The sequence below is a fragment of the Cupriavidus basilensis genome, from assembly GCF_029335485.1.
GTDB lineage: Bacteria > Pseudomonadota > Gammaproteobacteria > Burkholderiales > Burkholderiaceae > Cupriavidus > Cupriavidus basilensis_E.
Map to the genome: position 1 here is coordinate 57,339 of NZ_JARJLM010000559.1, position 46,548 is coordinate 103,886.

Consider the following 46,548-nt stretch of genomic DNA (forward strand, 5'->3'; position numbering starts at 1 on the left):
TCCTGCGGAAGTTTGATGACAGTTTTGAGGCGTTGTGGAAATACTATATTAAGCATGTAGTAACGGTGGAGTACGATTCCACCTCGTCCATCACTACGCTGCAAGTGCGTTCGTTCACCTCCCAGGACGCGACCAAAATTAACGAATCGCTGCTGGAATTGAGCGAGCGGTTGATTAATCGCATGAACGAGCGTGCTGCCAAGGATATGGTCCAGTTTGCGCGCAGTGAAGTGGATGCCGCAGCAGCAAAGGCAAAAGATGCGGCTACCGCGCTGGCGGCGTACCGTAAGTCGAACACAGTGTTTGATCCGGATAGGCAATCCGCCCTGCAACTGCAACAAGTCACGGCTTTGCAAACGCAGCTCTTCAATGCGCAGACGCAGTTGATGCAGTTGCAGGCCATCGCGCCGCAAAATCCCCAGGTTTCAACGCTCAAGACAAATATCGCTGCGCTGGAAGGCCAGATTAAAGAGGCGTCGGGCGGCGTGACCGGCGGCAAGGGTTCGCTGTCGGAAAAGGCGGCTGCCTATACACGCCTGCAGCTTGACTCGCAGTTTGCGGACAGGCAACTGGCATCGACGATGACCGCGCTGGAGAACGCGCGAGCCGAAGCGCAGCGCAAGCAGCTATATCTGGAGCGGCTGGTACAGCCGAACGCGCCGGATGTGGCGATTGAGCCGAGACGCTTGAAGAGGATTCTCGAAGTCTTCGCGCTTGGAATGATCGTTTGGGGGGTGTTGAGCCTGCTGGTCGCTGGTGTTCGCGAGCATCACGACTAAGATGCGCGCAGTACATCACGAAACGCCGTTCCTTCGGTCGCTGCGGATTCAACTGCGCGTGGTTGGGGCGCTCTTGATGCGCGAAATAATCACTCGCTATGGACGCCACAACGTCGGCTTTCTGTGGATCTTCTTTGAGCCGATGATGTTCACGCTGGGCGTCACAGCCTTGTGGACGTTAACAAAGGCGACGCATGGCTCCAACCTTCCGATTACGGCATTCGCTGTGACCGGGTATTCGTCGGTCTTGCTTTGGCGTAATTGCGCTAATCGGTGTGCGTTAGCAATTCAGCCAAATCTCAGCCTCTTATATCATCGGAATGTGAGGGTCATTGACCTTTTCTTTGCGCGACTTTTGCTGGAGATTTCCGGCGCTACGATTTCCGCAGTCTTCCTTACGACACTCTTCGTGGTTTTGGGATTGATGGAGATACCACAGAATTTGTCGTTGGTTATAGGCGGTTGGATCTTTCTCGCGTTATTTGGCTGCGGGTTGGGTCTTATAATAGGGGCGCTCAGTGAGCGCAGTGAGACAGCGGACAGAATCTGGCACACCATCGCTTACTTGCTGTTTCCTTTATCCGGAGCAGTGTTCATGGTCGATTGGCTACCGACTAGCGCTCAGAAGCTGATCTTGCTGCTGCCTATGGTTCACGGTGTGGAAATGCTCCGGGCTGGCTATTTCGGGGCGCTAGTGAAACCTCACTATGATGTCGAGTATATGGTAGTGGCAGATCTTGTTTTCTTGTTTGTTGGTCTATTCCTCGTTCGTGAGGCCGGCAAGCGGGTTGAGCCAGAATGATTCGACTACAGAACGTCTGCAAGGACTATCACACCCGCCAGGGCCGCCGCCGCGTGCTGGATGGCATCAATCTCCAGGTCGGTGCCGGTGAAAAAATCGGCATCCTCGGGCGCAATGGCGCGGGCAAGTCCACCATGATCCGGATGATCAGTGGGGCTGAGTTGCCGACTTCGGGCAAGATTGTCCGAGCGATGAGCGTGTCGTGGCCGCTCGCTTTTGGCGGGGCGTTCCAGGGTAGCCTGACAGGCATGGACAATCTACGCTTCATCTGCCGTGTGTATGGGGCGGACGCGAAAGCTGCAGAACCCTTCGTCCAGGAATTCTCCGAACTCGGCTATTACTTGCGCGAACCGGTCAAGAGCTATTCCGCAGGCATGCGCGCGCGCCTGGCTTTCGCTATCTCGATGGCAATCGAGTTCGATTGCTTCCTGATTGATGAGATTGTGGCCGTAGGCGACAGCCGCTTCCACGCCAAATGTCACCAGGAACTGTTCGAGCATCGCCGCGACCGGTCACTGATTATTGTCAGCCACGACGCCGGATATATTCGCGAGCACTGCGACCGCGCAGCGGTCCTGGTTGAGGGCAAGCTGCACACGTTCGAGCAGATCGACGATGCCTACACGTTCTACCAGGAAAGCGTTAGCTAATGGAGCGACGACAGCGCTGGTGCTGATCGCCGCAACCGCATATGTATAGGAAGCTTAGAGCCGCGACGCTACAGTTTGCTGCGATCTGGGGGGCTGCGTGTTGGGCTGGGCTGGCGCGACGCGCAGTCGCGTCCATTCGGCCCGCGCGCGTCAGGCCAGGGGGGGCGCCTCGACAGTTGCTGGTCGACGTATCGATTATTGCCGCCCACGATGCAGGTACAGGCATACAGCGCGTGGTCCGATCCCTGCTGTTGGAACTGTTACGGGCACCACCGGAAGGCTTTGTGGTTCGCCCCGTGCGGGCCACCCGAAAGACGTCCTATCGTTATGCCAACGCTTACCTGTCCTCCCTTGACGCTAGCGTATCTGTTGGGGACGATACGCCTGTACGAGTCGGGCCGCATGACATCTTCCTCGGCTTGGACCTCAGTAGCCGCATTGCACCCAGCCGCCAGCGCGAGTTTCTCCAGTGGCGCGCCCAAGGCGTACGCTTTGCATTCGTGATCTATGATTTGCTGCCGGCGCTTCACCCAGAGTGGTTTACGCCCCGAGCGCGCAGGTCATTCCGTTACTGGCTGGGGACGGTGGCAACGTATGCCGATGCCCTGTGCTGCATATCCCGCTCGGTGGCGGACGAGGTCAGCACCTGGCTGTGGCAGCGCTGCGGAATTGCCGGCAGCGAGCTTGCTCCAGGCTGGTTTCACCTCGGCGCGGAGCTGCCCGTTATGCCGAACCCTACCGCAGACCTTGTGCCGCAGATCCGCGGGAGATCTTCACACTTCCTGCGTCAAAGCGTGCTGATGGTCGGCACGGTAGAACCCCGCAAAGGGCACGCACAAGTACTCGACGCGTTTGAGCATTTGTGGGCACAAGGTCGTGATGTCACACTGGTCATCGCGGGGCGGGAAGGATGGAATGTCGCATCTCTTGCGGAACGTCTGCATGGCCATCCCGAGGCCGGTGGGCGCATGATCTGGCTCACGGCCGTCAGCGATGCGGAGCTGGCAGGGCTCTACGGCAATCTAGGCGGGTTGGTCATGGCTTCCGAAGCAGAAGGCTTTGGATTGCCGCTGGTGGAGGCCGCTCACTACGGCATGCCTATACTGGCGCGCGATCTGCCGGTGTTCCGGGAAGTGGCCGGACAGGACGCCACGTATTTTAGCGGTCGCACCAGCGTTGAGCTTGCCACGGAATTTGCTGCGTGGCTGGATCTGCTGAAGGCGGGGAGTGCTCCAGGCAGTGGCGCCTTGCGGCGATTGAGCTGGGCAGCAAGCGCTGACCAGCTCAAGATACTACTGGCCGCCATATCGTAATGCCAGGCGGAAAGTCAGGTGAAGCGCTTGCATAGCGCCAGTGTCTTGGCGGCACATTGCTGCCAGCTATGTGCCGCAGCAACTTGCAGTCCTCGCCTAATCGCATTGGCGCGCCAACTCTCGTCAGTGAGGACTAACTCGATGCCGTCGCGCAACGCTTCGTGATGATCCGGTTCCACCAACCATGCCGCACCGCCCGCCACTTCCGGTAGTGATGAGCAATCCGACGTCAGTGTAGGTACGCCACTGGTGAGAGCCTCAAGCACCGGCAGGCCGAAGCCCTCGTACACCGAAGGGTAGAGGAAGGCGCGCGCACCAGCGTAGAGCAGTGGGAGAAGGGACTCCGGCACGAAGCCCAGGTAGTGGAGCCATCCCTCGCTTTGGCCAAGTGCAATCTGCGCCTGCAGGTTGTCGCTCAGCCAGCCCTTGCTGCCCGCCAGTACAAGTGGGTAACGACTACGCAATGCAGAGGGCAAGGCCATGTAGGCTTCGAGCAGGCGATCCACGCGCTTGCGTGGTTCCAACGTGGAGACGCACAGCGCGTACCCTCCTGGCGTGAGGCCGTGCTGGGCCAGTGCTGCCACAATCTCTCCAGGTGCGCGCGGTCCGAACTCGGCTGGCGCCCCGAGACCGATCGAGGTAACTTTTTCACGCGGCCAGCCGAAGTATTCCACCACTTCCGCACGAATTGCTTCGGAATCAGTGATCAAATGAGCGGCCCGCCTCAGTGTGGAAGCAAAGCCTTGTTCAAAATGCCGCAAGCGTTCGGCCGGATGGGTCTCAGGGTATTTGAAGACTGACAGGTCATGCACCGTGACAATGCCGCCGTCCACCGCTTCCGGGAGGAAATAGTTCGGCGAATGAAATACATGACCTTCCATTTGGCGCCGCATATTCCAGCGGCGCCAAATGGCCGGCATGCGCGGAAGCTGGCCGATACGCCGGCGCGGCTTTGCCGCGGAAATGGCGGGATGCAGCAGCGAGGCGGGGTTTTCCACCCAATGGCCAGCAAAGAAGAAACGCGGCCTGTCCAGGCCACTTTCCGGCATGGTGTAGTACCTTGCCAATTCCCATGTATAGCGACCGATGCCGGTCAATGGCGGCACAATCGCATCCACCGCAAGAATCAACTTCATCGGATGGCTTCCATGTAGCTCAGTTCTCTTTCGTGCAGCGCATTGTTGAGAGAAATGTCAATCCTGGCCTCTAAATGATTCAGCATAGCTGCGATGTAGTATTCGATAGATTTATGCGATGTATCGAGCTTCAAATCAGGTTTCAGCGGCACTTTATAGGGACTGTCCAATCCCGTGAATTTTTGAATCAGACCTTGTCGTGCCTTGGCATACAATCCTTTCGGATAGCGCAGCTCGAATTCGGCTAGAGACGTGTCTACATGCGCCTCAATAGCTTATTCATGACTTAATCTAGCTGCGCCCAGAACTCTTCCACATTGCACACCTGCAATTTTTCATCGGAGGCGCATGTGTAACCTGGCTTCTCAAATGAGCCCTGGTTCACCTGGTAAATTTCCTCAGCAAAGTCCGGCAAGATCAAGTTGCGCCATAGGCCCGGCTGCCCTTTCCAGAAGTGCTGATTTGACGACGTGAGCCTCAGGTTCTCAATGCTCAGGGAGTCAACAATTTCCGCGAGCCCGCTAGCGGGTTCCCCAATAACCTCGGCAATCGTGCAGAGTACTCCCGTTGTATCAGAGACCAGATCCTCATAACGAACCTTCACTACTCCATCGACATCCCACCATTGCGGAGTAACGGATAGCAATGCCTGAGCCCTTGGGCTAATGCAGTAATCCTGGAATTCCGAGCTGGCTGGCGATTTGTGATGTATGGATTGTTCGGAACCACCTTGCCCAAGCAGCCACTGGGCCGTCTCTGGCTCATTTGGCGAGAAGTGAAGAATCGACAGCAGGGTATCAAGTGGGTGACGGGAAATTGTAATCACCCGGAAATCCGCGGCGTTCAGCAGTGAGCGGAACTCGGGCGTGTTGTTCCAGTGGAGTTGAACAATGCATCTCTGCGGCAAACTGGACCAGTCCAGTGCGGAAGGGCTATGAACGGCATACTGCTCGAGATCGAAGGTGCGAGCAAGCAGATACCTCAGCCAAGTGTTACCTGATCTCGGGGTGCTTACAAGTGCCAGTCTTAACATGATTGATTTGATCGTCTTCTGATAGTAGTGCCGCCAATGAGGGATCTTGCTCTGGCACTATGACTATATAGCGCCAGAGCCACCCATCTATCGGCCAGTCTCCAGCATCCACTGCAGCGTGTCGCGCAGTGCAATATCCGGCATTGCGCCAATTGCCTGCCTGAGCTTTGTATTGCTGCCAATCAGCTTGTGCACTTCGTTGGCACGTACAAATGCCATATTCACTTTAATCTCGGGCCGATGTCCGGTCAGATCGTGCAAGATCGTCAGCACATCCCCGAGCGAGTAGCCAACGCCTGAACAGGTGTTGAACGTCTGACCGGCAAATTTGCCGTTGAGCAGCTGCGCATAAGCGGCGACGACGCTGCGTACGTCGGAGAAATCCCGAATAACGTTTAGATTCCCCAACTCCAATACGGGCCTGCGCTCGCGGAAATGCGCAACTATCTTCGGCAGCACGAAGTTGGGCGTCTGCCCGACACCCGTATAGTTGAAGGGCCGCACGATGGTAATCGGCAGCTTGTCCTCCCACAGCTTGGCCATATACTCCATGGCCAGCTTGCTGACAGCGTAGTCGTTCGCCGGTGCCGCCGGGGCGGCTTCGTCAAGTACCTCGCGGTCGCTATTGCCGTAGATGTTTGCGCTGCTGGCAAGCAGTACTGACCGTGGTTGGCAGCCGGAGGAATGAATAGCCTCCAGCAGGTTGCGGGTGCCAACCACGTTGGTGTCGTAGATGGCCCTGACGTCACCATGTGCGACGAATGCAATAGCGGCAAGGTGCACCACTGCATCGGGCCGTTCATGCGCGAGCACTTCGGTAAGCGCGGACCGATCGAGCAGGTCGCACACGTGCACTGGCACCGACGTCGGCGCATCTGTCGCCGTTGTGTGTGCCAGGCCGCAAACTTCATGACCTGCGCCAATCAGCTCCTGGAGCAGATGTTGACCGGTGAAGCCGTGAATACCCGTAATCAGGACCTTTGCCATGGCTTAGAACGAGAAGCCTGCTTTGTTGCGACGGATATCGGCTTCCACCATCATCTGGCAGAGTTCCTCGAGGGTGGTCTTGGGTTCCCATCCCAGCTCCTTGCGGGCCTTGGCAGGATCGCCGATCAACAATTCCACTTCCGCGGGACGGTAGAACTTCGGATTGATTTTTACGATCGCCTTGCCGCTATTGCGTTCGTAGCCGACTTCATCTTCGTTGCGGCCTTCCCACGCAATGTCGGTGCCAACGGCCTTGGCCGCCATCGTGACGAAGTCACGAACCGTTTCCGTGCGATTCGTGGCAAGCACGTAAGTGTCCGGCTTGTCGGCCTGCAGCATGCGCCACATGCCTTCCACGTATTCCTTGGCAAAACCCCAATCGCGCTTCGCATCGAGATTGCCGAGCTCCAGCACATCCAGTTGGCCGAGATGGATCTTGGCCATGCTGTCGGTAATCTTGCGGGTAACGAACTCGCGGCCCCGCAGCGGCGACTCGTGATTGAACAGAATGCCGCTGCTGCCAAAGATGTTGTAGCTCTCACGGTAGTTCACCGTCATCCAGTGCGCATAGAGCTTTGCGACGCCGTAGGGGCTGCGCGGGTAGAACGGCGTGCTTTCCACTTGGGGAATAGCCTGGACCTTGCCGAACATCTCCGAGGTGCTAGCCTGATAGAAGCGAATTTCCGGATTGACGATGCGGATGGCCTCAAGCAGGTTGAGCGGGCCGATCCCGGTGATTTCCGCGGTCGTCACCGGCTGATCGAACGAAACGCCGACAAAGCTCTGCGCGGCCAGGTTGTAGACCTCGGTAGCCTTGGTGTTCTGCAGCAGGCGGATGCTGGAGCTCAGATCGGTCAGATCGTATTCCACCAAGTGCAGGTTCGGGTGGCTTGCAACACCGAGTTCCTCCAGGCGCCAGAAGTTGACCGAGCTGGTGCGGCGATAGGTGCCGTACACCGTGTAGCCTTTTTCCAGCAGCAGTTGGGTCAGGTATGCGCCGTCTTGGCCGGTGATGCCGGTGATGATTGCTGTGTTCATCTTGTCCTTTCTGAATAATTGCCTTCCGGGCACTGGGTTAATGCAGTACAGGCGTTTCGCTACGGGAAACCTTGGCCCGCTTGTTTCTAAGAGAGACATACAGTGTCACTGCCCGTATTGCCGAATTCCTTGAGCTGAATACACGGATCTGCTCGTGTGCACCTCTCGACAACGAAGCGTGAAGTGTGGGATCTTTCAACAAGCGAGACACGCATTCCGCGAGCATTGCTGAATTGCCCATCTCAAACAGCAGGCCACATTTGTTTTCGGTTACCACCTCGGGAATAGCACCCACGCGAGAGGCTATGACGGGAGTGCCATGCACGAACGCCTCAAGCGGGACAAGTCCAAAAGACTCGTACCGCGATGGGAAGACGACACAATGTGCTGCATTTAGGAGCTTTTCACGTGTCTGATCGTCAACTGATCCAAGCAAATGTACTCGCGCCTGAATCTCATTCGTGAGGATGGATTTTGCCCGCTCCGTCCAATTCTCAATGTCCTTTCCTGCAAGTACCAGATGGCAGCTTGGCTCCGTCGCCAGGAATTCGTTTGCAGCGGCGAGCAGCGTGTCGACACCCTTGCGGCCTTCAAGTCGGCCGACAAAAAGCACGATCTTTGCGGTTTTCGGTATGTCAAACGCTTTTCCGTTGACTTCCTTGAGCTCGGTGTAGCCCTGGCTTGAATCAAAAAAAGGCCAGTAGGCAATGCCGCAGTGTGAACGATGCCAGCGGTGGTCTCGTTGAATGTGATACTCGCTCTCGATTGTTGAGGCAATTGATTCGCTAATCGGGATCACGGCATCGGCATGCTTGATCAGTGTGGCTTCGGCAGCGAGGAAAAGCTCCGCTTCACGCTGAGGAACTTGCCATCCGTTGAGACGAGCTGCAACAGGGAACGGAGTGACTAAGCGAACTACCACTGGAGGGCGCTCCCCAGTGGGAAGAAGGGCAATTGGCAACGCTTCGCTGTCCCAAAGGGCTGACTCAATTACATCGATAGATCGCTCTTTGTGGACCTCTGCCACGGCGCTGAGAGCGCTGACACCCCAACTCACATTATTCACGAATCCGGTTGAGCCGAGAGCGTCGGAGCATTTCGCTCGTGGTACTGTGTATCTCACTGCAAAGCGGCCTCGACGATAGACGTTGTCTTCTGCGCCCGGTGTTATCACGGTCACATAGTGGCCCATGAGGAGCAGCTCGCTCGCCAAGTGATAATAGAGAGTACCAATACCTCCACTTCCGGAAAAGGGGGGGAATTCCTTGCTTACGATGCAAATGTGGAGGCGCGGGACGTCCTCATTCGCAAGGGGATAAGGGGCTGCAAACGTGAACGGTTTGAACGCCTGGGGCGCGGCTTTCAGCATCCTAGTCCGGGGGTAGCCGGCAACGTCTTTCAGGCCTTGTTCGACGCCGGAGCGGATTGCAACTAGGTATTTCTCATAGTCGGCGTCAGTAATCTCTCCAGCCTTGTGCCCTGCTGTGAGCGGCGCTATGCGCTCGATCTGCATTCGCTGATTGACGTACTCAACGAGTGCCTTGCCAGTGAGTCCAGAATAGGCGGCAATGAAATAGGCCATATTCTTGCAAATCGTGAACCAATTGAAATTGTATTTCCCGCCTCGATTATGGCTCTGTGCAAACTCGTGCCGCAGGTAAAGATCGGGGCAATAGCCGACGATGTAATTGCCGTGCTGCATGCGATAGCAGAGTTCAGATTCATCAAGAAAATAGTCGAATTGCTCATCGAAGCCGAGAACGTCACGTACAGCGCTTGCACTAAAACAGGTATTTGTCCCCAGCAATGACCGTTCCCAGCCATCCTTGCCGATCTGGTTCGAATCAATATTTACTTTTGCTTCCGCGAACTTATTGATGCCGATGTCCTGAGCTTGATAGTCCAAGGTGCCGGCATAGTAAACCGGGCCGCCGATAGCTCCGAGCGTTAGCGGCCGGCGATTGAACTCGCGAAGCAGCGTATCAACCCAGTCATCAAAAGGCAGTGCATCATCATCGATAAATGCGACAATGTCGCCATCTGCCAATTCGATGCCAATATTGCGTGAGACCGACAGATTCCGAGTAGGGTTTGATCCGACTTTGATCCGGTCGCCGTATTTTCTCATCACTTCCGCAGTGTTGTCATCAGATGGCCCATTGACAACCACTACCTCAAAGTTCTGATTCGTTTGATATCTCAAGTAGTCCAGGCAACGATCAAGAAGATCGGCTCGATTGTAGGTACAGATTACGATCGAAACTGTGCCGTAACGCGAGGACTCGGGCAGGACGTTTCGAAGCGCGTTAATTACATTGAGAGCAACGGCGTCAGCAGTGTAGCGGCTGGCGTTGTGACGTTGCTGCTTTAGCAAGGACTCGCGTGCCGCTGGATCGCCGGAAACGAGCTCTATTGCTTCTCCAAGCTGGGAGGCCGAAGTTACCAGATGATCTTTCACACCAAGTGTTTCACCGATGGCAGTGTTGTGCAGGGCTAACACCGGCAAGCCCTGAAGGCTTGCCTCAATCAGTGGGACTCCGAATCCTTCATGCTGGCTCATGGAGACGTAGATCGAAGCCCGCCGAAAATAGTCGTTGACTTCCGCGTCGGGCACTTTCCCCGTGATCACCACGTCCTCGCTAATTCCAAGCTTGGAAATCTGGTTCAGGAGTTTTTGATAGTACGGATCATTCGGATTGAAACCTCCCACGAGATACAGTTTTTTTGCGGCAGGAGATCCCGCGGCCTTCATTTGAGCAAACAGTGTTGCCAGTTCAATATGGCCCTTGTTTGCGGCTACTCTTCCCAGAAAAAGCCATGCACCCGGCTCGATTGAATGGTTTGAGCTTGCAGTGACAGGCTGTCGATCGATGATAATGGGAACCAGACTGCATTTGGCTGGGTCCACGCCGAGATCGATGATCTCCTGAAGGTTATAATTGCTATCGCCCCAAAAAAAATCAAAGGATGACACCACGTCCCGTAGTTGTTCTCTGCCTTTTAGGCAGAACGAGTAGAGATCTGTGCCGTGTTCAAAAAAAGTATGTGGTGTGATATTGTGATAGGCGCAAATTTTCGTGCACCGGACCTCATGGTACTGAGCCATTACGTATTCCGAATATCCTGCAAAATGGATAATCAGTACGTCATCGTCACGAACCTCAAGTTGGTCCAAGTTCTTACGCAGGTGGCCGACATTGGAATGGTGCCATTGGCTGTAAATTTCCGAGCGTAACCCCATGCCCTTGAACATTGTGTCAAGCGCGACGATCTGGTTTGATACAGCATCGCCGAAATCAAGAGCCTCGGTAATCTGGATGATTCTGCCAGTAAATCCTGTATCAAACATCATGTGCGTTCTATGCATATTCAAGATCTTAGTTTTATTCGTAAGAGGGGTTATCGATGCGAACGCATTGATAATTCTCCTTTGCTATAGGGCGAGCGCGTGTGCTTCAGTGGAGTTCTTTACGATACTCGCAAGTTCCTCAACAACGCTGGCGCTGTCAGAGCCGGAAAAGACGATTGGCGCATCTAACACGGATTCGGTCACTGGGAGTGCTACCACTTCCACAGAAGATTCAGTGGATTCAGTAGGTTCCGAGGTTCTCTCGCCTTTCGCAATGCGCAGTGTGGTGTTCGCTATCTGCTTACCGAGTGACTGGAGGGACATCTCGAGGGCGTCCAGCTTTCTATTAACTTCTGCTGAAGTCTGAGCGTGACTATCGAACAACCGTGCCAGGCGATTCTCCATCCTTCGGAGGCGGCGGGAGGATGGGCGATTGTCATCGACGCTCGGCAAAAATGAAGCTAACAGGCCTATGAGCGGGAGCGACGACAAGCGCTGTTGCCAGAGCACCGCAGAGAGTTTCTGTACTCGAACGGCATTGATGCGTCCTTCCTCGGAGAACCTGATGTCGCGTATGACATGAGTTTTCGGATCACCGCGTCTGACGCGCTCCAAAAAGTGTGCGAAACCGCTCGGGTCTGGGTCGCGGCGGAGGAGAACTCGATATGCATTAATCACGAATGCGCTGTCATCCGGACCAAGTAGTTCATGAAGACGGTAGACGTTACCTGGAGTTCTGGTTTGGTTTGAAGCGGGAGAGGGGTTTACATTTTCAAGCATGGTCTTCTGATTCAAATCTGACAGGTCGGACACATCGGATACCGTGAAAGCGCTATCGGAATTGTCGGGCGTCGCGTGCAGCGTTGAGGCTGGCGCAGGTGTTGCAATGGGCGTGGCCACCTGCGTGTGGGATTCAAATGAAAGAGCTGATTTTAGAAACGACGTGAGACGCCAAACGCGCGACGCATGGATGCTCCGAATCTCGTCATTCATTCTCGCAACAGCTGCGGCGAGATCTTGAGCGCGCACCTTTTCGTCGAGCAGTTGTGACCGCAACTCCGCCTCACACGCCGCATACGACTCCACTAGCTGATTCTGTGTAGCAACTTTTGCTGATAGCTCAGTTGAATGGGTTGTACTCTTTTCGTAATCCTCACGAAGCTGGTCAAGCTCGCGCTCAAGAGTGCTCGCCTTTTCGCGTGCCTCTTGCTCGAGTTGTCGGCACTCCAGTTGAATTGTATGCAATTGCCGCGTCAGCAACAGTTCGCGCTGTGCATGCTCTTGACGTAGCGCATCAGCCTGTTCGCTATGCAGACGCGCATTGTCGGCAGTTTCCTTGTTGGCACGCTGCTGGAAGGTCAATAACTGAGCGCCGATTTCCTGCTCGCGCCGTGTCCGTTCTTGCTCTGATTTGAGAAGATCTTGCCGGACAGATTGCAATTGCTCTACGAAATACTGCTCACGCTCGATATGCTCTTGCCGCAGGGTGTGCATTCGTTGACTATAGATTTGCGCTTGGTCGACGCTCTCTTGGTTGGCGCGCTGTTGGATGGATAATAGCTGGGTGCTGACTTCCTGTTCGCGCCGTGTCCGTTCCTGCTCCACTCTGAGCAGGTCTTGCTGGACGGATTGCAACTGCTCTACTAAGAGTCGCTCGCGCTCGGCGCCATTCTGGTCGGCACGTTGTTGTGTGGACAACAATTGGGCGCCGACTTCTTGTTCGCGACGTACCATGGCACGGAGAAGGTCTTCCAGCTCACGAGTCGTCTTAGCTGCTTGGTCTACTAGCATCCGTTCCCTCAATGCCCAGTCTCGCTCTAGTCGGTGGAGTCTTTGTTGAGCAGTGGACCATTGCTGGGAGACGGCTTGTTCGCGTTCGCCTATTTCCTTGTCTTGCGAAGCCAACTTAAGGGTGAGGCGCTCAATCTCAAGATTTATTGCGCTCTCACGCTGCGCGAATTGGGCCTGTGCCTCCCTTGTTCGGGAGTCAAAGCGCTCCTCAATCAGTTTGTGAAATGTGGCGCTGGCGGTGCCGTTGAGGCGAAAACTATCAAAAACGTTCGGGGGTGCAGCAAAGGCATTTTTAAGCTCAGGATATGCGTCGGAGACATAGTAGCGGTTCAGGCCGTCGAAATAGACCGGCGTATATCCATAGCCTAGAATCAGCGCCTCCCAGTTCCCGTGCGTCTCGATTTGCGTCAACGGTAATGTGCTTTCCACCACAACAATCCACGGCCGGACAGGGCAAGTGCCCCAACTGCTTAGAACCTGCCGCTCTAGTCCCTCCACGTCGATCTTTAGCCAATGTACGTCTTGGTCCGCACGCGTGTTCAAGATCGCGCTTAGCGGAATGCACGATACGGCAATCTCCCTGATGTCAAATCCGCGCTGGCGATGTTGTTCGGCAATGGCCGGATCGGCGGTGGAGATCCCGGTTCCGGGAATTTCGAAGAACGGGAGAACCGCAGGCCCCGCACCTACCGCCGCCTGAATCACGATGTCCTCGGGCCGGGCTTGGCGGAGCGCTTCCGCGTAAAACGGTGTTGGCTCGACGTGGATGCCACGCCAGCCGTGCTCGTAGAAGGCCAGACTGACCGAGTCCACCAGTGGGTCTTGGGCTCCGACGTCGATATAAAAGCCTTTTCCGACGTGAGATAGTGCACGCCAGAGCATGACGTCTTCGAAATTTTGGGCGTAGGATGTGATCATGCCGTATTTTAAGAGCTACATCGTCGGCTTAATTGTTGGATTAGTACCCATTATTTTGGTGATTTCATGTGTTGAGGTATGGTGCGTCAAGTGCGCTGCACTATGGGTGACGTGTTCGCTTGTGCCCGTAGTCGTCAGCGCCCTTACCATGCTTCCAGAAGACGATCCGGTCTATCGTCTCGCTTAATGGGCTGGTGGATCGGTGCCTGCCTCGGTCACCGCGCTGTTGGCACACTGGATCGTCAATCGTGGAGTCGAGGCAGCAGTCTGCCGGAGTTGCCCCTGAATTTCTCCTCAATCACGCACTGCACCTCGTTGACTCCCGAACGAAGGTGCTGCCTCAGGCAATCAGCTTAGATTCTCACTTAAACGTATTCACAGTAGTGACCACCGGATATGCAACCGAGAACACTACATTCAAGAACTTCTGCAATTCCGCGATCGGCGCGTTCGACACATACAACAGATCCTTGTTGTCCATCGGGAACGTCTGCGCCACAAAGAAGCTGCCGGGGTCTTTCAGGTTGATGCGGTAGACCACCGGCACCTTGCCGTTCTGCGTCGTCCGCACCGGCTGATTGGGCCAGGGCAGGGCGGAGGCATCCTCAAAGCGGAAGATGAACACCCCTTGTGCATCGGAGCGAGCGTCTTCCAAGCCGCCGGCGCGGGCGATGGCCTGGGCCAGCGTGATGCCTTGCGCTTCGAAATTGACTTCCTGGTTCTTGCCGGTCGCGCCCAGCGCAGTAAAGCTGAGCGGCTGATATAGAGCGGTCACCACATCGCCGGCGCGCAGGGGCACGTTCTGGCGGGGATCGCGGATGATGGTTTGCAGTGGCAGGGCCTGGACCTCGCTGCCGCGGGTGACCTGAATGGTCATTTTGTCCACGGGCTGGCGGACGCCTCCCGCGCTTGCAACGGCGTCCAGCAGGCGTTCGCCACGCGGGGTGAGTTGCATGCGGGTGCTTGCACCGACGTCGCCGACCACTGTCACATAGGACGTTACATTTTTTGACAATCGTACCAGCACCTGCGGCTGGTTCGCCTTGCCCTTCAGGGCGGCGGTAATGGCGCGCTCCACCTCCGTGGTGGTGCGGCCAACTGCCTTGATCTGGCCGGCAAACGGGATATTGATATAGCCGTCGCCGCTGACCATTTGCTCCGGCAGGACCGTGACGCGCGCATTGGTGGGCGCGACCCGGGGGTCCATTCCCGAGGCGCCGAACAACGTGGCCGGCGGCGCTTCCCAGACGGAAACCTCAAGCGTGTCGCCCACGCCAAGCTGCTGCTGGAATTGTGCCTTGTTGCCCAGGGTGCGGGCAAAATCGCCGGGCTGGCGCTCTTTCAGCAGGCGCTGCGCGACATCTTCCGTGACGTCGACAATCTGAATGCCCGCCGTGACCGAGGCCTTGACAGAGTCCTGCACCTGGGACTTGGTCGGGCCGGAGGATGGGACGAAGGAACAAGCGGTAAGGCTAGCCGTGCTGATGGTCGACACGGCCACCAACAAGGCGGATAGGCTGCGCATTCTGAGGTGTTTCTTCTTAAGGCTGGGCGAATTTTTGCAATTATGGCATGTTCGTAGCTAAAATACGCGAACTTGCCGGCAATCTCGTTTGTGGACTTGTTGGAATATCCTCACACTCCCGTTCGCGGGCTTCCTCGTGCAGTGACAAGACAGTGATTCCCATCTACCTGGACGTTACGCGGCTCTTGGATCGGCTGGCCAAGCGGACGCTGCCGACCGGCGTGGATCGCGTTGGTCTTGCCTACATCAGGCACTATGCGTACCGGGCGCGGGCCGTGCTGAGCGAACGCGGCTTCCATGTCGTGATGTCTGAGCGCGAGTCGGCGCAGGCTTTCGATATGCTGTTGAGCCAGGATTTCACCCGTGCAAGGGGGGCGCAGGTCCTGATGGCGCGCGCCGTCCTCGGCGCCCTTAGGCGCGACCGGGTTGGCCTCGGCATACTGCTGCATACCAGTCATTCCGGAATGGAGTTCGACCGATATTTTAAGGCGATGACAAAGAGGGGAATTCGTGCCGTATTTATGGTGCACGATTTGATCCCGCTCACGCATGCTGAGTATTGCCGTCCCGGAGTGCTTGAAACGCACTACAAAAGAATGAGTGTGGCACTCGGTCATGCCGCAGGCATTATTGCCAATTCCCAATCCACCCTGGATTCTCTTGCCGAGGAGTCCCTCCGCGCCGGTTGGGTAGTGCCCAGAACCGTGGTCGCCCGCCTTGCTTCGGGTGTGCCGGCGGGGGCAGTCGGTGCACGCCCTCTTCCGCAGCCTTATTTCGTCATGCTCGGCACCATTGAGCCTCGCAAGAATCATTGGTTTGCCCTGCATGTCTGGCGTCGCCTGGTTGAAATCCATGGCGAGAGCGCGCCGACGCTTGTTGTCATAGGGCGGCGCGGCTGGGAGTGCGAGAATGTCGTCGATATGCTCGAACGCTGCGCGCCCTTGCGTGGCAAGGTGATCGAGGAAGGCGACTGTTCCGACGAGCGTTTATTCAACTATCTACACCATGCGCAGGCCTTGCTCTTCCCATCCTTTGTCGAGGGATACGGCATGCCGCTGGCCGAGGCGCTGGCGCTTCGGGTGCCGGTGATTGCCAGCAATCTGCCGGTATTCCGTGAGATTGCAGGGGACATTCCCGATTATCTCGATCCGCTCGACGGTCCGGGCTGGATGGCACGCATCATGGAATACAGCACGGCGGCAAGTTCGGCGCGGGCCTCTCAGCTGGTGCGGATCGAAGATTTTCGCGAGCCGACCTGGCGGGAGCATTTCGAGGTGGTTGACCAGTTCATCGAGGAGCTGGCGTAGATGAGTGGTGCGGGCGCCGCGAATGGCGTGGGGGCGGAGCGCCCGGCGGGATCAGCGCTGTTCCGTCTGATGCGGCTCGCCAACCCCGCCGCGCCGGCTTTGCTGGCCGGCCCTGTCTGGTCTTCATGCGGGGGCGGGGTGCCGATGCTTTCGTGGTTTGAACTGCCGGGCCCGGGCAGGGCGGATACCCGGCTGGAGCGGGCCGTGGCGAATGCGCTGGCCGGCCCAAGCGCGCGGAGTCTTGGGACTTCGCCAGACTTGCCCGGTTTGATGGCTCGTGTGGCTGCCGCTTGTGCAGAGCCCGTTGGCGATACCGTACCCTCCTGCCCGCCAGAGCTGGCCGAACCGCGCAGCAAACCGCGGGTGTTGCTTGTTGACCAACCTTGCAGCCTGAGAGCCGGCCAGGCTGCCTTCGATCGGATGGTGTCGGCAGCGATCGCCGAACATCCCGCGGCGGAATTCTGGATCTGGCCGCCTCCCGGCGGCAAGCGGGGCGGCATGTCGCTCCTGCGCGGGTTGCCGTCTGATGTTCGCACTATTGACAGCGGATTCAGTCTTTTTGCGGCGCTGGCACATGTCGATCACTTCTATACCGTCAGCGCGCCGGAGGGCATGCAGGCTTTGTTGGCCGGTGTGCCCGTGCATGTATTCGGCAGGCCGTACTACGCTGGCTGGGGCCTGACGCAGGATGCGCTGCCGATGCCCGAGCGCCGCGCCAGGCCAACGCTTGCCGCGCTGTTCGACGTGGTGTATCTACGCCTTGCGTCCTACTTTGACCCGGAAGCGCACCGCGCCGGCACGTTGACGCAAGTGCTTGAGAGCATCGAACTGCAACGCGCGGTGCGGGCCCGCTATGCGGATTGCGAGCGGGTGACCGGCTTGCGCTTTCAGATCTGGAAGCGGCATTTCGCCACGCCTTTCCTCACGGCGGGCGGCGGTGAGCTGCGCTGGTCCGACTTGCCGGCCGAGCTCAAGCCGGGCGAACGTGTGGCGCTATGGGGCGGTAAAAGCAGCGATGGCATACCTGCGGGTACGCCCATGCTGCGCATGGAAGATGGATTTTTCCATTCGGACGGCCTGGGATCCGATATGAACGCGCCGTGCAGCCAGGTAATGGATCGCCAGGGCCTGTACTTCGATGCGCGCAGCCCGAATGAGTTGACACAGATCTTGAATGGCGTCCATTTCGATGCCGCCGAACTCGCGCGTGCGTCAGCGTTGCGTGAACTGGTGGCCCGGCTGGGCGTGACCAAGTACAACCTGGGCCGGCGCACGCCAGCGTGGCGGGCGCCGGTCGGAAAGACGGTGATTCTGGTGCCGGGCCAGGTGGCGGACGATGCTTCGATCCGCTTTGGCACCGGGGCGCTGGGCACGGCTGAAGCGCTGCTCGAGGAGGTGCGTCGGCGCAATCCGGACGGTTTCATTGTCTACAAGCCGCACCCCGATGTGCTTTCAGGCAACCGGGTGGGGCTGGTGCAGGCCAGAGAGCTGGCCGACATCGTGGATGCCGAGGCCGACTTGCTGTCGCTGGTCGATTGCGCGGACGAAGTACATGTGTTGTCTTCGCTCGCGGGCTTCGATGCACTGCTGCGCGGTAAGAGCGTGTTCACCTACGGCTTGCCGTTCTATGCCGGATGGGGCCTGACCGAGGACGCGCTGCCGCAGCCCTGGCGCCAGCGGACGTTGACGCTGGACATGCTGGTTGCCGGCGTGCTGCTGCGCTACCCGGTCTACTGGGATTGGCGCACCCGGCTATTCACCACGCCCGAGGCCGTGGTGCACAAGCTGGGGCGTACGGCGGGACGCCCGCTGGTGCCGATCGCGCGCGATCGTGGTCGATTGTTGCGTAAGGTGTGGCGCTGGAGTCGCAATGCGGTACGGTATGGATGTTGGGCATGGCAGCGGCGAAGGCCGGAACGTGTCCATTGATTTTCTGGTGGTATTGGGGAACCGGCCTTGCATCTGCACAAGGTGGTCCTCGTTGATCGAGTCTTAGTCCTTGTGGGAGTTGGCATGAATATTCATCCCGTCATTCTTTGTGGCGGCAGTGGGACCCGTCTGTGGCCCATGTCTCGCGGTGGTTATCCGAAGCAGTATCTGAAACTCACCGGCGAACACACGCTGGTGCAGCAGACCGCACTGCGTCTGCGGGGCGTGGCCGATGTGGCAGCGCCCATCGTCATCACCAACGCAGAGCAACGCTTCCTCGTCGCCGAGCAACTGCGCAGCATCGATGTGAAACCCTCGTCGATCGTGCTGGAGCCGGTCGGCCGCAATACCGCTCCCGCTGTGGCTGTGGCCGCATTGCTTGCGCTACAGGCAACGCCGGATGCACTCCTGCTCGTGTTGCCCTCCGACCATGTGATCCTGGACGACGCGGTGTTCGGCAAGCTGGCCACGATTGCGGCGAATATCGCCAAGGACAGCTATCTGGTGACTTTCGGCATCGAGCCGACCGAGCCGCACACGGGCTATGGCTATATCCGCAGTGGCGAAGCCCTGGCTGCCGACGACGGCGCCTATCTGGTCGAGCGCTTTGTGGAGAAGCCGGACTCCGCCACCGCCGGCCGTTTTCTCGAGGAGGGCGGCTACTACTGGAACAGCGGCATGTTCATGCTGAAGGCGTCAGCCTATCTGGAGGAGTTGCGCCGCCATGAGCCGGAAATCCTGCGCCAGGCCGAGCTGGCCGTCGAAGCTGGCAAACGCGATGCCGACTTCCTGCGTCTGGACGCGGAGGCATTCAGTGCCAGCCCGAACGTGTCGATCGACTACGCCGTGATGGAAAAGACCGAGCGCGCTGCAGTAGTGACCGCAGCCGGCTTGGGCTGGAACGACATCGGCTCGTGGACGGCGTTGGCCGATATTGCAGCCGCCGACGACAACGGAAACGCGCTCTTCGGCGACGTGTTGGTCGAAGACGCAAGCAATACGTATGTACGCGCCGAGCACCGTATGGTCGCGGTAGTTGGCGTGCAGGACCTGGTTATCGTGGAAACCGCCGATGCCATCCTGGTCTCTCGCCGCGACAGGGCGCAGGACGTGAAGAAGATCGTCGAGCAATTGAACCGCTCGGGCCGGCATGAGTCGGTTACCCACCGCAGGGTGTTCCGGCCTTGGGGTTCGTATGAGGGGATCGATCAGGGCGATCGCTTCCAGGTCAAGCGTATCGTGGTCAAACCGGGCTCGTCCCTGAGCTTGCAGATGCACCATCATCGGGCCGAGCACTGGATCGTGGTACGCGGTACCGCCAAGGTCTTCAACGGAGATCAGGTGTTGTTGCTGTCGGAAAACCAGTCGACCTATATTCCGCTCGGCGTGACGCACCGGCTGGAAAATCCTGGCAAGATCCCGCTCGAACTGATCGAAGTGCAATCCGGCTCTTATCTCGGCGAAGACGACATCGTGCGATTCGAAGATCACTACGGTCGCGTTCAGTGAGTGTTTGAGGGAGGGGCTGGCCGCCACGCCATTGTCATTCCGACATGCCACCCGGGGCCAGTCATAACGACCTTACGGAAGCTGCAATGACGACTTCATGGTTCCAACGTCTGCTAGTTGACGACGTGACTGAATCGCTCAGGACGGGCCTTACCGACGAAGCGAAGCGTGAAGTCGCAGCTTTCATGGAAGCATGCAGAGCGGTTCCTGATGTAGCCGAGAAGGCTACGCTCGACGCCTGGTACGAGAGTGGGGAAGGGCAGGCTGTCCTTCTTCATTTGTTTCAGCGGCTCTGGGCGCAGATGGCGGACATTGCTCGCTGGGCCATGCCGGCGCACGATAGCCGCCATGCCATGTACAAGGTGCCGGCCACCTCGATCGAGTATATCCAGGCGGAGCGGGTCCGCGGGTATGAGAGGGTTGGCGTCTTCGGCGCGCTGCTTCACGACCATGGCCGATGGGCCGAGGAACGCATTTTCGGAGGTCCTTGGTGTGGGGGACTACACGCCCGCCTGAGCTTTCTGCTGGCTCGGGAAGTAATGGAGGACCTGCCGATTCCTCCTCTGCTGCGGGATCAAGTGCTGCGCGCCGTCGCGCAGCACACCAAGGGGGCAACCTCGGCCGATCCGATGGTGACCAAGCTGACAGTGTCTCCGGACCGGGAACAGCTCTATGGCCCGGAGATCATCCTCCGGCTGATGCACCAGGTACCCAAGGAAACAGGAGAGCTGGCAGCCATTCTTCGCTCGGCTCACTCAAGATCGTCCGTTCTGGATCGACTCATGCATTTCTGGGCAAACGTTTTGCCTGGACCGCTCTTTTCCCGCCAGGGTCATGTTGACGAGCTACGGCATATCCTCGGCACGTTCATCTTGATGTCGCAGGATAGGGAAGCCAGCCGTGCGCAGTTCGCGAGTGTAGCCCGCGCTAAACTGCCGCCGGGCTTCCGGTTCGATAGGGCTTGGGCCTGCGCGGATGCGCTTAGACCGCATACCGAGATTTCGGTCCAGGAAGCGTTGCGGACGTTTCTGGCGGCGCCAAATCGTGCAGCCGGCGCGGGCTACATGGCCGCGGCGCTTGCCAAGGCGAAAACCGTCGAACCGCACCAGACGACTCGGGTGGCCGGGGCTCTGGAATGGGCGCGAGCCCAACGTGTCAGGCAAGATCTCCGGCAGGAACAGGCTTTGCGCGATGCCAGGGATTGGTTTCGCGAAGATGCTTTGCTCTTGACAATCACGGACAGACTGCTGGAGGGTTGGTGGAGGCCTGAGATGGCCACGGCCTGAGGACGGAAGCCCGGTGCTGGGGCCTGTTGTCGATCTTCACCCCCAACCTAAAACCCATAAACCCGCACCCCCACCGAAGCCAACCCATAAAACTTATCCAGCGACTGGTCGTAGCCGCGTTATACAAAATCTGCACACACCCCACAAAGCTGTTCTGACACTCTTCCGCGCCGGAAGATTTCAAAATACTTCATCGGCGCATACGAGAATTCCAACCCGACCGTCTGGTTGAACCGCACCTGCGGCACGCCGAATCTGTTGAGCCGGTCGTCGATGCCGTTGCGGAACAGCTATGGAAAATAGTAGCCGGCCATCGCGCCGAACCGCGCATATTGCCAGTGCGATGATCCTAGTCGCGGTCGACATCCAGGCCGTACCGGCTGGCGTTGACACTAAGCTGGAGGTTGCGCGCGGTGGCGCGGCCGACCCGGCATGGGTTGGCAAGGGCCGCGGTTGCCTTGTTGTTCGATCCCACCTGCACGTTGAAGCGGCAGTTGCCCTGCTGGTAAGCGCCCTGGAACTCGCCGGCCGTGACCCGGCTGAAGCCGCCGGTGATCAAGCCGCTCAGCAGGTTGTACTCCCACAGCCGGCTTGAGTGGATCAGGTCTGCCTGCGCTTGGACGTCGTTGGCGTGCGCGATGCTGAGATTGCCGAAGCTGGTGCCATTGCTGCGCGTGGTCGTGCTGCTCGCCAGGCTGCTGGCATAGTCGCCCCAGGCGGAGGGTTTCAGCGTCAGTTTGCGTTCGCCATCGGGGGCGGCAAGAATGCCGTAGTGCGCGGCCTGTTGCCAGCTGTTGATGTTGTCGGTATCCCGCTGAAACGTGATGTTGCGGCGCCAGTAGGTTGCCTCTACAGACCACGCCGGCGAGAACTTGTAGCCGATCGCGATGCGGCCGCCGCTATAGTCGCCGGTACGCTCGGCGGTGTCCCGGTGATCGCGCAGTTTAAAGACATCGAGCGTCTTGTTGAATGCGTCGTAGCTGGCTTCTACCCGCAGCCCGCTCGGATCGGCGGTGATGGGTTCCGCTTGCAGGAATTCGTCTTCCATGGCGGCCCATGCCTGGCCGGACAGTAGTGCGGCGCCGATGGCAACGGCCAGGCAATCCGCCCGCGTGCGGCTTATCTTGCTGTTCGAAGCCATACTACCCCCCGGTGTCGGCTTTGACGCTCTGTGCGGATGGCCTGGCAATGCCAGGACTCGCGCTGTGTGTTTCCACTGTAGTGGGTGGGGGCGTGGCGGAGTGTTTGCCACCGCACGCAGATCGTCGTGGATCGTATGCTGGCGCGCCTCGCGCGCCTCGCGCGCCTTGTAGGCCACTGCCCGATGGGCCGCCGCCGCGCAGTCCGTTAAACTGATTGCCTTGCGGGCCAGGCTCGCTGCCCCTACCAGGAGCTTCCAGATGCAGAAAAAGATGCAGAAAATTTCCCGTTCGTCGCCCGGCGTGCTGATCGCACGTGCCACCTGTGCCGTACTGCTTGCCACTGCACTGGGCGCCTGCACCACCGCGCCAGCCCCGGATTCTCCCGGCGCCGGCGCCAGCCTCAACGAGGCGCAGGCCGGCGGCCCCAGCCGCTGGGAACTGGTGCGCTGGCAGCAGGCCGACGGCTCGCTTAGATCCATCCCGCATGGCGATAACGGCCAGCCGATCATCTTCGAGTTCAATAGCGGCATCGACTCCGCGCAAGGCACGGTCAGCGGATACAGCGGCTGCAACCGCTTTACCGGCGGCTATGGCAAGACGTCGACAGGCATGCGCTTCGACCCGCTGGCGGCAACGCGCATGGCTTGTATTCCGCCGCGGGCCGAACTGGAGAACGCGTTGCTGACGGCAATGCAGTCGCCGTTCACTACGGTGGGCACGCAGCCGTCGGCGGGGTCGATGGGGCGCCAGATCATCTGGAAGACCGCGAACGGCGATCTGCTGCAGTTCATCGAGCGCGAAGGCGTGGGCCAGCGCGGCGACAAGATGGAGGCGCAGGCGGCCGGTGGCGTGGAGAAAACCGTCTACGTGGATTCGCAGCGCGTGGAGTGCACGGGCGTAGTCCGGCAATCCTGCTATCGCGTCCGCGAAAATCCGAATGCATCGTGGACGCTGTGGTATGGCCCGATCGAGGGTCTGGATTTCGAGCCCGGCACGGCTTACACCCTGCGCGTGCGCGAGACCCGGGTGGACAACCCGCCCGCGGATGCGTCGGCGATCCGCTGGCAGTTGCTGAAGGTGGAGTCCCGCACGCGGGCAAACTGAGCCAGTTTTCGCGAGCCTGGGGCAGTACGCAAAACGCCGCGGTTCAAAGCCGCGGCGTTTTGTTTTTCAGTCGATACCGATGGCCGATAGCTGTCCGGTATTCCGCCTTCAGCTGCGCGGCGCGGGTGCTCCGGCAATGGCCTCGCGGCGTGTGGCGGGGCGCTTCGCGGCCGGACTGGCCGTCGGCGATGCCGTGCCCAGCTTGACCTTCCCGGGCAGCTTGTACATCGAGCCGGGCATCGAGGTCAGCAGGGTGTTGATCTGTACCACATCGTCCTCGCCCAGCGCGCCGGTGGCGGCCTTCAGGCGCAGTCCGTTCATGATGGTGTCGTAGCGCGCCTTGGCGAGGTCGCGGCGGGTGGAGAACAGCTGCGCTTCGGCGTTCAGTACGTCGATGTTGATGCGCACGCCCACTTCATAGCCGAGCTGGTTGGATTCCACCGCGCTCTGCGCCGAATGCTCGGCGGCTTCGAGCGCCTTGACCTGGGCCAGGCCGTTGAATACGCCGGAGTAATTCTGCCGCGCGCTCTGCGCGGCGGTGCGGCGGGCGAATTCGAGGTCGCTGGCGGCCTTGTCCGCCAGTGCCTGGGTCTCGCGCACCCGGGACTGGATCTGGCCGCCGCTGTAGATCGGCACGTTGAGCTGCACGCCGATCTGAGCGCTGTTGTAGCGGCTGCTGACGTTGACGGTCTGGACCGCGCTGCCGGTGGAGTTGTTGAAACCGTACGAGGCCACCAGATCGACGGAGGGCAGGTGGCCGGCGCGCGCCTTGTTGTATTCGCGCTGGGCGGTGTCGAGGTTGTAGCGGGCCAGGCCGACTTGCGGATTGGTGTTCTCGGCCTGGCTGGCCCAGGTGTTCACATCGGCCGGCTGCGGGCCGGGCAGGGTGGCTGCCGCGCGCAGGCCGAGCAGTTCGTCGACCGGTTTGCCGGTGATCTGCTGCAGGTTGGCGCGCTTGATTTCGAGGTCGCTCTGCGCCGCGATCTCGGTCGAGATGGCGAGGTCGTAGCGGGCCTGCGCATCGTTGGCATCGGTGATGGTGGCGGTGCCGACCTCGAAGTTGCGCTTGGCCTGCGCCAGTTGCTCGCCGATCGCCTTCTTTTGCGCGCCGGCCAGGTAGAGATTGTCCTGCGATGCCAGCACGTCGAAATAAGCCTGCGAAGTGCGGGTGATCAGGTCGAGCTGCGCCTGGCTGAAGCTGACCTCGCCGGCAAGCGCGGCCAGTTCGCCTTGCTTGTAGGTTTCCCAGCGGTCCCAGCGGAACAGCGGCTGGACCAGTTGCAGCGCCCAGTTATTGCCGTTGATGAAGCGGTCGCCGACGATGGGCGCGGACTGGTCGATCTTGGTACGCGTGGCGCCAGCCGTGCCGTTGACCTGCGGCAGCAGGCCGGAGCGTCCCTGCGGCAGCTTTTCCAGGCTCGCCGCCAGTTGCGCGCGCGCGCTGGCGAACTGCGCGTCGTTGGCCTGGGCGTCGCGATAGACCTGGAGCAGGTCGGCACCGTGCGCGGCCGGCAGGTGCAGCAGCGCAAGCAGGGAACCTGTCAGTGCCAGGCGCGTCTTGGGCACGCCCCGCGCAGGGAAAAGCGCAAACCTCATGACATCTCCAGTGTGCCGGGCACCGGGCGCGCGGCTAACGTTTCTATCGATCAGCGTTCAAGGGGAATGGCGCCGGAGCAAACCGGCGCCGTGGGATTGATGCTTTTGATACGTTTGATGCTTGCGCCTGCGGTGCGTGAATTGCGTATCGCGTATCGCGTATTGCTTGTTGCTTCTATCGCTTGCACCGCTTTGCTTTGTACTGCGTGTATTGCCCGTGGCACCACCGGTGCCGCTTCAGTATTTCGGCATGGCCGGGTCGACCTGGTGGGCCCAGGCGTCGATGCCGCCGGTCAGGTTGTAGACCTTGGCAAAGCCCTGGCGCTCGAGGAAGCCTGCTACCTGCATGCTGCGCATGCCGTGATGGCAGATGCAGACGATGTCGGCTTCCTCGTCGAGTTCGGCGGCGCGCGCCGGGATCTGGCCCATCGGGATATGGGTGATGCCGGGCATGGCGCAGGTCTGCACCTCCCAGCCTTCACGCACGTCGAGCAGCACCGGTCGCGGGCGGCTGGCGTCGGCCAGCCACTGCGCAAGTTCGGGAGCGTTGATTACCTGCATATCGGGAGTACCGCTCAGAAGTGGAAGCGCGAAGGCTGCTCGGCGCCCAGCAGCGGCGTGACGGCAGTCTCGAACAGGTTGACGGTCTTGTACTCGGTCTCGCTGACGCGCGTGATGATCTGCGCTTCCATCGCCGGCAGGCTGCCGACGAAGGCGGCGATGCGTCCGCCTACCTTGACTTGCGACAGGATGGCCGCGGGTACCGAGGGCAGTGCGCCCGAGATGCAGATCACGTCATAGGGCGCGCTGGCGGCCCAGCCGGCGGCGGCATTGCCTTCGGCCACGTCGACATTGGTCACGCCGGCGTCGGCCAGGTTCTTGCGGGCCAGCGCGGCCAGCTCGGGCAGGATGTCCACGGTGAGTACGTGGCGGGCGCGGTGGGCCAGCAGGGCGGCCATATAGCCGGAGCCGGCGCCGACTTCCAGCACCTGCTCGTGCTTGCGCACGGCCAGGTCCTGCAGGATACGGGCTTCGACGCGCGGGGCCAGCATGTTCTGGCCGCCCGGCAGCGGGATTTCCATATCGACAAAGGCCAGCGCGGCGTATGCCTGCGGCACGAACTGCTCCCGCTTGACCACGGCCAGCAGGTCCAGGATTTCCTGATCCAGCACATCCCATGGGCGGATTTGCTGTTCGATCATATTGAATCGGGCTTTTTCGAGATCCATCTTGCCATTCCTTCCAGTGCCAACCGCTAATCAGTTCTGAATTCCGGCCGCGCGGTGCCAGGGGCCGGTGAAATCCGTCAAACCTGCTATTTTAACCCCTCGACAAGGCAGTTGCCGAAGCACGTTGGCCAGGCTGTCGCCTCCATGCCGCAGTCCGGCCATGGCCGCGGCATTGCGGGGCAGGGCGCGGGGACGCTTCATTCCGCGCTCGCCGGCCCGCGTGCTGGCGTGTCGTCGGCGGCCGGCAAGGCTGCCGCCGGGGCTGCCGCCTTGCCACGCCACAGCCGGCCCAGCCAGGCGCTGAAATCGTCCAGATACGTATAGATCACAGGCACTACCACCAGGGTCAGGATCGACGAGGTGATGATGCCGCCGATCACGGTCTGCCCCATCGGCGCGCGCTGCTCCGCGCCTTCGCCCAGGCTGAAGGCGAGCGGCACCATGCCGAAGATCATCGCCAGCGTGGTCATCAGGATGGGGCGCAGGCGCACCCGCGCGGCCGCAATCAGCGCCGTCTCGCGCGACATCGGTGGCTGGCCGTCGGCGCCGCGCCTGGCCTGGTTGGCGAAGTCCACCAGCAGGATGGCGTTCTTGGTCACCAGGCCCATCAGCATGATGAAGCCGATGATGGAGAACATGTTCAGGGTGGAGCGGAACAGCAGCAGCGCCGCGAACACGCCGACCAGCGTGAGCGGCAGCGAGGTCATGATGGCGATGGGCTGGAAGAAGCTGGCGAACTGCGAGGCCAGGATCATGTAGATGAAGATCACCGCCAGCGCCAGTGCCGACACCGCGAAGCCGAACGACTCGTTCATCGACTTGGTGGAGCCGCCGAAGCGGTACTTGTATCCGGCCGGCCAATTCATGCCGTCCAGTGCCAGCTTGACCTCGCGCGCCACCTCGCCTTGCGAGCGGCCCGCGGTATTGGCGGTCAGTTCCACTTCGCGGCTGAGGTCGCGCCGGCTGATCTGGTTGGCGCCCGTGGTGGGTATCAGCTCGGCGATCTGGCGCAGCGGCACCATGCGCGGCGAGCCGTCGGCGTTGGTCTGGCTGCTGGCGATCATCAGCCCGCTGAGATCGGCCATGCCGGTGCGGGCATCCTTGGGCAGGCGCACGCGCACGTCGTAGTTCTGGTCGTCGGGCGCGCGCCAGGAGCTGATGGCGTCGCCGGCCAGCAGCGGCCGCAGCGCGTTGCCGATCTGCACGATGCCAACGCCCAGGTCGGACGCCAGCTCGCGGCGGATGCGCACTTCCACCGTGGGGCGGTCGTCCTTCATGCTGGAGTCGAGGTCGGTGAGGCCGCGCACGGCGCTCATGCGACGGCTGGCTTCCTGCGACAGGCGCCGCAGCGTTTCCAGGTCGTCGCCCTGGATCGAGACCTGCAGCGCCTTCTGCCCGCCGGCGCCGTCCGGCATGCCGACCATGGTCAGCGTGATGCCGGCGATGCCGGCCAGGCGCTCGCGGATCATCGGGTTGAGCTGGGTGGTGGTGCGCTGGCGCGCGCGGCGATCGGTCAGGCGCACCGAGACCAGCGCGTTGTTGCGCCCGGACGTGTTGCCCGAGTTGATGGTGGCGTAGGTGTAGGCGACCTCGGGGAAGGCCTTGAGGGCGGTTTCCACCTGCCTGACCTTGGCTTCGGTCACCGCCATCGAGGTGCCCACCGGTGTGGTGAAGCCGACCTGCGTTTCGCCCAGGTCGGCGGCCGGCACGAATTCCGTGCCGATCAGCGGCACCAGCGCAAAGCTGCCGAAGAACGTCACCGCGGCGATGATGGCGGTCGCCAGCCGGTGCTTGAGCGCCCAGCCCAGCATCGAACCATAGCCATGGCCAAGCGCATCCATGCGCGCCGAGAACCAGTCCAGCATGCGGCCGACGGTGCGGCCGTACAGGCTCTTCTTGTTGCCGGTGCCGTGCAGGTCCGGGTCATGCCAGACCGAGGACAGCATCGGGTCCAGCGTGAAGGAGACGAACATGGAGATCAGCACCGCCGCCACCACGGTCACGCCGAACTGGTGGAAGAAACGGCCGATGATGCCGCCCATGAAGCCCACCGGCAGGAACACCGCAACAATGGAGAACGTGGTGGCCAGCACCGCCAGGCCGATCTCGTTGGTGCCGTCCAGCGCCGCCGCGCGATGGTCCTTGCCCATCAGGTTGTGGCGCACGATGTTCTCGCGCACCACGATGGCATCGTCGATCAGCAGGCCCACGCATAGCGATAGCGCCATCAGCGTGATCACATTGAGCGTGAAGCCGAACATATACATCACGCCGAAGGTGCCGATCAGCGCGATCGGCAGCGTCAGCCCGGTGATGACCGTACTGCGCCAGGAGCCGAGGAAGAGGAACACGATCGCCACCGTCAGCATGGCGCCTTCGAGCAGCGTGGAGCGGACTTCCTTGACACTGCTGCGGATGCCGCGCGCGGCATCGTTCACCACGGTGAGCTGCACGCCGGCGGGCACCAGCTTGCGCACTTCGTCCGTCATGCTGATCAGGCCGTCGACGGTATCGACGGTGTTCTGGCCCTGCGCCTTGACCACCGCCAGGAACAGCGCGCGCTTGCCGTCCAGCATGGCCAGGCTCTCCTGTTCCTCCTCGCCGTCGCGCACGTCGGCCACCTGCTCCAGCGTGACGGGCTGGCCGGCGCGGCGCGCCACGATGATGCGGCGGAAGGCGTCCGGCGTGATCATGCGGCCCTTGATCTGCACCACCGTTTCGGTGGAGGTGGAGCGCAATTCGCCGGCGGGCAGTTCCTGGTTCTCGTTGCGGATGGCGTCCATCACCTGGTTCACGCCGATGCCGAGCGCTTCCAGCTGCGCGGGGCGGATGCGGATCTCCACCTCGCGCTTGGTGCCGCCCACGATATTGATGGCGCCCACGCCGCGCACGGTTTCCAGGCGCTTGCGCACGATCTGGTCGGCAATGGTGGTCAGTTCGCGCTGCGTGCGCGTGGCGCCCGGCGCGTTCGATACGGACAGGTAGAACACCGGCGCTTCGGACGGGTCGTAGCGCAGCACGCGCGGATCCTTGACCTCGTCGCGGAACTGCGGGCGGATCAGCGCGATCTTGTCGCGCACGTCCTGCGCGGCCTGGCCCACGTCGACGGAGAGGTCGAACTTGATCACCACCACCGAGTTGCCCTGGTAGGAGTGCGAGAAGATCTCGTCGATGCCGGAGATGGTGTTGACGATTTCCTCGATCTTGCGGGTCACGTCCGATTCGACCGATTCCGGTGCCGCGCCGGGGTACTCGGTCTGCACCACGACGATGGGGAAGGTGATGTCGGGGAACTGGTCCACCGGCAGCCGCTGGTAGGAAAACAGCCCCACCACGACGAAGGCCAGCATCATCATGGTGGCCAGCACCGGGTTATGGATCGACAGGCGGGTGAACCACATGGGCGGGGCTCCTACGCCTTGACCAGCTTGACGCGGCTGCCCGCGCGCAGGGTGCCGAGGTTGTTGCGCACCACCCTGGCGCCGGCGGCGAGGCCGCTGGTGATTTCCACCAGTCCGTTACCCTCGTCGCGAATGCCGGGCTTGACCTCGCGTTCGGCCAGCACGTCGTTCTCGATGGTGTACACGAAGGCGCGTTCGCCGTCGCTGCGCACCGCGGTGACGGGCACCGACACCACGCCGGCGTGGTGGCCGAGCACCAGCGCGCCCTGGGCGAACATGCCGGCACGCAGGCGCGCATCGGGATTCTCGACGCGCACATAGACCATGATGCTGCGCGTGCCCTGGGTCACCGCCGGGTTGATGCGCACCAGCTTGCCCTCGAAGCGGCCGCTGCCTTCGACCTCGAGCTGCACGGCCTGGCCGATGCTGGCGCGCGCCACGTCGGCCATCGGGATCGGCGCCTCGAGTTCCAGCGTGCGCAGGTCGACCACGTCGATCAGGCGCGTATCGGGCGAGACCTTTTCGCCGGGCTGCACCGCGCGCGCGGCGACCAGCCCGTCCAGCGGGGCCTTGACCACGGTGTCGGCCAGCGCTTTCTGCGCCACCTCCAGCCCGCCCTGGGCGGCGTCCAGGTTGGCGCGCGCCACGTCCAGGTTGCTCTGGAAATTGTCGAACGCGGTCTTGGAGATAAAGCCCTTGCCGACGAGCTCGCGGTTGCGCTCGTAGGTCTGCCTGGAGTTTTCATACTGGCCGCGCGCCGCCAGCATCTGCCCGCGCGCCTGTGCCACCTTGGCCTGGTATTCGGTCGCGTCGATGCGCACGATGACCTGGCCGGCGCGCACGGCTTCGCCCTCGCGTACCAGCACCTGTTGCACTTCGCCCGACACCTTGGCCTTGACCGACGCCTGGTTGAGCGCCCGCAGGCCGCCGGACAAAGGCAGCGAGACGCGCAGGTCTTGCGTGGTGGCATCGACCAGGTCCGACTGCAGGAATTCCACCGTGCCTGGCGCTGCCGCCTGCGCCGGAGCGGGGGCTGGCTTGCCGCCGCCGGTCTTGCGCATTGCGGCGGCGGTGCCCAGCACCGCGATCGCGGCGACAGTGGCGAGCATGGCAATCAGGATCTTCTTGCGTCGGGTCATGCGGTCTCCGGGGGCCGCGCCGGGGCGGGCCGCGCGTCCTGCTGCCCCGGCACTTGCGCCAGGGCTTCTTGTTGGGCTTCCTGCTGTATCCGCTCCCAGACATAGGGCCCGACCTGGGGCGGCAGCGGCGTGTCGCGCGCCGCGCCGGTGGTCAGGCCGAACAGCAGCATCTGGAGCAGGTTGTCGATAAACGCCTCGGGATCGATCTCGATGCGCGACGACGCGCTGAACGCGCGCTGCCAAAGCATCAGGAACACCAGCGGGGCGCAGATCAGGGTGGTGGTCGGGTTGGCCGGCACCTGCCGCAGCTCGCCGCGTGCCGCGCCGCGCGCCAGCACGCGTGCGAACAACTCATCGCCGGGCAGCATGACCTCTTCCTGGTAGAACTGCGCGATGTCCGGGAAGTGGCTGGATTCGGCCATGATCAGCTTGGTCAGGCCCGCCACCGGCGTGGCGCCGATCAGGCCCCACCAGCCGCGCAGCAATTCGCGCAGCAGCTCCGGCGTGGAGCCCTCGTAGTTCTCCACCAGGTCAACGCCCCTGGCCAGCGCGGGAACGAGGTTCTCGCGTACCACGGTCTTGAACAGCTCTTCCTTATTGGCGAAGTACAAATACACTGTCCCCTTGGACACGCCTGCCGCGGCTGCCACGTCCTCGAGGCGGGTGGCGGCATAGCCGCGTTCGACAAACAGGTCGAGCGCGGCCGCCACGAGTTCTTGCGGGCGCGCAGCCTTGCGGCGTGCCCAACGCTTGGTGTTCGCCGCTTCCTGGTTCTGATCTGGGGATTTGTTCACTGGGGACGCCGCGCACCTATGCCGGTGTTTTCTGCGATTCGCAAATAAATAACTCTTGGGTCAGTAATGTAGTGGAGCCGATTCCGGCGGTCAAGCGGGTGCCCTCGGGACCGTCTGGGGCACAATACGGGGCTGCCGGTCCGTCCGCGCCTGAACCTTTGCCATGCTCCATCAGTCTCAACTTTCCTGCCGGCCCGATTGTGGTGCTTGTTGCACCGCGCCCTCGATTACCTCGCCCATTCCCGGCATGCCCGACGGCAAGCCGGCCGGCGTACCGTGCGTGCAGCTGCTGCCCGACCGGCGCTGCGCGATTTTTGGCGACCCCTCGCGGCCGGCGTTCTGTGCCGGCCTGAAGCCCGCCGCCGACATGTGCGGCGAATCGCGCGGGCAGGCACTGGCCTGGCTGGCGCGGCTCGAGGCCGCTACCGCGCCGGGCCATGCCGGTTGAATGCCGAAGGAAGCCCCAAGGAATCCGCCAAGGAAGCTACAGATGATCAAGATGACTCGCCGGCGCTGGCTGGCAGCAGGCACCGGCGCTGCGCTGGCGGTGGGCATGGCCGCCTGCGGCGCGCTGGGCAACGACTACACCTTCTCGCAGAGCCAGCTGCAAGCGGCGCTGGAGCGCAAGTTCCCGTTCAACAAGCGCTATATGGAGCTGTTCGACATCCAGCTCGCCAATCCGCAGTTGACGCTGGACCCTGGGCGCAACCGTGTCAATGTGCAGTTCGACGCCACCGTGGACAACCGCCTGTTCTTTCGCCAGGCATTGACCGGGCGCTTCGCGCTGGACAGCGGCCTGCGCTACGACCAGGCCACCCGCGCCATCGTGCTGCAGGATCCCCAGGTACAGCAGTTCGACGTGACCGGCCTGCCGCCGCAGTTCGCGCGCCAGCTCAACGCGCTCGGCGGGATCCTGGCCGAGCAGTTGCTGCAGGGCTATCCGCTCTACACTTTCCGCCCCGACCAGCTGCGCGTCGCCGGTGCCAGTGTCGAGCCCGGTACAATTACCGTTTTGTCCAACGGGATCAACGTCAAGATCAATCGTCCGTAACGCACGGGGTGCAAAATGGTGCACCGCCATCATGGTGGCGGACATGCGGTCTTGCCGTGAACGGTGGCGATGGCTGCCGGTTTCCTTGGCTTTCTTCGTTTTTTGATTTCCTTACCCTTACCTTCTCTCCTTCGCTCTCCCAACAAGAATGGATATTGCTCTCGCCTTGAAAGCCGTGATCCTCGGTATCGTCGAAGGACTGACCGAGTTCCTGCCCATCTCCAGTACCGGCCACCTGATCCTGGCCGGCCAGTTGCTCGACTTCAACGATGAAAAGGGCAAGATCTTCGAGATCGTGATCCAGTTCGGCGCCATCCTGGCGGTGTGCTGGGAATTCCGCCACCGCATCGCCACCGTCGTGCGCGGCCTGGCCACCGAAGAAAAAGCGCGCCGCTTCGCCATCAACGTCATCGTGGCCACCGTGCCGGCGATCGTACTGGCGCTGGTCTTCGGAAAGTGGATCAAGGCTCACCTGTTCAATCCGATTACCGTGGCGACCGCGTTTATCGTCGGCGGCGTGGTGATCCTGCTGGCCGAGTGGCGCGAAGGCCGTCGTGGCCAGGTCTCCCACCCCCAGGGCAATGCGCTGCTGGAAGCCGCCAAGGCCGGCGCGCCCCGGATCGAATCGGTGGACGATCTCCACTGGCGCGATGCCATCAAGGTCGGGCTGGCCCAGTGCTTCGCGCTGATCCCGGGCACCTCGCGTTCCGGCGCAACCATCATCGGCGGCATGCTGTTCGGGCTGTCGCGCCAGGTGGCCACCGAGTTCTCCTTCTTCCTGGCGATCCCGGTGATCTTCGGCGCCACCGTCTATGAGTTGTACAAGTCCCGCGCGCTGCTCTCCGCCGACGATCTCGGCATCTTCGGCATCGGCTTCGTCTTCGCTTTCCTGTCGGCCTTCCTGTGCGTGCGCTGGCTGCTGCGCTTCGTGGCGACGCACGACTTCAAGCCGTTCGCCTGGTATCGCATCGTCTTCGGCATCATCGTGCTGGCGACTGCCTACTCGGGCCTGATCGCGTGGCATGCCTGAAGCGGGTATAGCGCACGGCCGGTGGATAAAAAAAGCCGCCAGGGTTTGGGCCCTGGCGGCTTTTTTCATGCGCGCTGCCGCGCAGTTTCAGGCCCGCTTGCGGAACACTACGTCCCATACGCCATGCCCAAGGCGCACGCCGCGGCGCTCGAACTTGGTCACCGGGCGGTAGTCCGGCCGCGGCGCGAAGCCACCTGCGGCATCCGAGGTGTTGACCAGGGCCGGCTCGCCGGCAAGCACTTCCACCATCTGGTGGGCATATTCTTCCCAATCGGTGGCGCAGTGCAGGTAGCCGCCCGGCTTGAGCCGGCTGGCCAGCAGCTTCACCAGCGGCGGCTGCACCAGGCGCCGCTTGTTGTGGCGCTTCTTGTGCCAGGGGTCGGGAAAGAAGATATGCACGCCGTCCAGGCAGGATTCCGTCAGCATATGCGCGATGACCTCGACCGCGTCGTGCGGCATGATCCGCACATTGCCGATCCCGCGCTCGCCGATCAGCTTGAGCAGGGCGCCCACGCCGGGCTCGTGCACCTCGCAGCCGAGGAAGTTGTCCTGTGGGCGCAGTTGCGCGATATGCGCCGTGGTTTCGCCCATGCCGAACCCGATCTCGAGGATCGCCGGCGCGGCACGGCCGAACGCGGCTTCCCAGTCGAGCGGCTGCGGTGCGTAGGGCAGGATGAAGCGCGGGCCCAGGTCGTCGATGGCGCGTTGCTGGCCGGTGGAGGTACGCCCGGCGCGGCGCACGAAGGAACGGATGCGGCGAGGATGGGCCACATCGCTGCCGTCGGCGGCCTGGGTGGGCGCGTTGTCGGCGATGTCGGCAGCATTGGCCGGCGTCGGGTCGGAACTCGGGTCTTGGGGGAGCATGGCAGCAAAAAAGCCGCCGGGCGAAACCTGGTCGGGCATGCGACCAGGTGGCGAAGGCGGCTCGTCTTAATCTGATGTGGAGCGGGCGATGGGAATCGAACCCACGTCTTTAGCTTGGGAAGCTAAGGTAATAGCCATTATACGACGCCCGCGAAACCGCGATTCTACGCGGGTTCTGGTGATTTGTGCAAGCGTGCGACGCGGGCGCTACATGCGAAAATGTATCCACTGCCATGCGGACGGCTGCATTCGCTACGCCCGCAGCCGACCCTCGGCGGACGCACGTGCCACGTGTGTTGAACGACAGCGCCGGGGCGGTGATCGGACGTTCGACAAAATTCGAGAGCATCGCGGCTCCTGCCGTTTGGTAGGGAGGTTCAAGCTCGACGTTGTTCGTGGCGCGTGTCATGTACATGTTCGCAGGAAGCACGCACACGCGCGCCGTGGCCGGGAAAGCACCCGGCGTGGACGACTTGGACGAACATCACCAGATCGTTCGGATCGAGCGCGATACTTATCCAGAAATGGATTAAACAAATCCTGTTTGACCGTCTAGTGTGAGACGACTTCAATCTCCATACTTGAGGTGTCGCACAGTAGGAGGCTGTCTCCGGGGCGCCGGCCAAGTTGGCCACCGCAACCGTGATCCGCCAAGCGAGCGGACAATGTTGTGAGCGAGCTTGTGAGCGCTATCCACCGATGACAGAGGAGGGCCAAATGGTCGATTCCACAAAGCCGCGCGCTATCGGCTTCAACCACGTAGCGCTGGAAGTCGGCGATATCGAGGAAGCGCTGGCATTCTATGGCCGCATCTTCGACTTTCAATTGCGCGGCAAGAGCAAGACGATGGCCTTCATCGATCTTGGCGACCAGTTCATCGCGTTGCAGGCGGGACGCAAACAGCCCCCCGATGACGGCCGGCATGTCGGCCTCGTTGTCGATGACAAGGAGGCGGCGCGCGCCGCCCTCAAGGCGGCGGGGGTCAAGCCGATCGACGGTCCGTTTCTGGATTTCCGCGACCCCTGGGGCAATCGCATCGAGATCGTGGGCTATGACAATATCCAGTTCACCAAGGCTCCGAACGTTCTGCGCGGCATGGGCCTGACGCATTTGACCAAGAACGAAAGCGCGAAAAAGGAACTGGCGGAAAAAGGGATGGCGGCGAGCTAGAGTCCCTCATGTGGAGTTGTGAGCTCTCGCTGCGAGGCCGTATAGCTGGGCTCCACTCCATCCGCTTTTCGACGCGGGCGGCGCGCCGCACCGCCACCCGTTCTTCGCCTTGTCCGCCGGATGCCCTCTACCGATCCAGACGCAGCCGGCACACCGCCGCTTCCTCCTGGCCTGGTGCGAGCCAGCGCAGCCCGGTGCCGTGATGGATGGCATTCGGCAGGCCCAGCCACGGCTCCACGCAGTAGAAATCGGAGTCAGGACGCTCCGACCATGTCGTGACGGCGAACCATGGCGTGGGCGAATCCAGTTCGATCGAGAGCCGGCGGCCGTGCGGCATTGCCAGCGTGCAGGCCCCCGGGTTTGCCGGCGGCGCCTGCAGTACGTGGAAAGTATCCTGCAGGCGCGCGTCGTCGAGCCGGTACGATGCGGCGCCGGCTCCGTTCGCTGCCAGCGAGCCGTCTTCGCGCTGGCGCATCAGTTCCGCCGCCGGCATGGCCAGCGAGCAAGCCGCGCGTGCCTCCGCGGCGAGCGCGAAATAGAAATGATGGCCCGCGTAATACGGTAAGGCCTGCGCGCCGGTATTGCGTGTGCGCAGCGTGGCTTCGAGGCCGTCTTCCAGCAGCCGGTAAGTGACCTCGAATGTAAATTCGAAGGGGTAGCTCCCGCGCGTGGCATCCGAGGATTGCAGCGCCATGGCGATGCCGCGCCCCGCTTCATGCTGCGTGACCGTGAAGGGCAGGTCGCGTGCGAAACCATGGTTCGGCAGTGCGCGCACCACGCCATCGGCATCTTTCCACGCGCCGGGCGTGCCCTCGGCGAAGTGCCTGGCGATGAAGGGGAACAGCAGCGGGTTGCCGCCGCGCACGCGGGCTGCCTGCGACCAGTCGGCATGGTCCGGCCAATAAAGGATGTCCTCGCCGCAATGTACCCAGCGCACCAGGCGGCCGCCGGATTGCGGGGCGAGCAGGAGGAAACTGTGTTCGTCCCCGACCTGGACTAATTCCTGGCCCTGGAAGAGACTAAGGGGGAGTGCTTGCATGCGAAGTCCTGCGAATGGAATCGCTGCATCATAACCGCCATTGCGCGGCGCGCATCCGTGCGCCCGGCCGCATCGCGGCAGCGGGCACCGGCCCGGTGCCCGGAAGCGCCAGGCGGGAACATCGCCCGCCCGCGGCGAGTGCATGCCCGGTGCGCTGCTCCCGGCGGTTGCCAGGCGCAGCGGCTCGCGCCTCACATTTCGGCGGTTCTACCCGCCCCGCCGCGCGGCGGCACCCGGGACCTGCCGCTGGCGTGAATGTTGCGTCGCAGCGCGGAGCTTTCCTCTTAGCGAAAGGAGCTTGTCATGGCCGAGTCCCTCAGCAAGTCCGGCAGCGATCCGGTCGGCGAATCCGCCGCTGCCTCCACCTCCACCAAGTTCTCCCACGTACGCCCCCAGGACACTGCCTTCGTCGACCAGGGCCTGCGCGACTTTTTTCTCTACCGCGATCTCGGTATTGCCGAGGCTACCGGCGGCAAGCTGCTGGTGCAGCTGGTCAAGGCCAACCGGCCACCCGAGCAGGGCACCGGCTGGCACCGGCACGAGGCGCAGTTCCATGTCGTGCTGATGCTCAAGGGCTGGGCGCGTTTCATGTACGAGGACAAGGAGACGCTGGTGGCGGCCGGGGATTGCGTGCACCAGCGTCCCGGCATCACCCATTACCTGTTCGATTACTCGCCGGATATGGAGTACCTCGAAATCGTCGGGCCGGCCGACTTCGGCACGGTCGGCGTCGAAGGGCCGTGCGCGGTACCGCCGGTGACGCCGTGGCCGGCGAAGCGGGACGCAGCCTAGCCCGACAACGCTGAGGCGCCCTGCGCCGGCCCCGTCGCCGGCGAGACGCTTCACTGGCTCATGTGCACCGCGTTGCGCACCAGCGGATAGACCTGGGCATCCCAGCGCTTGCCGTTGAACACGCCGTAGTGGCCCACGCCGGTTTGTACATGATGCATGCGCATATAGGGCCGCAGGCTGCCGCACAGTTCCTGTGCGGCCATGGTCTGCCCGATGGCGCAGATATCGTCGCGTTCGCCTTCCACCGTAAGCAGCGCCGTGCGGTGGATCGCGCGCGTGTCCACTCGGCGGCCGCCCACGTCGAGCAGGCCCTGCGCCAGCAGGAAACGCTGGAACACCATGCTGACGGTCTCGAGATAGAACTCGGCGGTGAGGTCCATGGTGGCGAAATATTCCTCGTAGAACACCTGGATCGCATCGGCGCGCTCGTGCTCGCCATTGGCGCGCAGGTCGTAGAGATCGCGAAATGCTTGCTGGTGGCGTTCGCTGTTCATGCTCATGAAGGCGAGCAGTTGCATGAAGCCCGGATAAACGCGGCGCATGGCGCCGGTGAAGCGCATCGGCACATAGCTGGTGAGCGAACACTCGAACCACTCGATCGGTTTGCTGGTGGCAAGCTCATTGACCTTGGTCGGATTGATCCGGGCGTCGATGGGGCCGGCTATCAGCGTCAGGCTGGGCGGCTGTACCGGGTCGCCGTCCTCGGCCATCAGGGCCACCGCGGCGAGTGCCGCCACGGTCGGCTGGCAGACAGCCATCAGATGCGTGCCGGCACCGAGAACGTGCAGAAAATCGATCAGGTGGTAGACGAACTCGTCAAAGCCGAAGCGGCCGTGCGCCAGCGAGATGTCGCGCGGATTGTGCCAGTCGGTGATATAGACATCGTGGTCGCGCAACATGGTCTGCGCCGTGCCGCGCAGCAGCGTGGCAAAGTGGCCCGACATCGGTGCGACCAGCAACACGCGCGGCTGCCCGGTGATGCCGTGCTTGCGAAAGTGCAGCAGCGAGCAGAACGGCGTGCGTGCCGTCACTTCCTCGCTGACCTGTACCGGCACGCCGTCTACCATGACGCTGCCGATGTCGAACGCGTGCCGGTGGTGCGTCAGCCGGCTCAGCGCCAGCACTTCGCAGGCGGCGCGCGTGGCGCGCATCGGCTCGCAGTCCGCCAGGCGCGGATTTCCGGCCAGCGTGGTCGCCACCATGTCGGCCACGCTGCAGGCCGGTTGCATGATGTCCGCATAAGTCTGGTACACCTGGTACAGCATGGCTCGCCCCTTTTATGCGTTGACCTCATCATCCGCAATATGCATGCCACGGCGATCGCCATGGCATGAGGCTTGCGGGCCTTTCCGTACGGCGGAACAGGACGACCTGTTCTGGCTCGTATGCGGCGCAAGCGCCGCGCGCGGACCGCGCGCGCGGAGCGTTGCCGGCAGTACGCCTCATGCTGGTGCCGTGCTGCGCACCGTGCCGGTGCCGGCCTCGCCGCAGCGCGTCTGCGTCTGTGAGAGAGAAAAAAGAGCCTGGCCGCTGCGCGCATTTTCGGCGCAGGCCGCACAGTCGGTACCAATGGCTTTGCCACGATGTAGTACAAATTCATAGTAGAAGACTGCGGGCACAAAGCACGTAGCACGATACTGCAGCGAGACGCACGGGCGCACTGTTCACTGGCAGACATACGACGAATGGCGTTCGCCCGCCATGCAGCGATCAACGTTTATCCAGGTGGCAAGGAGGCACGATGGCAAGGACGACACTCACCATCAGCAGTAAAACGTATTCGTCGTGGTCCCTGCGGGGCTGGCTGCTGGCGCGCTTCGCGGGACTCGAGTTCGAGGAGGTGCTGGTGCCGCCGGACGATGCCGCGGCGCGCGCGGAAATCCTGCTGCTATCGCCTTCCATCCTGGTGCCTCGTTTGCTGCATCAGGGCGTGACGGTGTGGGACACGCTGGCCATCGCCGAATACCTCAACGAGGTTCGTCCCAAGGCCGGGCTGCTACCCGACGATCGCGCCGCGCGCGCGCATTGCCGGGCTATCTGCGGTGAGATGCACTCTGGCTTCGCGGCCATGCGCGCGGCCCTGCCGATGAATTTGAAGGGGCACTTTCCGGGCTTCAAGGTGTGGTCGCGCGCGCAGGCGGATATCGATCGCATCACCCAGATCTGGACCGAGTGCCTGACACAGTACGGTGGTCCCTACCTGTTCGGCGAACGCTGCATGGCCGATGCGATGTACGCACCGGTGGTGACGCGCTTCGTGACTTATGGCGTGGAGCTGGATCCCGTGCCGGTGGCGTACTGCAAGCAGATCCTCTCCATGCCCGAACTGCAGGAATGGATCGCGGAGGCGAAGAAGGAACCCGATGAAATCAGCGAGCTGGAAGTGGAGTTCTGACCTGCGGCTTCGCCTCGGCTCCTGCTTTTGATCCGGCTTCGATCTGGATGGAACGCACCACGGCGCTTGCCGCCATGGTGCGCTTTTTTTGCCTCATGCCGTGTTCAGGCCGTGGCGGAACCGCCGGCGCGCGCCGCGAGGAAACGCTCGGCATAGGCAAAGTACCAGTCCAGCGTGTCCGGGTTGGCCATGGCATCGCGGTTGGCGATCTTGTCCGGGGCGTGGCCCAGCAGCAGCTTCTTGATCGGCACTTCCATCTTTTTGCCCGACAGCGTGCGCGGCACGCCGGGCACCTGCAGGATTTCGTTCGGCACGTGGCGTGACGACAGCGCGCTGCGAATGCGCGCGCGCATGAGGTCGCGCAGCGCTTCGTCGAGCACCAGGCCTTCCCGCAGCACCACGAACAGCGGCATATAGGAGTCGCGGCCAAGGTATTCGAGGTCCACCACCATGCTGTCGAGCACTTCAGGCAGGTCTTCCACCACGCGGTACAGCTCGCTGGTACCCATGCGGATGCCATGGCGGTTGATGGTCGCGTCCGAGCGGCCATAGATGATGGCGCCGCCGTGCCGGGTGATCTTGATCCAGTCGCCGTGGCGCCACACGCCGGGATAGGTGTCGAAGTAGCTGTCGCGGTAGCGCTGTCCGTTGGCGTCGCCCCACAGGAACAGCGGCATCGACGGGATCGGCGCGCTGCACACCAGTTCGCCCACCTCGTCGATCAGCGCGTGGCCCGCCTCGTCGAAGGCTTCGACCCTGGCGCCCAGGCAGCGGCACTGCATCTCGCCCGAATAGACCGGCAGGATCGGGCAGCCCGCCACGAAGGAGCCGGCGAAGTCGGTGCCGCCGCTCATCGGCGCGAGCCAGATATCGGCCCGCACATGGCGGTAGATCCAGTCGTAGGCTTCGGCCGGCAGCGGCGAGCCGGTCGAGCCGAGCGCGCGCAGCCGGGACAGATCGGCCTCGCGGGCGGGCTCGATGCCGGCCTTCATGCAGCCGGTGAAGTACGCCGCGCCGGCGCCGAAGGCGGTGACGCCGGCGGCGTCCACGAAGCGCCACAGCGCACCGGCATCGGGAAACGCGGGGTTGCCGTCGTAGAGCGCGATGGTGGTGCCCAGCAGCAGTCCCGCCACCTGCGCATTCCACATGATCCAGCCGCTGCTGCTGTACCAATGGAAGACATCGTCCGGTCCCAGGTTGTTGTGGAAGGCCATCAGCTTGAGTTGCTCGATGACGATGCCGCCGTGGCCGTGCACGATGGGCTTGGGCATGCCGGTGGTGCCCGAGGAGTAGACGATCCACAGCGGATGGTCGAACGGTACGGATTCGATCGCCAGCGGCACGCGATGCGCCAGCACCGCCTGCCATGCGTGGCGGCGCACGCCGGCGGGCAGCGCGAGGGCGCCGGGGTCGGCCGCTCCGGCCGGCACCAGGATCAGGTCGGTGAGCGAGGGCAGGGTGGCGGCCAGGTCGGCCAGCACCGGCAGACGGTCGTAGGCTTTGCCGCCATACCCGTATCCGTCCACCGCGATCAGCACCTTGGGCTCGATCTGGCGGAAGCGGTCGATCACTGCGACCTGGCCCATGTCGGGCGCGCAGCCGGACCAGATTGCGCCGAGGCTGGCGGTGGCCAGGAAGGCGACGACGGTGGCGGGGATGTTGGGCAGGTAGCCGGCCACGCGGTCGCCGCGGGCCACGCCCATTTCCCGCAGGGCATGTGCCAGCGAGGCGACCTGCGCCTCCAGCGCGTCCCAGCTCAGGTCGGCGACCTCGCGCGACTCGCTGGCATGGCGGATGGCGGTGCGCTGGCGTGCGGCGCCACTGCCGGCGTGCCGGAACACCTGCTGCACATAGTTCAGGCTGGCGCCTTCGAACCAGCGCGCGCCGGGCATGGCGGGGTTGCCGAGCACGCGCACGGGCGGCGTGTCGAAGCGCAGGTCGAAGTAAGCCCGGATGGCGTCCCAGAAGGCTTCCAGGTCGGTCACCGACCATTGCCAAAGCGCGGCGTAGTCGCCGAAGGCGAGCCCGCGCTCGCTTTCCAGCCAGCGCATGAAGTGCGCAATGTGGCTGCCGTCGCGGAACGCCGGTGAGGGCGTCCACATCAGTTTCCCTTGTTCAAGGGGGGTCATGTCTCCTCCTCGGGTCCGTCTGCGCGGACGTGCGGATGGGTTGGGATGGTCAGGGGTGCCTGGTGTTGCCAGATGTTGCCTGGCGCTGCGTTCACCGCCGACCGGCCAGCGTGATCTTACATGCTGTCGGCATGCAGGGCCGGCCCGGCTGGGCCCGCATGCGCTTACGCCTTGTCCCGCGCTTCGAACAGGCTGTCCCACAGCCCGTCCACGCGCGCCTTGACGCCGTCATCCATCCTGATCGGACGGCCCCACTCGCGCGTGGTCTCGCCGGGCCACTTGTCGGTGGCGTCGATGCCCATCTTCGAGCCCAGCCCGGACACCGGCGAGGCGAAGTCGAGGTAGTCGATCGGGGTGTTGTCCACCAGCACGGTGTCGCGCGAAGGATCGACGCGGGTGGTGATGGCCCAGATCACTTCCTTCCAGTCCCGCACGTCGACATCGTCATCGACCACCACGATGAACTTCGTATACATGAACTGGCGCAGGAAGCTCCAGACGCCGAACATCACGCGCTTGGCGTGGCCGGCGTATTGCTTTTTCATGCGCACCACCGCCATGCGGTAGCTGCAGCCCTCGGGCGGCAGGTAGAAGTCGGTGATCTCCGGAAATTGCTTCTGCAGCAGCGGCACGAATACCTCGTTGAGCGCCACGCCGAGCACGGCCGGTTCGTCGGGCGGCTTGCCGGTGTAGGTGGAGTGGTAGATCGGGTCGCGCCGCATGGTGATGCGCTCGATGGTGAAGACCGGAAACCAGTCCTGCTCGTTGTAGTAGCCGGTGTGGTCGCCGTAAGGGCCTTCGAGCGCATGCTGGTAGCCGGACGGGTGGTTCGGGTCGGGCTGGATATGCCCTTCCAGCACGATCTCGGCCGAGGCCGGCACGCTGAGCTCGGACAGCGTCGGCGTAATGCAGCCGGCCAGCGCGGTACGGCTGCCGCGCAGCAGGCCGGCGAACTGGTACTCCGACAGGGTGTCCGGCACCGGTGTGACCGCGCCGAGGATGGTGGCGGGGTCGGCGCCCAGCGCCACAGCGATCGGAAAAGGCTTGCCGGGGTTTGCCAGGGCGTGCTCGCGGAAATCCAGCGCGCCGCCGCGATGCGCCAGCCAGCGCATGATGACCTGGTTGCGGCTGATGACCTGCTGGCGGTAGATGCCCAGGTTCTGGCGCTTCTTGTGCGGGCCCTTGGTGACCACCAGGCCCCAGGTGATCAGCGGTGCCGCGTCTTCCGGCCAGCAGGTCTGGATCGGCAGGCGCGCGAGATCGACGTCATTGCCTTCCCACACCACTTCCTGGCAGGCGGGGCTGCCGACCCGCTTGGGCGCCATGTCCCACACCGATTTGGCCAGCGTGAAGAGCTTGCCGGCTTCGCGCAGGCCGCGTGGCGGCTCGGGTTCCTTGAGCGCCGACAAGACGCGGCCGATGTCGCGCAGGTCGGCCAGGCTTTCCGCGCCCATGCCAAGTGCGACTCTGCGTGTCGTGCCGAACAGATTGGCCAGTACCGGCACCGTATAAGTATGCCCAGGCCGGTGGGGATCGCTAGGGCGTTCGAACACGACAGCCGGTCCATTTGCTCGCAACAGCCTGTCGCAGATTTCAGTCATTTCCAGGTTGGGCGACACTGGCACGCCAATCCGTTTCAGTTCGCCAAGGCCTTCCAGCTGGCCGATGAAATCGCGCAAGTCGTTGTATTTCATAGTGAATTCTGTTGAGGCTCAGGCACTCGGAAGTCCCTGTCCGCACAAGTGATATGTTTAAGATATGCATTTATATGCACATCGATGCAATAGGGCGTAAAAAATTTGCCCCGAATTCCATGTCCAAATTGTAAATTTTTTTGCCCCGCCGGCCTCGGTGTCGATGCCCTCCATGCATTGCCAGTGCTGACTTCAGCCGATTCCCAGGGGAGCGGAAGTGCGTAAAAGAGCCTTGTTACATATAACCAGAAGCTTTGTTTTTGCTAAACGTTATTCTTGACGATGTATAAAAGGGTTTCTACAATCCGGCTCTACTCGTTGGAGTGTTGCGATGCAGCACATTTCTTTTGGCCCTGTCAAGGGGTTGGTGGAGAATTATCCATATTTGATCATCTGAGCGGATTCGTCTGAGCAAGGACGGGCCCGCCTGATTGCCCGGCGCCGAGCCGGTGGTTTTGAGTAGTTCGCAGCAGGGCAGGCTCCCCCAAGAGCCTACCCTGTTTCTCGTTGGGCGCATGGGGAGCGCCCACCAACAGGTGCTGGCGGTCCTTGCTAGGCAGTGCGGCATCCTTACTTGAATACGCGGTCATCGGGCGTGCGGCGCAATAGCGCAGCGCGAAGCGGACAGCGGATGGAGGTAAGTATGAGTGGTTGGAAAACCCTTCATCTTCCCGGTGTCGGACGGGCATTGCAGGTCCGCTTCAGACAACCGGTACCCGGAGTGAGTCGGGCGTTGCAGGTTCGTCTCGCGCATCCGGTGGCTAACCGCGCCATACGGGGCGGTCGTGCAACACTGAAGTACGCCCTGAACAGTCTCGGGGTGGTGTCTGTCGTCGCGGCAGTATCGCTGTCGCTCAGCCAGGAATGGCGTACGGCCCTGGCCGGTGCGCTGGCCGGGGACGAAGCACCCGCGGTGCTGATGGAAGCGGCGGTGCCTGCGTCCACGGCCGACGTCGCCGCGGCCAAGCTGGCCCTGGCAACGGTGCCTTCGAAGCCCGCGGGCTTGCCGACGGTGACCGGGACCGACGACTGGGGCCAGACGACGGCGGGCAAGGTGCCTTCCGTGGCCCATCTGGCCGCGCAGATCCCGGCGCAGCGCGTGGCGCTGGACGCGCGCAGTTCCGCCACGCTGGGCAGCGCGCGCGAGCAGGCTGCCGTGGCGGAATACATTGCCCGCAAGTATCGGGTAGCCGCGCAGGCAACCGCGCAACTGGTCAAGGCCGCATACCTGACCGGGCGCGAAGTCGGCATCGATCCGCTGCTGATCCTGGGCGTGATTGCGATCGAGTCCAGCTTCAACCCGTACGCCGAGAGCGGCGTGGGCGCGCAGGGCCTGATGCAGGTGATGACCAAGGTCCACCAGGACAAGTACGAGGCCGTGGGCGGCGTGGCCGCCGCGCTCAACCCATACGCCAACATCAAGATCGGCGCGCTGGTGCTGAAGGACTGCATTGCCCGCGCCGGTTCGCTGGAAGGTGGCCTGAAGTATTACGTGGGCGCGGCGACGACCAACACCGATGGCGGCTATGGCGCCAAGGTGCTGGCGGAACGTGCCCGCCTGCGTCAACTGCTGGGCGTGCGCAATGCGCCCGAGCCGGTCGCCGCCAAGCCGGAAGCCACGCCCGGCGCCAAGGCCCAGGCCGAGCACCATCAAGGCGCGGGCGACAAGCTGGAAGCCGCGGGCAACGTGCCCAAGAGCGCCTGACAGGTGCTGGCGGCGGCCCTGGCAAGCCTGAGGCACTAGCCCAAGCCGGCCGGATGCGCCCAAACCGCGTGGCATGACGAGGGTGTTACTCCTTCTCCCTCATGGGGAGAGGGGGGCCGCCACCACAGGTCCGATTTTGCCAGCAATCTGAAAGCACCCTTCGGGGTGCTTTTTTCGTTGTTCAGGCGAAGAACTTGCCCAGGCGTGCCATGGCTTGCTCGATATTCTCCATCGAGGTCGCGTACGAGATGCGGATGTAGTCGCTGGCCGTGTACGGGCCAAAATCCTGGCCCGGCACCAGCACCACGCCGGCATCGTGCAGCATGGCCTGCGTCAGGCTGTCGGCATCGCCTGCGGCGGGGTGGTTGACGCCGCGGCAGTCCGCATACACATAGAAGGCGCCATCCGGCTTGACCGGCACCCGCAGGCCGAGCGACTCCAGCGCCGGCACGATGGCGTCGCGGCGGCGGTGGAATTCGGCCTTGCGGGCATCGTAGATGGCCAGGGCTTCAGGGGAGAAGCAGGCCAGCGCCGCATGCTGAGCAACCGCGGAGGCGCAGATGAACAGGTTCTGCGCCACTTTCTCGAAGGCACTCACCAGCGCGTCCGGCACCACCAGCCAGCCCAGGCGCCACCCCGTCATATTGAAGTACTTGGAGAAGCTGTTGACGGTGACGACATCGTCGTCGAGGCTCAGGGCCGATACCGGCGGGGCGTCGTAGGACAGGCCCTGGTAGATCTCGTCGACGATGGCAAAGCCCTGGCGCGCGCGTACGGCTTGCAGGATGCGCGTCAGCTCGCCCGGCAGGATCGAGGTGCCGGTGGGGTTGGAGGGAGACGCCAGCAGCACGCCGCGGGTCTGCTCGCCCCAGTGCGTCTCCACCTGTTCGGCGGTCAGCTGGAAGCGTTGGGCGGGCCCGCT

The 46,548-nt window shown here is 62.2% G+C and carries 38 protein-coding genes and 1 tRNA gene (1 of these 39 cut by a window edge); 17 read left to right on the forward strand and 22 right to left on the reverse strand.

Annotated features, from left to right (window positions below):
* From P3W85_RS34865 to P3W85_RS34880, 4 genes are all read left to right on the forward strand, one after another.
* A protein-coding gene (locus P3W85_RS34865) for a hypothetical protein (protein ID WP_276268113.1) crosses the window boundary here: on the forward strand, nt 1-779 show its 3' portion. The gene continues 376 nt to the left of window position 1, outside the view; only the last 779 of its 1,155 coding nucleotides appear in the window; the start codon falls outside the window, past its left edge; it ends in the stop codon at nt 777-779.
* Nucleotide 780: 1 nt separating this feature from the next.
* Nucleotides 781-1,581: an ABC transporter permease gene (locus P3W85_RS34870; RefSeq protein ID WP_276268114.1), complete on the forward strand. Its 801-nt coding sequence runs from the start codon at nt 781-783 to the stop codon at nt 1,579-1,581.
* Entirely contained in the window at nt 1,578-2,231 is a 654-nt protein-coding gene (locus P3W85_RS34875) for an ABC transporter ATP-binding protein (RefSeq protein ID WP_276268115.1), read from the forward strand. Before P3W85_RS34870 ends, P3W85_RS34875 begins: the two co-directional genes overlap by 4 nt.
* A gap of 176 nt (nt 2,232-2,407) precedes the next feature.
* Nucleotides 2,408-3,544, forward strand: a complete 1,137-nt coding sequence (locus P3W85_RS34880; RefSeq protein WP_276268116.1) for a glycosyltransferase family 4 protein — start codon at nt 2,408-2,410, stop codon at nt 3,542-3,544.
* A gap of 14 nt (nt 3,545-3,558) precedes the next feature.
* On the opposite strand, the gene P3W85_RS34885 is transcribed toward P3W85_RS34880, so the two are convergent.
* From P3W85_RS34885 to P3W85_RS34920, 8 genes are all read right to left on the reverse strand, one after another.
* Nucleotides 3,559-4,680: a glycosyltransferase family 4 protein gene (locus P3W85_RS34885; protein WP_276268117.1), complete on the reverse strand. Its 1,122-nt coding sequence runs from the start codon at nt 4,678-4,680 to the stop codon at nt 3,559-3,561.
* Entirely contained in the window at nt 4,677-4,952 is a 276-nt protein-coding gene (locus P3W85_RS34890; RefSeq protein WP_276268142.1) for an adenylyl-sulfate kinase, read from the reverse strand. Before P3W85_RS34890 ends, P3W85_RS34885 begins: the two co-directional genes overlap by 4 nt.
* A 14-nt stretch (nt 4,953-4,966) precedes the next feature.
* Nucleotides 4,967-5,713: a sulfotransferase domain-containing protein gene (locus tag P3W85_RS34895; RefSeq protein WP_276268118.1), complete on the reverse strand. Its 747-nt coding sequence runs from the start codon at nt 5,711-5,713 to the stop codon at nt 4,967-4,969.
* 87 nt (nt 5,714-5,800) lie between these two features.
* Nucleotides 5,801-6,700, reverse strand: a complete 900-nt coding sequence (locus P3W85_RS34900) for an NAD-dependent epimerase/dehydratase family protein (RefSeq protein ID WP_276268119.1) — start codon at nt 6,698-6,700, stop codon at nt 5,801-5,803.
* A 3-nt stretch (nt 6,701-6,703) separates the two neighbouring features.
* Nucleotides 6,704-7,738, reverse strand: coding sequence for a GDP-mannose 4,6-dehydratase (gene gmd / locus P3W85_RS34905; RefSeq protein WP_276268143.1), 1,035 nt, complete (start codon nt 7,736-7,738; stop codon nt 6,704-6,706).
* A gap of 37 nt (nt 7,739-7,775) precedes the next feature.
* On the reverse strand, nt 7,776-11,090 hold the full coding sequence (locus P3W85_RS34910) for a glycosyltransferase (RefSeq protein ID WP_276268120.1): 3,315 nt from the start codon (nt 11,088-11,090) through the stop codon (nt 7,776-7,778).
* Between the two features lie 81 nt (nt 11,091-11,171).
* On the reverse strand, nt 11,172-13,796 hold the full coding sequence (locus tag P3W85_RS34915) for an FkbM family methyltransferase (RefSeq protein WP_276268121.1): 2,625 nt from the start codon (nt 13,794-13,796) through the stop codon (nt 11,172-11,174).
* A 361-nt stretch (nt 13,797-14,157) separates the two neighbouring features.
* Entirely contained in the window at nt 14,158-15,321 is a 1,164-nt protein-coding gene (locus P3W85_RS34920; RefSeq protein WP_276268122.1) for a polysaccharide biosynthesis/export family protein, read from the reverse strand.
* A 152-nt stretch (nt 15,322-15,473) separates the two neighbouring features.
* On the opposite strand from P3W85_RS34920, the gene P3W85_RS34925 reads away from it, so the two are divergent.
* The 4 genes from P3W85_RS34925 to P3W85_RS34940 all read left to right on the forward strand — a co-directional run bounded on the left by P3W85_RS34925 (nt 15,474) and on the right by P3W85_RS34940 (nt 21,352).
* Nucleotides 15,474-16,628 carry a glycosyltransferase family 4 protein gene (locus tag P3W85_RS34925; protein WP_276268123.1) on the forward strand — a complete coding sequence of 385 codons (1,155 nt, stop codon included), beginning with the start codon at nt 15,474-15,476 and terminating at the stop codon, nt 16,626-16,628.
* Nucleotides 16,629-18,557, forward strand: a complete 1,929-nt coding sequence (locus tag P3W85_RS34930) for a capsular polysaccharide biosynthesis protein (RefSeq protein WP_430869679.1) — start codon at nt 16,629-16,631, stop codon at nt 18,555-18,557. It abuts the gene before it with no gap.
* Nucleotides 18,558-18,641: 84 nt separating this feature from the next.
* Complete coding sequence (locus tag P3W85_RS34935) at nt 18,642-20,066, forward strand: mannose-1-phosphate guanylyltransferase/mannose-6-phosphate isomerase (RefSeq protein WP_276268124.1); 1,425 nt, start codon at nt 18,642-18,644, stop codon at nt 20,064-20,066.
* An 86-nt stretch (nt 20,067-20,152) separates the two neighbouring features.
* Nucleotides 20,153-21,352: a hypothetical protein gene (locus tag P3W85_RS34940; protein WP_276268125.1), complete on the forward strand. Its 1,200-nt coding sequence runs from the start codon at nt 20,153-20,155 to the stop codon at nt 21,350-21,352.
* 349 nt (nt 21,353-21,701) lie between these two features.
* Here the strand turns inward: P3W85_RS34940 and P3W85_RS34945 are convergent, their stop codons facing one another.
* Nucleotides 21,702-22,814: a hypothetical protein gene (locus tag P3W85_RS34945; RefSeq protein ID WP_276268126.1), complete on the reverse strand. Its 1,113-nt coding sequence runs from the start codon at nt 22,812-22,814 to the stop codon at nt 21,702-21,704.
* Here P3W85_RS34945 and P3W85_RS34950 point away from each other — a divergent pair.
* A complete protein-coding gene (locus P3W85_RS34950) occupies nt 22,765-23,598 on the forward strand; it encodes an META and DUF4377 domain-containing protein (RefSeq protein WP_276268127.1) in 834 nt (277 codons plus the stop codon). The two genes, P3W85_RS34945 and P3W85_RS34950, sit on opposite strands and share 50 nt — an antisense overlap.
* A 108-nt stretch (nt 23,599-23,706) precedes the next feature.
* On the opposite strand, the gene P3W85_RS34955 is transcribed toward P3W85_RS34950, so the two are convergent.
* The 6 genes from P3W85_RS34955 to P3W85_RS34980 form a co-directional block, all read right to left on the reverse strand.
* Complete coding sequence (locus P3W85_RS34955) at nt 23,707-25,194, reverse strand: TolC family outer membrane protein (protein WP_276268128.1); 1,488 nt, start codon at nt 25,192-25,194, stop codon at nt 23,707-23,709.
* 237 nt (nt 25,195-25,431) lie between these two features.
* Nucleotides 25,432-25,755 (reverse strand): rhodanese-like domain-containing protein, encoded by a 324-nt coding sequence (locus P3W85_RS34960; RefSeq protein ID WP_017228624.1) that lies wholly within the window; start codon nt 25,753-25,755, stop codon nt 25,432-25,434.
* Nucleotides 25,756-25,769: 14 nt separating this feature from the next.
* Nucleotides 25,770-26,423: a protein-L-isoaspartate O-methyltransferase family protein gene (locus P3W85_RS34965; protein ID WP_017228623.1), complete on the reverse strand. Its 654-nt coding sequence runs from the start codon at nt 26,421-26,423 to the stop codon at nt 25,770-25,772.
* A gap of 197 nt (nt 26,424-26,620) precedes the next feature.
* Nucleotides 26,621-29,824 carry an efflux RND transporter permease subunit gene (locus tag P3W85_RS34970; RefSeq protein ID WP_276268129.1) on the reverse strand — a complete coding sequence of 1,068 codons (3,204 nt, stop codon included), beginning with the start codon at nt 29,822-29,824 and terminating at the stop codon, nt 26,621-26,623.
* A gap of 11 nt (nt 29,825-29,835) precedes the next feature.
* Nucleotides 29,836-30,963 carry an efflux RND transporter periplasmic adaptor subunit gene (locus P3W85_RS34975; RefSeq protein WP_276268130.1) on the reverse strand — a complete coding sequence of 376 codons (1,128 nt, stop codon included), beginning with the start codon at nt 30,961-30,963 and terminating at the stop codon, nt 29,836-29,838.
* Nucleotides 30,960-31,757 (reverse strand): TetR/AcrR family transcriptional regulator, encoded by a 798-nt coding sequence (locus P3W85_RS34980; RefSeq protein WP_017226391.1) that lies wholly within the window; start codon nt 31,755-31,757, stop codon nt 30,960-30,962. The genes P3W85_RS34975 and P3W85_RS34980 overlap by 4 nt, the downstream gene beginning before the upstream one ends.
* Nucleotides 31,758-31,920: 163 nt before the next feature.
* On the opposite strand from P3W85_RS34980, the gene P3W85_RS34985 reads away from it, so the two are divergent.
* The 3 genes from P3W85_RS34985 (at nt 31,921) to P3W85_RS34995 (ending at nt 33,838) form a co-directional block, all read left to right on the forward strand.
* Nucleotides 31,921-32,205 (forward strand): YkgJ family cysteine cluster protein, encoded by a 285-nt coding sequence (locus P3W85_RS34985; RefSeq protein ID WP_035810819.1) that lies wholly within the window; start codon nt 31,921-31,923, stop codon nt 32,203-32,205.
* A gap of 42 nt (nt 32,206-32,247) precedes the next feature.
* Entirely contained in the window at nt 32,248-32,808 is a 561-nt protein-coding gene (locus tag P3W85_RS34990; protein ID WP_017226393.1) for a DUF1439 domain-containing protein, read from the forward strand.
* Nucleotides 32,809-32,956: 148 nt separating this feature from the next.
* Complete coding sequence (locus tag P3W85_RS34995; RefSeq protein ID WP_276268131.1) at nt 32,957-33,838, forward strand: undecaprenyl-diphosphate phosphatase; 882 nt, start codon at nt 32,957-32,959, stop codon at nt 33,836-33,838.
* 87 nt (nt 33,839-33,925) lie between these two features.
* Here P3W85_RS34995 and trmB read toward each other — a convergent pair whose 3' ends face one another.
* Both trmB and P3W85_RS35005 read right to left on the reverse strand, forming a co-directional pair.
* Entirely contained in the window at nt 33,926-34,702 is a 777-nt protein-coding gene (trmB, locus tag P3W85_RS35000; RefSeq protein ID WP_035810833.1) for a tRNA (guanosine(46)-N7)-methyltransferase TrmB, read from the reverse strand.
* A 77-nt stretch (nt 34,703-34,779) separates the two neighbouring features.
* Nucleotides 34,780-34,854, reverse strand: a tRNA-Gly gene (locus P3W85_RS35005).
* Nucleotides 34,855-35,109: 255 nt separating this feature from the next.
* Between P3W85_RS35005 and P3W85_RS35010 the strand changes: the two genes are divergently transcribed.
* Both P3W85_RS35010 and P3W85_RS35015 read left to right on the forward strand, forming a co-directional pair.
* Complete coding sequence (locus tag P3W85_RS35010; protein WP_276268132.1) at nt 35,110-35,235, forward strand: hypothetical protein; 126 nt, start codon at nt 35,110-35,112, stop codon at nt 35,233-35,235.
* A 94-nt stretch (nt 35,236-35,329) separates the two neighbouring features.
* Nucleotides 35,330-35,872, forward strand: a complete 543-nt coding sequence (locus P3W85_RS35015) for a VOC family protein (RefSeq protein WP_276268133.1) — start codon at nt 35,330-35,332, stop codon at nt 35,870-35,872.
* A 127-nt stretch (nt 35,873-35,999) separates the two neighbouring features.
* Here the strand turns inward: P3W85_RS35015 and P3W85_RS35020 are convergent, their stop codons facing one another.
* Nucleotides 36,000-36,911, reverse strand: a complete 912-nt coding sequence (locus tag P3W85_RS35020) for an aldose epimerase (protein WP_276268134.1) — start codon at nt 36,909-36,911, stop codon at nt 36,000-36,002.
* Nucleotides 36,912-37,214: 303 nt separating this feature from the next.
* Here P3W85_RS35020 and P3W85_RS35025 point away from each other — a divergent pair, with 303 nt between their 5' ends.
* Complete coding sequence (locus P3W85_RS35025) at nt 37,215-37,703, forward strand: cupin domain-containing protein (RefSeq protein ID WP_276268135.1); 489 nt, start codon at nt 37,215-37,217, stop codon at nt 37,701-37,703.
* 50 nt (nt 37,704-37,753) lie between these two features.
* Here the strand turns inward: P3W85_RS35025 and P3W85_RS35030 are convergent, their stop codons facing one another.
* Nucleotides 37,754-38,968: a polyhydroxyalkanoate depolymerase gene (locus P3W85_RS35030; protein ID WP_017226400.1), complete on the reverse strand. Its 1,215-nt coding sequence runs from the start codon at nt 38,966-38,968 to the stop codon at nt 37,754-37,756.
* Between the two features lie 476 nt (nt 38,969-39,444).
* Between P3W85_RS35030 and P3W85_RS35035 the strand changes: the two genes are divergently transcribed.
* Nucleotides 39,445-40,098 carry a glutathione S-transferase family protein gene (locus P3W85_RS35035; protein ID WP_017226402.1) on the forward strand — a complete coding sequence of 218 codons (654 nt, stop codon included), beginning with the start codon at nt 39,445-39,447 and terminating at the stop codon, nt 40,096-40,098.
* 104 nt (nt 40,099-40,202) lie between these two features.
* Here P3W85_RS35035 and P3W85_RS35040 read toward each other — a convergent pair whose 3' ends face one another.
* Nucleotides 40,203-42,227: an acetoacetate--CoA ligase gene (locus tag P3W85_RS35040; protein ID WP_276268136.1), complete on the reverse strand. Its 2,025-nt coding sequence runs from the start codon at nt 42,225-42,227 to the stop codon at nt 40,203-40,205.
* Between the two features lie 164 nt (nt 42,228-42,391).
* Entirely contained in the window at nt 42,392-43,921 is a 1,530-nt protein-coding gene (ubiD, locus tag P3W85_RS35045; protein ID WP_017230255.1) for a 4-hydroxy-3-polyprenylbenzoate decarboxylase, read from the reverse strand.
* A gap of 643 nt (nt 43,922-44,564) precedes the next feature.
* Between ubiD and P3W85_RS35050 the strand changes: the two genes are divergently transcribed.
* Entirely contained in the window at nt 44,565-45,626 is a 1,062-nt protein-coding gene (locus P3W85_RS35050) for a lytic transglycosylase domain-containing protein (protein ID WP_035816768.1), read from the forward strand.
* 181 nt (nt 45,627-45,807) lie between these two features.
* On the opposite strand, the gene P3W85_RS35055 is transcribed toward P3W85_RS35050, so the two are convergent.
* Nucleotides 45,808-46,548: aminotransferase class I/II-fold pyridoxal phosphate-dependent enzyme (locus P3W85_RS35055; protein ID WP_276268137.1), on the reverse strand; the 741-nt coding region annotated here is incomplete at its 5' end.

Coding starts and splice junctions, on each gene's coding strand:
- P3W85_RS34915 (WP_276268121.1), bottom strand. CDS start 13,796: ATGATCACATCCTACGCCCAAAATTTCGAAGACGTCATGCTCTGGCGT.
- P3W85_RS34895 (WP_276268118.1), bottom strand. CDS start 5,713: ATGTTAAGACTGGCACTTGTAAGCACCCCGAGATCAGGTAACACTTGG.
- P3W85_RS35035 (WP_017226402.1), top strand. CDS start 39,445: ATGGCAAGGACGACACTCACCATCAGCAGTAAAACGTATTCGTCGTGG.
- ubiD (WP_017230255.1), bottom strand. CDS start 43,921: ATGAAATACAACGACTTGCGCGATTTCATCGGCCAGCTGGAAGGCCTT.
- P3W85_RS34960 (WP_017228624.1), bottom strand. CDS start 25,755: ATGCAGGTAATCAACGCTCCCGAACTTGCGCAGTGGCTGGCCGACGCC.
- P3W85_RS34870 (WP_276268114.1), top strand. CDS start 781: ATGCGCGCAGTACATCACGAAACGCCGTTCCTTCGGTCGCTGCGGATT.
- P3W85_RS34885 (WP_276268117.1), bottom strand. CDS start 4,680: ATGAAGTTGATTCTTGCGGTGGATGCGATTGTGCCGCCATTGACCGGC.
- P3W85_RS35025 (WP_276268135.1), top strand. CDS start 37,215: ATGGCCGAGTCCCTCAGCAAGTCCGGCAGCGATCCGGTCGGCGAATCC.
- P3W85_RS34990 (WP_017226393.1), top strand. CDS start 32,248: ATGATCAAGATGACTCGCCGGCGCTGGCTGGCAGCAGGCACCGGCGCT.
- P3W85_RS34985 (WP_035810819.1), top strand. CDS start 31,921: ATGCTCCATCAGTCTCAACTTTCCTGCCGGCCCGATTGTGGTGCTTGT.
- trmB (WP_035810833.1), bottom strand. CDS start 34,702: ATGCTCCCCCAAGACCCGAGTTCCGACCCGACGCCGGCCAATGCTGCC.
- P3W85_RS34970 (WP_276268129.1), bottom strand. CDS start 29,824: ATGTGGTTCACCCGCCTGTCGATCCATAACCCGGTGCTGGCCACCATG.
- P3W85_RS35010 (WP_276268132.1), top strand. CDS start 35,110: ATGTACATGTTCGCAGGAAGCACGCACACGCGCGCCGTGGCCGGGAAA.
- P3W85_RS34965 (WP_017228623.1), bottom strand. CDS start 26,423: ATGGATCTCGAAAAAGCCCGATTCAATATGATCGAACAGCAAATCCGC.
- P3W85_RS35050 (WP_035816768.1), top strand. CDS start 44,565: ATGAGTGGTTGGAAAACCCTTCATCTTCCCGGTGTCGGACGGGCATTG.
- P3W85_RS34940 (WP_276268125.1), top strand. CDS start 20,153: ATGACGACTTCATGGTTCCAACGTCTGCTAGTTGACGACGTGACTGAA.
- P3W85_RS34975 (WP_276268130.1), bottom strand. CDS start 30,963: ATGACCCGACGCAAGAAGATCCTGATTGCCATGCTCGCCACTGTCGCC.
- P3W85_RS34935 (WP_276268124.1), top strand. CDS start 18,642: ATGAATATTCATCCCGTCATTCTTTGTGGCGGCAGTGGGACCCGTCTG.
- P3W85_RS34955 (WP_276268128.1), bottom strand. CDS start 25,194: ATGAGGTTTGCGCTTTTCCCTGCGCGGGGCGTGCCCAAGACGCGCCTG.
- P3W85_RS34920 (WP_276268122.1), bottom strand. CDS start 15,321: ATGCGCAGCCTATCCGCCTTGTTGGTGGCCGTGTCGACCATCAGCACG.
- P3W85_RS35040 (WP_276268136.1), bottom strand. CDS start 42,227: ATGACCCCCCTTGAACAAGGGAAACTGATGTGGACGCCCTCACCGGCG.
- P3W85_RS34930 (WP_430869679.1), top strand. CDS start 16,629: ATGAGTGGTGCGGGCGCCGCGAATGGCGTGGGGGCGGAGCGCCCGGCG.
- P3W85_RS35020 (WP_276268134.1), bottom strand. CDS start 36,911: ATGCAAGCACTCCCCCTTAGTCTCTTCCAGGGCCAGGAATTAGTCCAG.
- P3W85_RS34910 (WP_276268120.1), bottom strand. CDS start 11,090: ATGATGTTTGATACAGGATTTACTGGCAGAATCATCCAGATTACCGAG.
- P3W85_RS35030 (WP_017226400.1), bottom strand. CDS start 38,968: ATGCTGTACCAGGTGTACCAGACTTATGCGGACATCATGCAACCGGCC.
- P3W85_RS34900 (WP_276268119.1), bottom strand. CDS start 6,700: ATGGCAAAGGTCCTGATTACGGGTATTCACGGCTTCACCGGTCAACAT.
- P3W85_RS34995 (WP_276268131.1), top strand. CDS start 32,957: ATGGATATTGCTCTCGCCTTGAAAGCCGTGATCCTCGGTATCGTCGAA.
- P3W85_RS34950 (WP_276268127.1), top strand. CDS start 22,765: ATGCAGAAAATTTCCCGTTCGTCGCCCGGCGTGCTGATCGCACGTGCC.
- P3W85_RS34875 (WP_276268115.1), top strand. CDS start 1,578: ATGATTCGACTACAGAACGTCTGCAAGGACTATCACACCCGCCAGGGC.
- gmd (WP_276268143.1), bottom strand. CDS start 7,738: ATGAACACAGCAATCATCACCGGCATCACCGGCCAAGACGGCGCATAC.